Below are 57671 nucleotides of genomic sequence, written 5' to 3'. Positions count from 1 at the left end.
TGGCGACTTGGGAACACGGAACAACATGGGCTCGCTGCTGGGACTAGGCAAAACGGGTCTCCTTACCGTGTGCAGTGGAGGCCGGCCCGGAGAGACGCGACCGTCGAGTGTACATCTGTTACTATGAGCGATTTATGCCAGGAGATCAACATATAGTTTTTCGTAGGCCGAAACTCGGGTATCTGGTGAATAGGTATCGCGCACCAGGTCTTTCGCTGCTGCAGCCAGGGTTTCGGCCACCGAAGCGTCTTCCAGCAGCAAATGGGTCAGCCGGGTCCGCTCCGCCCGCGCGTCGTAGTTTACCAGGTAGCCGGTTTGTTCGTGCTCGATCCAATCGCGGTGCTGCGGCGTGTCGCTCGCAATCACCGGCACCCCGGCCGCCATAGCGTCGAGCATCGTGGTCGGCGACGAGGCATTCGCCTCGGTGCCTTGCCAGTACGCCTGCAAGTGGGGCAGCACTGCCGGCCAACGGTCGGTGTCGCCGAGGAAGCAAATGTTCTCCGGCACCGCAGCGGTGCGGCCGAACTGCTCCAGGTGCCGCCGCTCGGGGCCGTCGCCGGCAATCAGGTACCGTAGCTGTGGATGCAGCACGCGAACCATGTCGGCCGCCCAGATTAGCTCCTTCACGCCGAACTCCACTTGTAGCGGGCAGGCGGTGCCTACCAGCACTGCGTCGGCTGGCAGCGAAAACTCTGCTAGCACCGCGTCGCGGTCGACACCTGGCTCGCTCGGCAGCTTGCACGCGGGGGCGATGGTCGAAATCCGCGCAGGCGACACGCGCTGGCCGAGCCAATCGCCGACGCGCTGGCTGGGGACCACAAAGCGGAGTTGCCGCCTGGGTAGCGCGAGCCACTTGGTGGGGAGCGAAAGGGTGTTGTCAATCGCGTCGAGATCCCACTCGGCAACCATCCGCGGCACGCTCGATGCCATGGCCGCTGCTAGCACGTAGTGCAGCGAGCTGCTGTCCCAGGCGTGCAGCACTTCGGGGTCGTGCTGGCGGATCGCACTCGAAACCCGCCCCGCGGTCGTCGGGTCGAGTCGCCAGCGTTGCTGCATGAAGGTGAGCGGCACCTGCAGCTCGGCAAACGCGTCGGCCAGTTCGCCCTGCGGACTCCCGAGCACCACGACCCGATGGTCCCAGTCGTCGGCCGGTCTGGCGTCGAGCAACCCTAACAGCGACTCGGCCGAGGTGTAGCGGTCTAGCGAGCGAACAACATGCAGGATACGGTGAGACATCTACAGGCGGAGCATCGGGAGCAAAACGACAAGGGCTATGAGCATGATACAGCAATCCAACCCAACTGGCGCGTGGGAGGTCGTGGAGGTCGCCGGGCACGCGGTCGATCTATTCGAGCCCCAAGTGCCGAATAAACATGGCTACGTGGCCATCTACCTGCACTCGGTCGGGGGGGAATGCTTAGCCGACGACTCCGTGTTTACCGCCGAGTTCGCCCGGCACGGGCTTCGCGTGGTTGCTCCCCGCGGGGACGAAAGCTGGTGGAGCAACCGCATCTACCCCGCGTTCGACAGCGAGCGGACCGCCGAGGCGTACGTGGTCGAAGATCTGATGCAGTACATCCACCAGCGGTGGGACATCGAGTCGCCCAGGGTCGGCTTGTTGGGGGTCAGCATGGGAGGCCAAGGCGCGCTGCGGATCGCCTACAAATACTCACGGCGTTTCCCGGTGGTAGCGGCCGTGGCCCCAGCGATCGACTTCCACCAGTGGATCGACTCGCCGCCGGCGCAGGGGGAAGTCGCCCACGCCCTGCGGCAATTGTACCGCGACCCCGAAGACGCCCGGCAGGACACCGCTACGCTGCACGTGCACCCGCTAGCATGGCCGCCGTTCCAGTATTTCTGCAGCGACCCGCTCGATCACTGGCACGAAGGGGCCGATCGATTGCAGATGAAGTTAGCCTCTTTAGGTATTCCGCATGAGTGCGATCTGGTCACCTCGCACGGCGGGCACGGCTGGGATTACTTCCACGCCATGGCACCCACGGCGGTGGAGTTCGTCGCAAATCGCCTGGAAAAAGAGCGTTGCCGCATCGTCTAGCCGGTCCGAGTGCCGGTCAGTCGGTCGGGGAGATGGGTAAGTTTAGCGATTTCGGAAACTTTTTCTCTTACGACGAAACTCTTTTGTGTCTTTAATAGTAGTACTACATATCGCTCGGCCTTTTTCGGTCCGGCGTCCTACCCCTGCTGCGCGCACGACCGGCGCTCTTGCCTGGGTCCTCCGCGGCCCGTCGCTTTCTCAGCGACAGCCGATTAACCGTTTACCATTGTTCAAAGGGAGAAGCATTGATGCTGCTGAAGTGTCTAGCCCCGTTCCTGGCAGTCCTGATTCTTTCGGCTCCCAGCTTCGGCGATACCAACCCGATCGAAGCCACGGCTGCCGAAGCCACCGCGACTCAGACAGTTGCCGAACTGCCGGATGAAATCGAACGTCAAATTGACGAACAAACCGCCCACCTGCCGGACGACGTCCGCGAGAAAATTCGCGAGAAGCTGAAGGAAGTGGCCGAGGCAAAACTGGCCGAAATGAAAGAAGCCGCCGAAGAAGCGGAAGAAGAATCGGCCGACGAAGAAGAGGCGGAAGCCGCTGAAGGCGAAGAAGCTGCCGAAGGCGAAGAGAAAGAAGAAGAAGCCAAGGAAGAAGCCCCGGCCAAGGATCCTCAATCCGAGGAAGCCAAGAAGATGAAGGCCGAAGCCGAGTTGTTTGAGGCCCAATTCAAGCACAAGATTGCCCTCTACAAGCACGAACTCGAAGCCCAACGCCTGGCGATCGAGAAGTCGAAGATCGATCTCGATCTCGAAGCCAAGCGCGTCGATGCCCAGAATGCCTCGCTCGAACGCGAGCGCGATCGCCTGAAGCTCGAGGCCGAAGTGCTGAAGATGCGGCATGAACTCGACATGCAAAAGGTGCAGTCGGATCTCGCCGAACTTCTGGCCGAGAAAAAGCAAGTCGAAACCAAGCTCGAAGTCGAAGCCGCCAAGGAACGACTGGAAGATCGTGTGATCGGCGAAGAGAAGTACCCCATGAATCCGCTGGAAGACGGGGTGCTGTCGATTAGCGTCCGCCGCATCGAGCTGAATGGCCCCATCATGTCGGGCGCGGCCGATTACGTTTGCTCGCGTCTCGACTACTTCAACAACCAGTCGGACAAGCCGATCTTCCTCGTGATCGACAACTGCCCTGGCGGTTCGGCCATGGAAGGCATGCAGATCGTGCAAGCGATCAAAGAGAGCAAGGCTCCCGTGCATGTGGTGGTCAAGCGTTTTGCCGCCAGCATGGCTGCCATCATCACCACCCTGGCCGACGAATCGTACTGCTACCCCGATGCGATCATCCTGCATCACCAGGCGAGCACTTCGATGAGCGGTAACGGCCGCCTGCTCGAAGATCAACGCAAGATGTTCGACGAGATTTCGCGTCGCCTGATCGGCGCGGTCGCCGAGAAGGTCGGCACCACCCAGGAAGGCTTCGTCGAAGAGATGTACGAAAATCGCTCGTCGGGCGACTGGGACTTGTTCGGCGACGAAGCCGTAGAGCGCGGGTGGGTGAAGCACCTGGTGAAGCTGGTTCGCGAAGAAGCCATTCGCGAGCGGCCCACTGGTTCGCGAAACACCGGCCTACGGATTCTGAGCCTCGAAGCCGACCAGCCCGCTGCGACTGGTTACCTGGAACGCTACGAAGCCAAGCTGGAAGAAAAGGTCGACGACCAAGGTCACACCTACGTCCGCCTGCCGAAGGGCGGCCCATTCGACGCCTGGTTGCTGTACAACCCAACCGGATACTATCGTTACTAAGATTGGCGCTATTGAGATTGGCGTTACTAAGATTAGCTTTACTAAGATTAGCTTTACTAAGATTAGCTTTAATGAGATTAGCTTTAATGAGATTAGCTTTAATGAGATTAGCTTTAATGAGATTAGCTTTAATGAGATTAGCTTTAATGAGATAGGCTAATCAGCAGCAAACGCTGCCACCTCCGAAACCCACACAGGGCCGGTGTCACACGACACCGGCCCTGTTTTTTGTGTGGTGGGGCGTGAGTCAATTGCATGATGCCCAAGAAGAGCATTCATTAAAGTCCGGTGGCCACAACATTCTTGTGGCTCATGCGTGCGAGTCGTGTCCGCCATGCGTTTGCTAGCCGCTTCGGCTCATTACGGCTCGGTTTGTTCCGTCTAGGCCTATAATCGATGATCCACCATTTGTTTTTTTGGGAGCTTAAACCAATTGCTCGGAGTTTTTTCAAAACGTGGCGGTCCCCTGCCTCCAGCAGCTGCCTAATAGTTCGAGCCGGTCCAATATGAGCTTGCCTGCAGTAGTACATCCAACCCGCTAATTGCGCTCGCTTAACCGCAACTGCTTCGAGAGAATCAGCTGTGACTGAACGGCATGCGGCAACGTATTTTTCGCCTAATGCCAGTGCTTTCTTACTCTGCAGTCGACTGATCGCTGTTCCGCTAGGCTTTGAAACAGAGATGCCATGAACCAAGCGTTCGTCGGAGCTGGTTTGTAGGCCGTTTGCCCTTTTCTTTTTCTCATTGATCTTCAAACCGAGTAACTCGATCTCACTTTCGAGCCGCGCTGCCAGCTTATCTCCATTCTCGCGGTTGCTTCCAGACCAGACAAAATCATCGGCATTTCGCCCATACCGAAGCTTGAGGCTACCAGCCATTGACGCTAGTAGTTGGTCAAGCGGCCAAAAGAAAATGTTCAAAGCATCTCCGCTGATGGGCGATCCTTGAGGCACGCCATCGCGATAGGTAAACAGCATTGATAGCACCAATGCCGTGTCATGCTGAAATTTCAACTTTCGAAGCTGAGAGAACATTGCTGCTTGCGAAATCGACGGGTAGCAGTCGGTAACGTCCCGGGTCCACACGTTCCTACTTCCGACATGGATTTGAGCACTTGTGAAGGTCGAGCGCCGTCGTACTCCACCGTGTGCCGCAGGGTGGCATAGGTGATGGTTTTGCAGAAACCGATGCAGTTTTTTGAGGAGACGCTTCGGAGGCTTATAGAGTGGATCAATGGGACGGTGTTTTTTGCCATCCCATTGCATCCTGCGGGGCTTGAAGCACGCGTCCATGTTCCGGGCGAAGGACCACAGCATATTAACGCTTAGGCCCATTGCCTCGGCGAGGTGTTCTGGCCTTATTTGATGTGGCAGCACGTTTTGCATCCTTTCCGAGCAGTGACGTCAATTTATTCTCGATCTCGATTAACTGGCCAACCATGCCAGTCAATTCGGAAGTTCGCTTGTCACTAGACATCAAAGAGCTATCACCCACACCCATCACTATTAGTGCTTCGGAGGGAACACCAAGTGTTTCAGCAATTCGCCTCATCACCTCCAATGATGGCTGACGCTCTCCATTCTCCACTAAACTTAAGTACGGCACACTTACACCACTCTCGCCTGCGACCTCCGTCATTTTCAGTGACTTTGCCTGTCGCAATATTCTAATGGTCTTTCCCAGCTGTTTACTCACGACGGAAAGACTCCTTATCTATGGTATGTTGGACAGATCGTTTGTTCACCGATCTTGGACATCAGGATGCAAAAATATGGTCGACTTCAACTTCCAGGAGTGAGATTAAAACCTCAACTCGAAATTCAACTTCTACCACATCTGCCGCAGGGCAAGACTGGCCCCAATGAGCAATATGCTCAATGGATTCAGCAAGCTTCACTGCGTCATCCACAACCCCCCGCATCTCACGACCTTGACCCTGCCCAAGAGTATTGAGCAGCTTGCGAATGGCAACCGCTCGTCTTTCGACTTCACGGAGCAAATCGCGGGGGCGTGTTGCGGAACCTCGAAGTGTTGCCTTCATAGGATATTCCTTTCAGAAAGCGGGACTTCAAGAACAAGTAAACGGAAACCACCTTAGGAGTCCGTTTCGGGGGATCATGGCCACACGCAGCAGTTGTTAGCTGCTACGGTCCTCAACCGCTACCACCCGGGAAGGTGGTCGATCGGCGACAAGTTCGTGACCGTGTCGGGCACGAGATCGTTCGCCTCCGGCACGGTTGCCGGCAGTGGGATGAAGTCCACACAATGAGGCTCAGCAAGTTGTCAAAGAACGATTGCAGGCTTTCACAGCCAGCGAATGCAAATAGAGCCCATCACAGATTGGGTGTCAATAGTGGTTAATAAGTTTACAGGCCAGTTTTTTCAATTTTCATATTTTCTGGGGCAAGCATCGCTTACTACCGGGGAAGCCACTCGTGCTGCTTTCCGCCAATCGCTAGTCGTCGCTGCGTTTGATTCACTTTTCTAGCCGACCCCTTCGGTTTCGTTGCGAAACCGACTTCTGGCTTGCGCAATCCACCCGTTTTTCATTGGGAAATGGCCACCTGTTCTGCTATAAAGGGATAGTGTTCGAATGTATATATGTGTCGAACGCAGGAGGTGATTGATTGTCGGTTAACTTTGGGCTTTTGCCCCCAGTGGAACGGGGGTGGGGCGAAATGATTTTAGGGGGATTGAGAGCGATGGTTGTAAGTCGAGTATTAACAAGTAGTTGCGACGACGAGAGGTTTTGCAGAACCAAAAATAAAGCCCCCACGAATCGATTTCCCGATTCTGGGGGCATAAAACGATCGACGGTCTACTGCCGGCTGGCGTCGGTTTCGTCCGAATCGGCTTCGGCTTCGGCTTCGGTGTCGGGCGCGGGCGCTGCTGGTTCGGCTGCATCACCCGCTTCTGCTTCATCCTGCTGCGCCTCGGCAGCGTTATCGTCGTTTGGCTGGTCATCATCGGCGTCATCATCGGCGGTGGGCCAGGGGGTGGTGATGATGCGGTGGTTGCCGAGGTCGGCGATCCACAGGTAGCCGGAATGCACCAGCACCGCGGCTGGCTTGTTGAGTTCGTTGTCGCCAGGCCCGGCGGTGCCGGTTCCGCAGAGCGCGACGAGCTTTTGGTCGCTAGTCAGCATACAGACCCGATGGGCGAACATCTCGGCCACCACGGCTTGCTCGTTGCTGGCGTCGGCCACGCCGTGCGGCATGTCGAGTGTCAGCGATGGCCAAGGGGTCGAGATCCCCTGCCCTGGTTTGTAGTACCGGAGCAGGCTGGTGCCCGCATCGGCGATCAGCAGATGGCCCTTTTCGTTCATGCAGAGATCGATCGGGTACTGCAAGGTGCCGACGCCGAGCGGGCCATCGGCCTGACCGTAGTCGCCGGTGCCGGCGACGGTGGTCACTTCGCCTTCGTGGATGCGGCGAACGCGCGCATTGCCGATATCGGCGACGTACAGCGAGCCATCGGGTCCCCAGGCGACCGCGTGCGGGGCGTTGAACAGTGCGTCGGAAGCAGGGCCATCGAGGTAGCCCTTTTCGCCAGCGGTGCCGGCCAAGGTCGACACGGTGTAGGTGGTTTCGTCGGGGGCGGCGCCGGCCGCGTCGGGCGTGATCAAGCGAATGGTGTTGTTGGTCACCTCGGCCACTGCGATGGTGCCATCGCTGCGAACCGCAACGCCGTGCGGCGAGTCGAACTGCGCCTCGGCCGCTGGGCCATCGAGGTAGCCCTGGAGCTCGGGCCCGCCGGCCAGGGTGTCGACCTGCCCGTCGTGGTGCACGATGCGAATCGCGTGATTGTTGATATCGGCTACCAGAATGGTGTCGTCGCCGAACGGAGCCAGCCGCAGCGGCTTGTCGAATTGGGCCTCCGAGCCATCGGCGTAGCCAGGCATTCCGGTGCCCGCAACCACGGTCATCGGCCATTGGTAGTCTTCGCTGGCCGGCAGCGGGTCGACCAGCAAGAAGCTAAGCCAATGGAAAAACGCCCATACGCCGGCTGCTACCAGCAATGCCAGAACGATGCCGAGAATTTTCAACCACTGCTTCCACTTACCCACGCTAATTTTCCAATCGATCGGAAGGTGCCAAATGCCTGAGTTTTATGATTCGCCGTGCAGATGGCGAAACCATGAATATAGCCCGAGAAAACCAGCATTAACAGTCAGCCGGCTAGCGAGCGAATGTAGAGCTGTAGCACCAGATTTACCCGAGCCGCGGTCGTGCACCTGCTTGCAGGTGGGGTGCGGGAGCCTCGGGCGGGGGCAATTACAGCAAATGCCGAGCTTTGACTTCCAGGTAGCGGTTCACCAAATTGCCGGTGAGCTGCTCGGGGAACGCGTCGACCAGCAGCACGCCTTTCATCTCGAGGTCGGCCAGCACGTGGCGTCGCCAGGTGAGGATGTCGGCCGCCCCGGCCGCCTGGTAGAGTCGGTCGTCGGGCACGTCGGCGAACGCGCGGATGTTCGGCATGCCGGGCGTTTCGTTCTCGTCTTGCTCCATTTGCTGCAGTTCGTGATCGACCGCGTCGACCGCGTTGTAGAGCGAGTGGTCGCGAAGCAGCACCGCCATCGGCAGGTGCCGGCCGGTGAACGCGGTAAGGTGCTTCTCGATTTGATGGGCGTTGACGTCGTCGATCACGTTGGTGATGAGCACCACCAGCGTCCGCTTGCGAACGTGGGCTGCCAGGTGCAGGAACGCGTCGTCGTAGCGCGACTCGACCATCTGCGGAAACCGATCGTACGCCGCGTGCAGCAGGTGATTCATCTGCCCGCTGCCACCCTTGGGAGGCACGAACGTGTGAATCTCGTTCGAGAAGCACATGAGCCCCACCTGGTCTTTGCGAGCGAGGGCCACGTAGCTGAGCATCAGCATCGCGTTCAGGGCGTGGTCGAGCAGGCTCACTCCTTCGCAGGTGCCGGTCATCATCCGCCCACAATCCACCATGAACATCACCCGCTGGCTCTGGTTGGCCTGAAAGTCCTTGACCGTGAGCTTGTTGCGGCGAGCGGTGCTCCGCCATTCGATGTGGCGGTAGTTGTCGTCGATCGTGTAATCGCGCAGGCGTTCGAACTCGTTGTCCTGGCCCACTCGACGGGTACGGCGCAAGCCCATCAGACTCAGCCGATTCGTACGGGCCAGCAGTGCGTACTCGCCGAGCTGTTTCATGTCGGGGTAGACGTTCATCCGCGAGTGACACGGCACCTGCAGGTAGCGACTCCAAAAGCCCCACGGGCTGCGGACTCGCAAGTAGGTGTGCGTGAGTTCAAACGCCCCTCGTCGGCGAGGTCGCAAATGGTATTCAAGCGTCGCCCGGCGTTCGGCCGGCAACACCACGTTGAACTCCGAGGGTTCGGCTTCGAGGTGTTCGACCACCCCGTCGCGAATCCAGACCGGCCATTGCCGCGACGAGCGATTCACCACGGTCAGCGACACCTTGTGCGGCTGACCAAGCGACGCGATGAGTCCCAGGTGACGCTCGACCGTGAGTTGCTTGGCCTGGGTCAGGGGAAGCAGATCGATCAGCGCGACCACCGCGAGCAATGTGTCGATCAGCACGACGAGCGGCCACATGTTCGGCAGAAACACAATCCAAATCGACAGAAAGCTCGGCACCAGCAACAGCATGACCAGCGGGCGATGCGGATACGTACCGCCCCAGCGTGCCAAGCCGATGAGCACGAGTAGCAGCAAGCCGAGTATCCAGAACACGTAGATCATGAATCGAAGGGGGAATGCAGTGGAGCGAATATCGAGGGGAGATCGTGAGCCGCAATGGCGGGCGTTACATGCGCGGTACTTCGACCGTGCGAATCATGTTGCGCAAGGCTTCGTCTACTTGATGGCCCTCCACTTCGGCCTCGGCGGTGAGCACCACGCGGTGGCGCAGCGCCGGCAGCACGATTTCGCCGACGTCGTCGGGAATCGCGTAGTCGCGGCCGTTGAACGCAGCCAGAGTGCGGGCACCTTGCACCAGGGCGATGCCCGCCCGGGGCGAGGCCCCGATGTGGAACTGCGGCCACGAGCGGGTTTGGCGAACAATGTTGTTGATGTAATCGAACAGCTCGTCGGCCACGAGCACCTGACTGCAGAGCTGAATCGCCTTCATGATTTGCTCCGGCCCGGTCACGGTTGCGACTTCGTCCTCCAGGCGTTGCTCGACCGCCACCTGGCCGCTGTGCTCTTTGAGTACGCGGACTTCCTCCATTGCGGTGGGATACTCGACCATCACCTTGAACATGAAACGATCGAGCTGGGCTTCGGGCAGGTTGTAGGTGCCTTCGCTCTCGATCGGGTTCTGGGTGGCCATCACCAGGAAGGGGGGCTCGAGTTGATGCGTGGTGCGTTCCACGGTAACGCGACGCTCCTGCATGATTTCGAGCAACGCAGCGTGTGTCTTGGCCGGCGAGCGGTTGATTTCATCCGCCAGCAGAATCTGCGTGAACACCGGACCAGGGCGGAAGGTGAACTCTTGGGTCTTCATGTTGAAGATCGGCGCGCCGGTAATGTCCGACGGCATCAAGTCGGCGGTGAACTGAATGCGGCCGAACTTGGTGCCGAGCGTTTTGCCGAGCGTGCGGACGAACAGCGTTTTGCCGAGCCCTGGCACGCTCTCGATCAGCACGTGCCCGCCCGAGAACAACGCAACCAAGGTGGAGAGTACCAGTTCTTCCTGGCCGACGTACACCTTGCTGACTTCGGAGCAGATGCGCTGGTAGAGCTGGCGAACTGGTTCGAAGCGCCCCGTGTTCACGCGCCCTGTTGCGACCGGATGCGGTGCTTCGGGGAGCGGCGGCGTTGGCTCGGGCGCCGGCGCGGGCTCGGTCGGCACGCCATCGGGGTCGAAGTTCAGGTCCGTTTCAGGGTTGAATTGTGGATCGTTCATTCCGAGGCAGGTGGATCAGAGGAAGGTGTAGGAAGAATGCCAGCGTTGGGCGAGATCTCCGTGGCCGGAGTATGCTCGCGCCGAAGCGACTGGCGGTAAAGTCGAAGGAGGTGAATCGCATGACCGCGATTTCGCGAAGTAGAAAGCAGTCGGCCGAGCGCGACGATATGGTTGCTGAACTCGCTGGTGGTGTCTTTGAGCCAGGTGCGAGGGATGCCAAAGATCGGCCAGCACATCAAGGAGAATACAATGCCCAAGGCAGCAATCTGTGTGAGCACCGCTCCGATCGGCCAGACCCGGAACATCTGCAGCCCTGTCGGCGGCTGGCTGCTGGGGTCTTCCTCGCGGATCATCGGCCCCCCCTCGTGCGACTCGAGGAACACCACTTCCCGGCGAGGGTCGCCGATCGAATCGACCAGCTTGCCGGCGATCTTGCGATGCTCGTGATTTACCAAGCGGGCGTTGAGCAGCCAGGAGCCGTTTTCGACCATGATCACTCGTCCCGAGCTGGGAGTGTAATAGTCGTAGTAGCGATAGTCGTCGGCCATCTCTATTTCGCTGACCAGCACGTCGCCGGCTCCGTCGGCCAGCAGCGTCTTGTAGTCGCTCTTGCGACCGAGCGGGTTCATGCGGGTATGGCGGACGATGTCGGTCTTCGACTCGTCGACTCCGTTGGCCCAAGGGCCGGTGAGCGAGCGAACCGTTTTCTTCGCTTTCGAGTCGTCGAGTTTAAACCAGTTTTCGGTGCTGTCGTGCGAAAGCGAAGTGGGGCGATTGCCGACCGCTTCGGACTGCGCTTCGGAGAGTCGGCGGCTGTATTCGTTCTTGAGTCCGGCCGGCGCGTTGCCTTGCATCCGTTTCCAGTAGCCAGGAGCTGCATCGTAGTCGCGACCAACGACAATCAGCACCCGCGGCGGCAGTTCGGGATCGCCCTCGATCAGCCAGTAGTTCAGCCATTCTTCCACTTCGTACGTGGGGGCTTCGAAGTCGTCGGGAAACCAAACAATCACGTCGGCGTTATCGAGCGACGGCGACAAGTAATACCAACTGCGAACATGGTGCCCTGCTTCTTCGAACATCTCGCCGAGAATGCGGGTGCCATTCAGGCTGGTGCTGGGATAGCCGCTGCGACTGCCATAGTGCGACGGCACTTGGTCGTAGCAGCCGGAGAGCGTGCTGAGCAGCACCAGCATGACGAGCGATACCAGCCATCGCGTGGTGGTCGTAGTTCGGAGGGTGGCGGGGAGTCGATGGATCATGCGGCGCGCTGCTCCATGACGAGTACCAACGATTCAAACTGGTCGATCTCGCGCCAGACTTCGTCGATGTTATTGCGATCGGGCACCCGCTTGCCGAAGAAGACCTCTTCGAACAGCAGCACGGTTTTTTCGAACATCAGCGAGAGTTGCTCCGCTTCGGCGGTGCCGTGGCGGCGGATCTCGCGCAGGTACTGGCGGTTCGTCTTGCCTTTGATCAATCGCAGCCAGTGCCGGCGATCGAGTTGGAGCAACTGATGGCTAAACAGATAAATAATCGCCCGCTCGAATTGACCATTGCGGTACAGTCGCTGGGCTTCGTCGAGGTAGTCGGACGGGGCTTTTTCGAGCGAAACCGGCAGTTCCTCGACGCGAACGATGTCGGCACCCACGGCGGTGCGTTCGACGACGATGCTCCCCTGCACTTCGCGATAGAGGAACTTCTTGGTGATCATGTACACAATCGCAATCAGCAGGATGGCGAGCACCACCCAGCCGAGAACCACCAGAAATTCCAAAAACGTCAGGCTTCCCTGCGAAGTAACACGCGGCTTCGGAGGTGGTTGCACCTTGGCCGCGCGAAAGTCGTCGGTCTCGGGATCGTACCACGGAATCTTCGGCGACGAACTCAGCGCTTCGCGTCCCGCTTGCACGGCTTGCTCTGGCTCGGAGAGATCGCTCTCGGCCACGGCCAGCGTGCTGCACGCCCAGCAGGCGACGAGCCACAGCAGCACCGCTGCCCAGCTAGGGAGTCGTCGTTCGAATTGCCGATCGCTGGGAATCATCCCACCCCTGTCATTGAATTTGCTAACTCACCAGTGCCGATTGCCGCCGCAGCCGCGAGGCTTCCGCCCGCATTAATAACTCTACTTCCCAACCTTCGCGGCGAATCCGCAGATCGAGATAAGCCAAGAACCGCACCACCGCCAGCCATCCTACCACGATCCACAACGCCGCAGGGTACACAAACGCATGGAGATGATACGCTTCGAGTTCAACGCCAAATATCTGGACCAACACCACCTGGATGCCAAGCCCGAGGGCGAGGGTCATCACGCCGCCGGTAAGGGTGGCCAACGTCCAGCGACCGAACAGCTCGCCGCCGTTGTTGGTGTGCAAATTCCGACTCCGGCGATTCGTCGTGAGCCGCCCTTTCTTGCCCGAAAACAACGGATTGCGTTCCAGCAAAATCAGTTCGCCCGTGTACGGCATCAACCAGTAAGGCAGCAGCACGATCATCATCATCACCGACCGCAACACCACCTGGTACAGCACTAACTGAGGCAAGCTCCGAATGAAATCGATCACCATTTCGCGAAAACGAAATTCGCCGCCGAACATCATCTTGCCCATGAAGATGGTGATAAACGCGGTCGCCAGCGGAGTTTCGATCGCCACGAGCAGCAGCAGCAGCGTCCAGTACCCGCCAAAACCTTCTTCGTACTCGAGCTCCTCAATGAGCAGATTGTCGGTAAGTAGCCAATTCAGAAAGAAAAACGGCACGCTTCCCAGCAGCATCAGCCCGAACCACCAACCAAACCACGCCCGAATGACCTGCAGCGCAAGACCCATGATCTCGCCGAAGCCACGTTCGCGAATCGCAATGCGTGTTTGGTCTAGTTGCATGAAGAAAGGCTGGTTAAGGCGATGGGTGGAAACAAAACTTAGCGAAACGTTGGCGTGGTTACTGTTCGTCCTCGAGCGGTTCGGAGGAGTAACCAAGCACGACGATGTAGAACATGATGCTCATGCTCGAAATCATCGCGACCGCTGCCTTGAATGCGTACGGAGCCGGCGAGGGGGACAGGAACCCTTCGATGATCGCGGCCAGAAAGAACATCACGACCGCCAGCATCATGATCGGAATGCTCTCGATCGCCGCGCGAATGAGCGAATCGACACGCCGGTACCCGCGAGTGAATACGATCGAGAAACCAAGCCTCATGCCGGCCGCTGCCGAGAGCACGATCGCGGTCAGTTCGAACGGACCATGGGCGGTAACAAACTGAAAGAAGTTATCGGCCTGCGGAACCGTGGTCATGTGACCGAACGCGGCCCCCAGATAGATACTGTTAAAGATCGTTTCAAACAGCCCGCCGATCCCCAGGAGCAAACCCATGGCGAAACAACGGAGCCCGATCGTAGTATTGTGATTGATGTAGAAGCCCATCATCATCGCTTCGCCGCCCGAGGCTCGGCCTTGGCCACCAATCTCTTGGCTGAACGATGCTTCGAGTGCCGCCATTTGATCGGGCGTCATCACGATTTCTTTGAAGTTGTGCACCGGGGTCCATTTGCTGGAGAGGAACATCGCCAGCAGAAAACCACCCCAAAAAATGGCGAACGCTACCCGCAGGTACTGGTCGTGAAACAACCGCCTGGGCACTTTGCGAAACAGTTCGTCGCTCCACTGCGATACTTCAAAGCGCCCCGTGCGATAGAGCTGGTTATGCGCTCGACCGACGAGTTGGTGCAGATAGCGAACCGTCGCGATTGGCAACTGGTACGAGTCGGCCAGCGCCAGATCGGCACAAGCAGCTCGGTACAACGTAGCGAACTCCAGCCGGTGCTGGGCCTTCAGCTTATAGCTGTCGGAACTCTCGAGCCGCAAGCAAGCTTGCTCGAGCTTCCGCCAGTCGGCCATTCGCGATTCGATGAGTTCGGCAGCTTTCACAGGACTATGCGGAGTTCAAAGGAATGGCGAATACGAGAGCGATGGAGTGAGCAGGCTAAACGCCCTGGCGATGATCGCAGGGGGTTACTGAGTTGGCGCCTGAGGGATTTCGAAATCGCGCGGGACGTTCGGCCCAGTGATCGGCCGGGGTGGCGGCGGCAGGGGAAGTTCCTCGACCAGTTCTTCTTCCTGGTGCGAGAGGAACGTGCGACGATACAGCACGCACAGCAGCGCGTCGTAATCGATGCCTTGCGGCAAGTTGTATTTTTCGGCGAACACTTCACCGACATGGCGAGCAATCTCGGCTCGCCGCGCGGGTCCGAAGTAGCGTCGGCGGTCGACGTACTGCGAGATCGCCTTGGCCAGCGAGCGACTCGGCATCGCATCGAGCGGCAGCATGTTCTCGATTGGGGTGAGCATCACGTCTTTCATCTCGTTGAAGCGCGAAGCGAGTGTCCGCTCTTCGACGATCACCATGGTGCCGCATGCCAGATCGCCGAGTCGCTGATAGCGGGTGTTGAGCGAGGTAGCCACGAGACCCACCAGGTACGTGGGGATGAAGATCGACCAGGTCGGCAAACCATCGGCGACCCGCAGGAAGTTTCGCAGCACTGCTTGCCCCGCGTTGATCGGCCCACCATTGGTGCGGACCACGCGGAGTCCCATGGCACGTTTGCCAGGGGTTTGTCCGTTCATGTAGGTTTCGAAGAACCCACCATAGAACCAGGTGATCAGAAAGGTAACAATCAGCCAGGCGCCCATGCCCACTTCGGGCAACCCCACCATGCCGGTCGTAAACATGATGATCAGCGACAGCAGAAAGATGGTGATCCCCATCACCAACGTATCGAGCAAATACGCTATCAGTCGCTCGAATGGACTGGCGACGCGGTATTCGAACCCAATGTTCTCGGGCGTAACAACACGAATGTGGGTATCGATCTGGTGGTGTGGATCAGGCAAGGCGACTTCTCGACGGCGGAAAGGCGAGTCTTGCTATTATCCGTCACCACCGCCGAGCATGCAAGCAATAGAAAACTGGGAAATAGCACGTATCGCTGGCCGCAACGGGCAAAAACGCCAGCAGCAGCCGCAAACGGGACAACCTTGGTATTCGGGGAGGTTCGCACAAATAATAATGACGATCCGTCCGCTCCCCAGGAAAGGTCTAGGGATCGTGGGGCTTCGGCTCGCTCGGTGCTTTGTAGGGTGCTAGCGGTGGCTGTGGCAGGTCGGCCGCGACGTGCCAGACATGACGATCCTGAAAATAATCAATCAGCTCCGCATTCTCCTCATCGCTCATCGAGTGGGCCCATACCACTTTGGCCGCATCGATGTCGGCTTCGTTCCACACCCATTCTGCATGAGGGTGATGCTCCGGCGAGTATTCCACCAGCACCAGGTGCTTGCCCGGTTCATCTTCCAGGTGTTGCTGCATCGCGTTGCGATACCAATGCCAGTCGGCGGTCGATTCGTTCACCCATGTGGCAATCGCGGTACCGCAGAGCAGCGCTTGGAAACCGATCAGCAGCGCAATGCTCGAGCGACTCCAGGCAAAGCGTCGCGTCGCAACACGCAGGTTGCGCAGTCCATCGACGACCAACAAGTAGACGACCGGGGCGACCGGAGCAATGTAGTGAGGCCAGTTCCACACGGTCGCCTGGGTTAACGCCCACACCGCAATCAGCAAAGCCAGCGGCCATCGCCATTTACTGCCCCGCCACCAGGGGAGCATGAGCACCGGCACCAGCACCACGTAAGGCAATAGCACGTCGGTCGACCAATAGAAGAATCGCCATTTCGTCATCAGCAAACCATGGAGCGTCCATTGATCGTTGTACCACTTCATCGACCACTCTTCGTGGAACTTACGAATCGCGTCGTGCAGGTAATGCTTGCCGGTGATCGGTGCTTCGAACAGAAATACCGGGCACAGTGCGTACGTCCGCTCGTGCACTTGGTAAGGCATGGTGAGCGAGCTACCGGTGACCGCCCTGTTGTGAGCCGTCATCACCAGGAAGCCGGCCCCCAGGATCAGCAGTTGCGGCAACAGCACGCGAGTCGAGAGCGCCGGCAACGTCGGCCAGCCATGACGAGTCCAGTGCACCACCATCCACACCCCGACCAGCAGGCAGTAGAGCGCCCCTTCGAAAGGGCGGGTGTTGGCCAGCACCAGGGTGCCGACCGCCATGGCAGTCGCATCCGCTACGCGGAGCGTCGCTGCAGGGCGGAGCATCCGCGCCGCCGCGCCCAGCACGAGCGCGCCGCCGATGAACGCGACCGAACCACCCCAGAAACTCTGTCCCCAAATGATTTCGAAACCGGGATGCAGGATCAGGCAGGCCGCACCCACGGCGGCCCACTTCGGCGGAGTCATGCCGAGCAGCATCCAGTAGCAGGCCAGCACCGCCAGCACCGAGCTAATCCAGACACCAACGATCGGCCAGCCAAAAAAGCGTTGTCCCACGGCCAAAGCGAGTCCTTGTCCCGGTGGGTACTTCGACGCGTAGCTCGGCTGGTGGATGACGTGCATCGTCTCAAAGTGTCGCCACATGGGATGCGTGGGATTCGTCATCCGGCCATGCGCGTAAGTGTCGCCAGCCAGCAGGTAACTGAACTCGTCGTGCACTCTCGGCAGTGGCGGGCGCAAGTACGATACCAGGGCCGAGATGGCCAGCGTTGCGCAGGCCAGCAAAATGGCGATGGTAATTCGGGACCGAAACATAAGGCAACAAGTCGGGGAAAGCGTGAGTCGTGGGATTGGCCAGGCCGGGGTGTTGCGGTCGCGCGATCTGCGCCGGCGTTACTTGCGAGCCATTCGCAGCACGCTCAGGAAGAAACTCGCGAACATCGTCTGGCAACCCAAGGCTACCGCGGTAACGCCGGGAATTACCCACCGCATGGTGGTCGCATAGTCGAGCGCTCCGAAGTCGACCGCTTGCCAACTGGCGAACGCGACTCCGATCAACGCAGTTCCCCCAGCGGCCAGCGCGAGTCCGGATACCAAACCTCGTTCGAGGGTGGCCACCTGACGGAACCACCGCATCTTGGGACTCTCGGGTACCAGGCGTTCGCTAATCGCAAATGTCTTGGCGAACAAAGCCAGCTGCACCAACTGGGTGCCAACGAGCATCGCCAGGCTGGCGACCAGCAAGGTGTGAGCGTCGAGCGTCACGCCGGCAACCTGCGTGGCCGGCAATGCCAGGGCGTAGCCCAAGATGCCGAGCACCGCCAGCAGGACGCCGGGCACCAGGAAGCACCAGCGGGGGCTGTACATCAAGAAGAACCGCAGGGTGCGCCAACCGTCGCGGAACGTCCGCAGGTGCGGCGCGTGGGCCTTGCGACCATCGGGGTGCAGCGTGGTCGGCACCTCGGCGATGTCGGCCTGGAACAGGCTGCTCTTAATAATCATTTCGGTGGCGAACTCCATGCCGGTCGAACGTAGGTCGAGTCGGTCGTAGTGTTCGCGAGTGAATCCACGAAGCCCACAGTACACGTCGTGCACAGGAGCCGAGAACATGTTGCGGACCATCCAGGTAAACATCGGATTGCCCCACCAGCGATGCAGCGGAGGCATCGCCCCCGGCAGCACGGTTCCGCCACCCGACGGCAGTCGGCACCCCTGCACGAGGTCGTGCCCGTTGCGGAGTTGGTCGACGAACTTGGGGATCTCGAGAAAATCGTAGCTGTCGTCGGCGTCGCCCATGATCACGTACTGACCGCGGGCTGCTTCGATGCCACCCATCAGGGCGTTGCCGTAGCCTTTGGCCTCGACGTTCACGACGCGGGCGCCGAGCTCGGTAGCGATTTCGATGCTGCGGTCGGTACTGCCGTTGTCGGCGACGATTACCTCGCCGCGGATTTGATGCTCACGCATCGCCCGCTGGGCTTTTTCGATGCAGATGCCTAGAGTGTCTTCTTCGTTCAAGCAGGGCATCACGACCGATAGCTCCAGCGTCTCGGTCACCGGCTGCACGAGCGAAACATCGGGCTCGCCTTGCACGCTGGCCATGCATTCGCGAATCGCCTGCTCAGCTGCCTTGAGCCGGTCGAGAACCGGGAAATCGGTCGAAGGGGTGCGGGTTGTCGTGGGGGCAGTGAGTTCGAGTGTATCAGCCATGGTTTTTGAGTCAGACGCAGGAGTGTGTGTACGAATTCCGCCCAACCCTAGCTCACAGAAAACAGAGGGGCAAAAATTGTCGGCCTTTTCGTTAGAATTGGCAGAACCTGCGAACGTAGGACAGGAAAATCCTGACCTGCTGCCTACCCAATGAGACCCGCGAATCGATGATGCTATCCGACGAACACCTGCCGCTGCTGATTACCGGAGTAGCCGGAGTGGCTGGCTACAACGCGCTCGACTACTTCTCCGCCCGCTATCCCGGTCAGGTGATTGGGATCCGCCAGGAGGACAACTGGCGGCTGCAAGGTCTGCACGTGGTCGCCTGCAACGCGGAGGATCACGCAGGGCTGGCGAAGCTGTTCGAGCAGCATCAATTCCGCTCGGTCCTCAACTGCGCTGGCAACTGTGCGCTCAAAGCGTGCGAACTCGACTCGCGACTCGCCTGGCGCACGAATGTCGAAGGGCTGGTGAACCTGCTCTCGCACGTCGTCGAATGCCAGGCGCGGCTTGTGCATTGCTCGATCGACCTGGTCTTCTCGGGCGACGATCCCGAGCGCGATGGCCATGTCGAAACCGATCGCCCCGATCCGGTGACCGTGTATGGCAAGACCATGGTGAGCGCCGAGCAATTGGTCGACGACTGGTACCCTCAGGCGTGCGTGCTCCGCATCTCGCTACCGATGGGGGTGAGCTTCAACGGCCACGCCGGCGCGATCGATTGGATTCAGTCACGCTTCGCTGGTGGCCGGCCGGCGACGTTGTACTTCGACGAGATTCGTACGCCGACCTACACCGATTGCCTGAACTTGTTGTTCGAAGACTTGCTGACCAGCGACGCGTCGGGGCTGTATCACGCCGGGGGGCCGGTGCGGCTGAGCCTGTACGAGATCGCCCAGGTGGTGAATCGCGTAGGTGGTTACAATCCCGATCTGCTACAGGGATGTCCGCGACTCGACGCGGGGCCGATGCCGCCGCGGGCGGGCAACGTGGCGATGAGCTCCGATCGGCTGGCCGATCTGGTGGGGTACTTGCCATTCGACCCGTGGCCGCTCGACCCAAAATGGATTCCGACCGACCGCAACTGGCACTACGACCGCACCGGCGAGCCCGGCTCGCCAGAACTGCTGGCCGACATTTTGTACCGTAACCCTCGCCGGCAACCAGCCATAGGATAAACCCCCTGCCCTACTCTCCCCACGACAAACTATTTGGCGTGCGGCGAGCGGGCGATGCTAAGCGGCTTGAGCAACAGCTGCTCCAGCCAGTCGGCGACCCGCTTGGCGACTGGTTGGTCGGCAGGCACCTGGCCCACGAGCGTTAGCTGATCGCCAGCCAGTTGGTCGGCCAGTTGTGTGAGATCGTCCCGCATTCGGGCGACGAGCGCTTCGGCTTCGCTGGCCGAGAGCAGTCGCGAAACGAGCTGCACCTCGCCGCCTGGGCGCTCGCGACGCATTGCGCGTAGTTGGCCGCGTTCGGCTTTGAGTAGCTGCCCGTCGACGTAGCCGCGGCGGAGCTGGTCGGCCGAGTTAAAGTGATACGCTGGATCCTGATCGAGATAAACGCTCACCGCACCAGTGGAGCGAAAGCCGACAAACCGTTCGCGCCCCGCCAAGTCGCGCCAAGCAATCCGCTCGACCATGGCAACTGCGTCGCGCAGCAGGTCTTCGCGATCGTGTTCGTGGCGAGCCATGGGAGGGGCCGTGGCAACTTACTTTTGCGGATACTCGTCGGCGTCGAACAGAAACCGATCGACGCAGGCCAGTCCACCCAGGCCCAAGGCAAAGCCGACCGCCGCACCGGCGCTCTTGGCCGCGTCGCGGAGCAGGTAGAAGTCGACCTCGTCGGCCTGCAGCGTTCCCACCCAGCGAACGAAGAAGTAGATGGTCATGCCGATCGAAATCCAGCAGACAATCATGGCCAACCAGGCGGCGATTTCGACAGTGCGTTCAAACAACCAAACCATGGTCGAAGTCTCTAGGGGCGAGAAAAGTAGTTCGTGGCAATGGCGGTCGGTCGACCCGCTGGGTCTTATGGTACGTGGCCATCCGCTGGTTTCGCAATAGCTAAGCGGCAGATTGGGCAGCTTTCGCCCGCGCTAGCACTCAATCACGTTCACTTCGATCGCCAGGCCGCCGCGGGCGGTTTCCTTGTACTTGGCCGACATGTCCGCGCCGGTCCGCCGCATCGTCGCGATGACTTTATCGAGCGACACGCGATGGCTCCCGTCGCCTGCCAAAGCGAGTCGCGAGCTATTGATCGCAGTCACCGAGGCGACCGCGTTGCGTTCGATGCACGGTACCTGCACCAGTCCACCGATGGGATCGCAGGTGAGACCCAGGTGATGCTCCATGGCAATCTCGGCGGCCTGTAGCACCTGGGCGACCGAACCTCCCTGGACCTCGGTGAGCGCGGCCGCGGCCATCGAGGCGGCCACGCCGACCTCGCCCTGGCAGCCGACTTCCGCGCCGGAGATCGAAGCGTTCTCCTTATACAGCATGGCCATCGCTCCGGCGACCAGGAAGAATCGCACCACGTCGTCGTCGGTGGCCTCGCGGCCAAACTTCATGAAGTAGTGCAGCACCGCGGGAATGATGCCGGCCGCGCCGTTCGTGGGGGCGGTGACCACTCGGCTGCCGGCCGCGTTCTCTTCGTTCACCGCCAGGGCGTACAGGTCGACCCAGTCGAGCGCGGCCAGCGGATCGGTGGTTTCGTGCCGCGACTTGAGCTTCTGGTACAGGGCCGGCGCGCGGCGGCGAACTTTCAGCCCACCGGGCAGGATGCCTTCGCACCGGCACCCGCGTTTCACGCATTCCTGCATTACCTGCCACCGCTGCATGACTCCATCGCGCAGTTCAGCTTCGCTGCGGGTGTGCAGCTCGTTGGCCATCACGATGCGGCTGACCGACGATCCCTCCGACTGGCAATGCTCAAACAGTTCGACCCCTGTGCGGAACGGGAACGGGCGGTCGTCGGCCACGGGGGACGAATCGACCTGGGCGGCCTCGATGTCGGCCGCGGTCAGCACGAAGCCGCCGCCGACGGAGTACACCACCTCCTCGGCAAGCAGGGTTCCGGCCGCGTCGTGGGCCACCAGCCGCATCTGGTTCGGATGCACCCGGCATTTGGTCTTACGGTCGAATTTCAACTGTTTTTCAGGGTTGAACGCTAGCAGTCGGGTGCCGCCGAGGTGCAATTGCTTGCTACTGGCCACCGCGGCCAGCTTCGGCTCGATCGAGTCGACGTCGACCCCGTCGGGGGTTTCGCCCGCCAGGCCGAGCATCACCGCCTTGTCGGTGCCGTGCCCCTTGCCTGTAAGGGCCAGCGAGCCATAGAGTGTAACTTCGACCTGCTCGACCCGCTCCAGCACCCCGGCTGCGGTAAGATGGTCGACAAACGACTTGGCCGCCCGCATCGGCCCGACGCTGTGCGAGCTGGAAGGGCCGATACCAATCGTAAAGAAATCGAGAATGCTGAGCATGTGGGCAAGTCGTCCGGAAAGTGTGAAGCATCTGCAACCACTACCTTTAATCTACCTGCCGCGGTAAGTCGAGATGCTCAATTTTCATGCCAACGTTTTTGCGGTGCCAAGTCAGCTAACCGCAGGGCCCGAGATGACTCTCCGCGAAGTCGCCTTGTCCACCTACGCAGCCCCCGCGGGCGGTCCCCCGATGTTCGACGCGATCTTGCCGGTTCGTTTCGAAGAAGTGCAGCAGCGACTGCTGAAGATCGACCGCATGGACATCGAGCCCGACGGCTACTTCCTGGTCGCCGGCGGCGAACAACAAGGTTGCCGGTGGCAGATCGATGGCCATCTGTTCGAGTACCACGGCAAGATGCACCGCGTCGAAATGCACGGCTCGTGCAGCGAAGAGAAACTCGACGAGCTGCTCAGCTGCTTCGGCTGGCCCGAGTGCCCCATGGTGTTCCAACTGGTGCACGAAGGAGTCACGCTGTCAGAGAGCGACTTCCGGAAATTCGCCGCCGCTGAGTTCAGCGAATAGGTGGTTGTCCCTTCGGGGCGCGATGGCCTGAGGACTCCCCTTCCCCACTCGCTCCTAGCGGTTATTCCAGTCGATGGCCGATAGTTGGGCGATGGCGAGCATCAGTGCGTGGGTGCCATCTTTGGAGTGCCCTTGGGCGGCCGCTGCTCGGTAGAGTTGTTCGGCCAGGGCGACGCCGGGAAGCGATAGCTTCATTTGCCGGGCTTCGTCGAGCACGATGCCGAGGTCTTTGAGAAAGTGTTCGATGAAGAAGCCGGGATCGAAGTTGTTTTCGATCATCCGAGGGCCGAGGTTCGACAGCGACCAACTGCCGGCCGCTCCACTGGAGACCGATTGCATGACCGTCGGCAGGTCGAGCCCTGCCTGGTAGCCGTAGACCAAGGCTTCGCACACGCCGATCATGTTGGTGGCGATCAGTGTTTGGTTCACCATCTTGGTATGCTGCCCGGCGCCGGGGCCTCCTTGGTGAACCCACGTTTTTCCCATGAGCGACCAGAGCGGTTCGAGTTGTTGGACTGTAGTGGCGTCGCCGCCGATCATGATCGACAGCGCGGCGTTCTTGGCACCAACGTCGCCCCCCGAGACCGGTGCGTCGATGCTGGTGACGTCTTGCTTGGCAGCCAGTTCGGCAATCTCGATGGCGAGCGAAGGCTGGCTGGTGGTCATGTCGACCAGTACCGTTCCCGGCTTGGCTCCCGCGAGCGCGCAATCATCCCCTTCGATCAGCACGTTTCGCACGTCTTCGGGCATGCCGACGATCGAGAACACCACGTCGGCGGCTTCGGCCACCGCGCGCGGCGTGTCGGCCCACTCGGCACCGCTGGCGAGCAGCGGTTCGGCCTTCGCCCGGGTGCGGTTGAAGACCGTGCAGCGATACCCGGCTGCGAGCAAATGGCCACACATGCTCGCACCCATGACGCCGGTGCCGATCCATCCAATACGAGTCGAGTCGGGAGCGATATCCATATCTAAATCAGTTTCGTCGAAGCGGTGAAATCAAAAGGGCCTGGCCGCGCGTGGGCGGCCAGGCGAGAGAGCGGTTGCCAGGGTGTCGGGCGGGTGTCGGTTCTGGGGGCTGCTAGAAGCCGAGCCCCTTGGCCTTGACTCGCACCCGGCAAAGGTCGTGGTTCGAGGTCATGTACAACGTGTGACCATCGTCGCCGAACGCGCAGTTGGCAATGCGATCGCCGGTGCTGATGGTCGCCAGGTGCTTGCCCTCGGGCGAGATGATGAGCACGCCGCCCGGGCCGGTGGCAAACAGGTTGCCGTTGGAGTCGAGCTTCATGCCATCGGCGCTACCGGGACGTTCGTCGGCCAGGCGTTTGACGTTCAGCAGCACGCGCCCGGTACCCAGCGTGCCATCGTCCTGCACGGGATAAGCCATGTACAAAGGACGGTCGCGATCGCTCTGGGCGACGTACAGCGTTTTTTCGTCGGGCGACAAGGCAATGCCATTCGGCGCCCGCAGTTCTTTGGTCATCAGTTGGGCTGGCTCGCCCGGCATCACGCGATAGACCCCTTGGTAGTCGAGCGGGCGATCGGGATCGTCGAAGCCTTGAGGCCGACCGTACGGGGGATCGGTAAAGTAGATCGCTCCCGACGAATGCACGGTAAGGTCGTTCGGGCTGTTGAACGTTTTGCCGTCGATGTCGCCAGCGATGGTGATGAACTTGGGCTCGGGGCTCGTGACCGGCGCGTCCATCATCGCGACACGATGGTCGCCATGCTGGCAAAGCAGCAGTCGCCCTTCGCCATCGAGGGCCAAGCCGTTGGAGCCCGGTTCGCGATTCTCGATCGGCTCGCCGGTGTAGCCGGAAGGTTTCAGGTAAACACCGAGTCCCTTGCCTTCTTGCCATTTGAACACAGTGTTCTGCGGCACGTCGGAGAAGACAAGGAAGCCACCCTCGCTGATCCAAACAGGTCCTTCGCTCCACTTGAAACCGGTCGCGAGTCGTTCGATCTTGGCTTCGGAGTCGATGAGTGAATCGGCCGCCGGGTCGAGGATCTCGATGGTGCCGATGGTTTCGATCGGGGAAACATCTTGTTGGGCCAGGCTCCAAGTCGGAGCGACGCAACAGAGGATGAACGTGGCCGCAAGTAGCTCAATACGCATGGTTGTCCTTCGTATGGTCGAGGTAAGCGGTCAGCAAGGTGGCTTCGCTCGGCAATCGTCCGTCGAGGTGAGCGAGCGATTACTCTTCGGGCTCGCCGACGTCGACTTGATCCCAATCGACATCGGTGCCATGTTCTTCGATCAGCTGCAACAAGGTTTCGGCCCGGGGAGCATCGCGCGTGGCGACGACGATTTCGACCTCGCCCATGGCTTCGGGAAGAATCGTGGCCGACTCGGCGTTGTTGGTCGTCGCTTTGATGCCGGCACGCTCGAGCGCGGCCACAATGGGTGCGGCTTCCATCACGGAATGGGCATGGGTCACAACATAAGGATCTTCGGGATCGGCCATGATGAGGGGGCTCCTAAAACCAGGGTGGGAAACTTACTGCTCTATTCTATCTTCTGGTCGGACTAGTGGCCACCAACTACCTGTTGGTTGGCCCCGTAAGCGGGGGGAGGCCGGCTAGCGACAAAAAGCTGAAACTGCGATGCTAAACAGCTATGAACGAGCCCGCCTCTACGCCTGAACCGACGACGCGCCGCGACTTGGCGGTGGAGTGGTTGTTGGGTCGTATCAATTATGAGCGGGTGCGGCACGTACCGTACGGCGAGCGGCAACTGAAGCTCGACCGCATGCGGCAGTTCGTCACCGCGCTGGGTAGCCCCGACACGGCGGCCCCGATCGTGCACATCGCAGGCACCAAGGGCAAAGGCTCGACCGCTGCGATGATTGCCGCCATGTTGACGGCGGCCGGATACCGCGTGGGGGTGTTCAGCTCGCCCCATTTGGAGCGATTGGAAGAGCGGTTTGCGATTAACGGGGTGCCGATTCCCGGCGAAACGTTGGCCGACCTGGTGGATCAACTGCGGCCGATGGTCGACGAGTTCGATCGCCGCGCGGCATCGACCGACGATGACGAAGGGCTGACGTTCTTCGACATCACCACCGCCTTGGCCCTGGTGTACTTTGCGCAGCAACAGTGCGACGCGATGGTGCTCGAGGTCGGACTCGGTGGGCGGCTCGATTCGACGAATGTCTGCTTGCCTGCGGTGAGCGTGATCACCAGCATCAGCCTCGACCACACCCGACAACTCGGCAACACCCTGGCGAGCATCGCTGGCGAGAAGGCTGGCATCATCAAGTCGGGCGTGCCGGTGGTCTCGGGCGTCGTTCTCGACGAACCGCGCGAAGTGATTGCCGAGGTCGCCCGCGAGCATGGTTGCCGGCTCATTCAGTGCGGCGAGCAATTCCACTACCAGTACCACGGGCAGTGCTTCGACTACCTGGTGGACGGCGCACCGCTACTCACCGACGTGGAGCTTTCGCTGGCCGGCGTGCATCAAACAGCCAACGCAGCAGTAGCGCTGGCCACGATCGACGAACTGGTAAAGCAAGGCTGGCACGTGCCGGAGCAGCCGCGCCGCGCGGCGCTGGCCAACCTGCAGTTGGCCGGGCGGATCGAGCTGATTGCTGCCAAGCCGTTGGTGGTGATCGACACCGCCCACAACGAAGCAAGCGCTCGCGCCCTGGCAGGCACGTTGCTCGACCGTCGCGAGCAACCTCGCACGCTGATCGTCGCTTGCAGCCGCGACAAAGACGTGGCGGCCATCGCTCGTGAGCTGCTGCCCGCTTTCGAGCGGGTGCTTGTGACCGAGTACCTATCGAACCCCCGCACGGTGCCGCACGAGGAACTGCGGCAAGTATTCGGCGAGCTGGCAACCGAGCAGCACACACTGGAGCTGTTGGAAACCCCCACCCAAGCCTGGCAGCGGGCGCTGGAAGTCACCCCGCCGGAGGGATTGGTAGCCATCGCTGGTTCGTTCTTCCTGGCGGCCGAGTTGCGACCGTTGGTTCGCGAGCAGCTACTGGCCGGTGAGCGATCAACGATTGAGTAGCGCGTCGGTATCGATCGAGAACCCGTTGTGGTCGTCGAACTCGTACTCGAAGGGCTCGTTCCAAGGCATCTCGGCCTCGGCAACCACTCGGCTTTGCTCGGTGCGTACTTCGTGTTGCAGCTTGCGAACCAGCTTGGCGATCGTGGGATCCGACCATGGCAGAAGGTCGCTCGGCTTCACTCGCGAACGGCTAGCCGACTTGTTGGTCAGCCAATCGTTGTCGACGGGAACAGAAACAACAACGGTACGAATGCGGCGTGGAATATTCATCGTAAAGGTGCCTCGAAATGTAGCGGATAAGAAATCTGGAAAAGTCGGGGGGACACCGATACGCGGCTATGGTGGGGGAGGAGATTCAGGATTTCCACCCGCCACGTCGGTGGCTCTTGCCGGGCAAGAGCCCGCTTCGCTGGTTGAGTGAGTCGGGCGGTGAGGTGGACCCGCGGCGGGTACTCGTGTCCTCGTTGCGTCCGATCAACCCATCCCATGTTGCCAAAGGTTAGATGCTTCGACGGGGAAACCTTATTGCAGCCCGCGTGCCAATTGGCAGATGTTTGCCAGAAAAAAAACCAACGCCTGAAAACGCCGGTGTTTTTCGTTCGATGACGTTTAGGCAGGTTGGTTGTCAGCTTTGCAAACTTTGCAAAACAGAACGTAACGACCTTCCGATTACAGAAGCTAGCAAAGCTATCATGCGCAGCGAGACATCGCAGTGGTGGGCGACCGATCACCCACTCGCTAGCACGCTCACCCCAATGACTTGGTTAGGGTGCTAGCGGTTCGGCCGACTCGCTGGGCTGCGTCGTAGCGGGTGGATCCAGCGATTCTTCCGGCAAGCGGTCGAGTAGTTCCTGGAAGTAAGCCACGGCTGTCTCGACCACGGGGTCGTAGAACAGCAGCTCGTCGTCCGAAGGGGGAGTCTCGGGATGATAGACCGTGACGTCGCGTTTTGCGCGGGCTTTGAGCAGCCGCTCGTATTCCACTTCCGACATCGGCACCGTGAACCCTTCGTTCGGCGACACGCCCCAGTTGTCGTCGACCAGCGCGGCCTGACGATCGGGGTTCAGCCGATGGATGTTCTTGCCGCTCGGACGCCAGAAGCTCGCGCAGGTGAGCTTCAACGTGCTGCGGCCCGCTTGCATGGGATGCAGCTCCTGCACGGTTCCTTTGCCGTAGCTTCGCTCGCCGATCACAACGGCTTGCTTATGGTCCTGCAGGCAGGCGGCCACGATCTCGCTGGCGCTCGCGCTGTTGTGGTCGATCAGCACCACCAGTGGCAAGTCGACGTAAGGGCCATCGGCGCTCGTGTAGTCGCTCGCCCGCACTCGGTCTAGTCGGTCGCGGGTCTCCACCACCAACTCGTTGGCCGGCAGGAACAGCTCGCAGGTCTCCACCGCACCGCCGAGCACGCCGCCTGGGTTGGTTCGCAGGTCGAGGATCATAGCCTGCATGCCTTGAGCTTTGAGTTTGGGGAGCAGCTTCTCGAGCTCGCCCGACGATTTAATGCCGAATGTCACGAGCCGCACCAAGGCGATTCTCGAGTCGTCGTCGAGCAGGTATTGCCAGGTATAGTCGGGCAGCAGGCGATCGCCACGGAGCGAGTCGATTTCGATCCGCTCGCGAACCAGCGTGAGTGTCTCGGGTTCGTTTTCCCCTTCGTGCAGCACGGTTAGTTCGAGCGACTCCCCAGCGCGGCCGCGAATCATGTCGATCGCTAGTTGGAGTTCTCTGACCGACATCTCGCCGAGCAGCTTGCCGTCGATCGCCAGGATGGCATCGTTCTCGCGCACGCCCGCACGGTCGGCTGGTTTTCCCGGTAGCGGTGGTCCGGCCACTTTGAGCATGGGGGGCTCGCCGTCGACGTGCAGAATCACTCCGACTCCGTCGATCTCTTGCGCAATCTGCGACTGCATGCGCTTCGCGCTTTGTTCTGGTAGAAAAGCCGAGTGCTCGTCCCCCTTGCGATGCAGCACATCCACCATGCCCCGCATGGCCCCTTCGAACAGCTCGCGGTCGGGTACCTCTTCGTACGCCATGCGGTCGATCATCTTGTATCCCTCCAGCGCGTAGCGGGCGTAGGGATCTTGATCGCCGCGGTAGTAACACAGCAGGCAGAACACGACCGATAGTAATAGCCAGGCAAGATTGCGTCGCGACATCGCTGGATTTGCTCTCTTCGTTCTTCTTTCGCTTGTCGACACGCCGTGGTGTCGCAGGGGGACATGCCGCATTCTATGCATAAACCGCGTTTCTCCGCACCCGTCTTCCTGTTTTTGCGAGGATTCTCTCTTGTTGTGGGGTTCGATACGGTATCCTGACCCGTGAGCCGATGGAGGGGCTCGAACTCCCTTATCCCCTGCGTTGCCATGCCCAGTACCGCGACCACCTACAGCCATCCGCTCTACTCCATCTCCGACCCGAAGACACTTCCGGCCGACTTATCGAGTGGTTTGGTCGTGTTTCTCGTCGCGTTGCCGCTTTGTTTGGGCATTGCGCTAGCTTCCGATGCGCCGCCGTTTGCGGGATTGCTGGCCGGCACTCTGGGGGGGCTGGTCGTGGGGGGGCTCAGCGGATCGCACACCAGTGTCAGCGGTCCCGCGGCGGGACTCACCACCATTGTCGCCGCTAGCATTGCGTCGCTCGGCTCGTACCAGGCGTTCTTGATGGCCGTGGTGATTGCCGGGGTGCTGCAAGTGGGCCTCGGGGTGCTGAAAGCGGGTGCCCTCTCGGCGTTCTTTCCCTCCAGCGTGATCAAAGGACTGTTGGCCGCGATCGGAGTGATTCTGATCCTCAAGCAAATCCCTCACTTGCTCGGCCGCGACTCCGATCCCGAAGGCGATATGGGATACGTGCAGCCGGATGAACACAATACCTTCAGCGAAATCTACACGATGATCGTCGAAGGCGACTTGCACCTCGGCGCTACCGTGATCGGGTTGGCCTCCATCGCATTGCTCGTGGCGTGGCCAAAAATCAAAGGCATTCGCAGTTTGCCCATTCCTCCACAACTCATCGTAGTGCTGGCCGGCGTCGGCCTGCAGCGCTGGTTTGCCCGACTGGGCGATACCTGGGCGATCTCCAAAGATCATCTGGTGAGCAAGATACCGGTCGCCGAATCGGCCAGCGACTTCTTTGGTTACCTCACGCTTCCCGACCTGGGAGCGCTGGCCGATCCCGCGGTCTACACCGCCGGGGCGACCATTGCCATCGTTGCATCGCTCGAAACGTTGCTCAACTTGGAAGCGGTCGACAAAATCGACCCCGACCGGCGGCACTCCCCGCCGAGTCGCGAGCTGTGGGCTCAAGGGGCCGGCAATATCGTTTCGGGTCTCATCGGCGGGCTCCCCATCACGTCGGTCATCGTTCGTGGTTCGGTGAACGCGAACAACGGCTGCAAAACCAAACGTTCCACCCTGTTTCATGGGTTGCTGCTGTTGGTCTGCGTCGCTTTCTTACCGACCTACCTGAATATGATTCCCCTCTCGGCGCTGGCAGCCATCCTGCTGGTCACAGGTATCAAGCTGGCCAGTCCCAAGCTGTTCGGCGACATGTGGAGCGAAGGCCGCTACCAGTTCGTGCCGTTCATTGTCACGCTCGTCGCCATCGTGTTTAGCGACCTGCTGATTGGCATTCTCATCGGGCTCGGCATTTCGGTGCTCTTTATTCTCAACAGCAACGTTCGGCGGCCGATCAAGCGGATCGTCGAGACCCATGTCGATGGCGAGGTACTGCACATCGAACTTGCCAACCAGGTGAGCTTCCTCAACAAGGCGGCCCTCAATAAGCTGTTCGAGGAAGTTGCCCCTGGTAGCGACTTGTTGATCGACGCCCGCGGAACCGACTACATCGACCCCGACGTGCTTAGCCTGATCCGCGAGTTCAAAGATCAGATCGCCCCAGCGCACAACGTGCGAGTGAGCCTGCGCGGCTTCCGCACCAAGTACCAACTCGAAGACCACATTCAGTACGCCGACTTCTCGACACGCGACTTGCTCGATCGCATTACTCCCCAGCAGGCGATCGACCTATTGCTCGAGGGCAATCGACGCTTCCTGCGGGGCGAGCAGATCTCGCGCGACTACACGCGGCAGATCGATGGCACCTCGCGCGAACAAAGCCCGTTGGCCGTGGTGCTGGGGTGCATCGACTCGCGAGTGCCGGCCGAGATTATCTTCGACCTCGGCATCGGCGACATCCTTTGTGTCCGTGTCGCTGGCAACGTGATCGGCACGAAGAGCCTCGGTAGCATCGAGTACGGCGTGGCCGTCGCCCAGGTGAAGCTGGTCGTCGTGCTTGGGCACACTCGCTGCGGAGCGGTGAAGTCGTCGCTCGAGTTGTTGGTCGAAAATCACGACGCCCACGAGGCAACCGGCTGCGAGCATCTAGGGGCCGTGGTGACCGAGGTGCAGCAAAGCGTGAACGAAGGCGAAGTCGGCCTGTATCGCGAAGGGACCGACGAGAGCCGCCATTACCTGGCCGACGAAATCGCTGCCAGAAACGTGATGCGTACCGTGCACGAGATCATCGACCGTAGCCGGGTGATTCGCGAAGCGGTCGCCGAAGATCGGGTGCAGGTGGTTGGGCTGCTGTACGATATCGTCACCGGCGAGGTCCGCCCGCTCAACGAGCAAGGCCAGGTGAAAATCGCCCACCATCCGTAACTCCCTCTCCCCCCTCTCTCTCTGTTTGACAACACGGCTATAGATTCGGCAACTTGAGCGACGATGAGTGATTGTATGGAAGCTCCCACCGCGTACGTGTTTGGCTATGGTTCGCTGATTCAGGCGAACTCGCGTTTGAGAAACCTGAAGAGCACGCAGCCTCCCGTGCCGGTGCGGGTGCATGGATTTCGCCGAGGGTGGATTACCCGGGGCCGCGACATCGGCTTCTCCTGCACCTACCTCGGCATCGTGCCCGATCGGTCGGCCACGACCAACGGGGTGCTGCTGGCCTACGAGCCGGAGGAGATTCCCGCGCTCGATCAGCGGGAATCGGAGTATCGCCGGGTGCCGGTGGAACTGGGGCAGATCGAACTGCTAGGCGACACCACCGCGATCGACCTGGCAACCGCCGAGGTGATTACCTACCAAACGCTCGAACCCCGCGAAGCGACCGAGAAGTTCCCGCTGGTGCAGTCGTATATCGACATCTGCCTGCAGGGGTGTCTGGAGGTCGACCGCCTGCTCGACACGGCCGACGCGTTCGCCAGCGAGTTTCTGGCATCGACCGATAGTTGGAGCCACCACTGGGTGAACGACCGGGTGTTTCCCCGCTCGCCCTTTCGCCAGGTGCCCGAAGCCCACCAAATCGACAAGCTGCTGCAGCACCGCTCGCCTGCCGAGTTTGCCAGCATTCGCATCGAATAACAGGCGGCGACTGCCGCTGCGGTGAGAGGCAAGGTGGGCCAAGTGGCCAAAAATTTCGCTTGAATTTGGCTCGTGGTTTGGTCTAATGGGTAGGTGTACAGACGTATCACTAAGCGGGCGGGCGTTGTGCGAATTCGCTCGCCGGGTGATCGCGTTGTCTGGCCTGCTGCGCCCCTGCCAGTAGCAGGGGTCAGCAGGCCGGCAGGATAAAGCCCCCACCCCGGGGGCCATTCAAATCGACTTAGGAGCATCGCTCATCATGCAAACCACGACTCAATAACAGCTTACGACCATTGCGTTCGACGTAAGAATTGCCCCCACCGATCGTTTTCCGGCTTTTGGGGGCACAATCGATCGACGCGAGGTCGCGAAAATTAAAGCCACTCGACTGCTAGCAGACGTCGATCGCGCGGTGCGCGATCGGGTGCACGTGTGACAAACTACGTCGGAGCGAGTGCTCGCAAAACTCCCTGACCCTGGTGCTGGTTACCAGGTACCGGACTCATGGCGCATCGCCGGTGTCGCGGTACACTAAACAGGTGGTAGCCCGGTGCTAGTCGTCTGCGTGTGGGAATCGCCATTGTCGCGGATACGGGTTAGGCCCTATGATCGCCGCGCGTATGTGGCGGGTTGCTAGCACATGTGTATCGCTACCATTGCCCCATACACCCCCAACAGCGAAAGCTCGAACCATGACCGACAACCGAATTGAACGTGACACAATGGGCGAAATGCAAGTTCCGGCCGACGCGCTGTACGGCGCGAGCACGGGCCGGGCGGTCGAAAATTTCCCCATTGCCAAGCGTCCTGTCCCAGCTGCGGTGATCCACGCCTTTGGTCACCTGAAGGCCGCTTGCGCGCAAGCGAACAAGGATCTCGGCAAGCTCGACGCTAAGCTGGCCGACGTGATTATCGCCGCGGCCACGGAAGTGGCCGAAGGAAAGCACGACCAGCATTTTCCCGTCGATATCTACCAAACGGGTAGCGGTACCAGCACCAACATGAACGCGAACGAGGTGATTGCCTCGCTGGCGAACGAAAAGCTCGGTCTCGGTGCTACCACCAAGGCCGACGGCGGCGTTCACCCGAACGACCACGTGAACATGGGCCAAAGCTCGAACGATACCTTCCCCACGGCCATGCACATTGCCGCGGCGGTGGAGATCGATCAGCAGCTGCAGCCGGGCCTTGAGTACCTGGCCAAAGAGCTCGCCAAGCGGGGCGACGAGTGGGACAAGATCATCAAAGTGGGTCGCACCCACCTGATGGACGCCACGCCGATTCGCGTCGGCCAGATGTTCCACGGCTACGCCGCCCAGGCTAAGAACGCGGCCGTGCGTGCCGACCGGGCGAAAGAGCGGATTCTCGAGAACATGCCGATCGGCGGCACCGCCGTCGGTACCGGCATCAACACCCACCCCGACTTCTCGGGCCGGGTCTGCAAGTCGCTTACCACCAAGCTCGGCGTGCTGTTCACCGAGGCCGAAAACCACTGCGAAGCCCAGGCGGCCAAAGACTCGTTCGTGGAAGCTCACGGCGAACTGAAGACGATTGCCGTGTCGATGACCAAGATCGCCAACGACATTCGCCACCTTGGTAGCGGCCCTCGTTGCGGCATCGGCGAACTCAACCTGCCCGCCATTCAGCCCGGCTCGTCCATCATGCCAGGCAAGGTGAATCCGGTGATTTGCGAGAGCATGATGCAGGTCGCTTGCCGGGTGATCGGCAACGATGGCACCGTGATGGCCTCGGCCCTGGGCGGTGTCGGATCGATCTTCGAACTGAATGTCGCGATGCCAGTGATGATCGAAGCGTTCCTCGAATCGGTTTCGCTCATGGCCAACGTGGCCAACGTGTTCGTCGACAAGCTGCTGAAGGGCTTGGAAGTGAACGAAGAGCGTTGTGCCGAGTTGCTGGACAGCTCGCTGATGACGATCACCGCGCTGGCTCCCGAAGTTGGCTACGAAAAGTGTGCCGCGCTGGCGAAGCAGGCTCACAAAGAGAACAAGACCATCAAGCAACTGGTTGGCGAATTGGAATTGATGCCGCCGGCTCGCTTGGAAGAACTAATGAACTACGACAGCATGACCCGCCCCGAGGCGTAAGCCTCACTCCCCCCGTTGGGTGGACGACTGCTGACGATAACCTTTTGGCCCACGAAAGGATGCGTGGAACATGGGGATGATGAAACACTGGCTGCTGACAGTCCCGGTACTCGCGTGGGGGTGCGCCCCCGCAGGTGCGGAGCCACCTGTTGCGATACCCGACCAAATCGTGAACCCGGTTGCTCCACCCGCTGTTGAGCGGGTGGAGTTACCGCAGCAACTACCCGGCGTGGAGCTTGCCAGCTACTGGCGAGCCGCCAAGCCGGAGAAGCCAGCCGCGACGCCGGTCACGGTGCCAGCATCCGCAGCGCCGGACGCTGAAAACCCGCCGGAACCGGCCGCCATGGCCGAACTCGGGCAGCCTGCCTGGCTGCTTCCCGAGCCGGTGGAGCTGCAGAAAATCGAACCGGTGGAGCCTGAGGGTCCGGCCGTGGTGGTCGACGATCAGACCCCTCCCAAGACCGCCGAGCAGGTCATTCAGCTGGCCATGGCCAAGATGGAGCATGTTCCGTCGCGGTCGGCCGCGCTGCTAGTAGTCGCCCGCGAGCTGGCGGTCGATGCGACCTCGGTCGGCGACTACGGCGACGTGATCGACCAGTGCCATCGGGCGATCGACGCCGGGCCCGACCAGTCGACCGGGCAGGCCCTCGCCCGCCTAGGTGCCTGGGCCTACAACCGCCGGGGCGAGCTGCTCGTCGCCGGTGGCAACGAACACGACGCGTTTGATGACTTTCAGGAAGCCATTCTGCTGGATGGCACCTGCTGGCAAGCGATGCACAACCGCGGGGTAACCCTCGCCCGTTATGCAAAGCACACCGAAGCCCTGTCGGACTTCAATCGGGTGGTCGACCTGGCGCCCGGTTTTGCGGTCGCTCGCTACAACCGAGCGGAGCTGCTGAGCCAGATGGAGCGGTGGCCCGAAGCGGTCGACGACTACAACGTGGCCATCCAGGCCATGCCGAACGAGGCCGATTTGTACTCCGCCCGCGGAGCCGCCTACACCCAGATGGGAAAAGCGAACGAAGCGGCCAGCGACTTTAACACCGCGCTGCGTATCGATCCCGGATCGAGCGAAGCCTACCTGGGCCGGGGCAACCTGTTTGCCAGCCAGGCGTTGTACGAGCAAGCGGCCGCCGACTTCGAGCGTTCGTTGCGGTTGAATCCGCGCTCGGCGCGGGCGTACCACAGCACCGCCTGGTTGCTGGCAACCTGCCCGCTCGATCGCTACCGCAACGGCCAGCAGGCCATCGAAGCAGCCAGTCGCCTGGCTCGCTTGCTTGGCAACGAAGACCCGATGGTGCTCGATACGCTGGCCGTCGCCCACGCGACCGCAGGCGACTTTCAGCAAGCGATTGCGTACGAGGAGCAAGCCATCGTACTGGCGACCGACGCCAACGACAAACGCGAATACCGTGAGCGGCTAAAGCGATTCCGCCAGGGCGAAACCTATCGCACCGAGTAACAAAGCAGCGAGCTGCCGGAATCAGTCGCCGAAAATACCAGCACCGAAACCATCGCTACCTTGTTGCGGTGGTTTGGGAGCCGGCTGGTGCCCCCCGCCGGAGGGCTTGGCCGAAACCGACTGCGTCGCCGGCGACGATGGTGGTGGATGATGCGGCGTGGCACTCGAATGCCCATCGTGGGCTTCGTCCACGCGAGTCGTACGATTCGGCGGCGCCGAGTACTCTTCGTCGTAATCGTCGTACCGCGAGACGTAGCCGGGGAGTTTCGAGCGTTCAATCTCTTCGGTGAACTCTCGAATGACGACTTCCTGAATCTGCTCCCGGCACTCCGAATTAATCGGATGGGCGATGTCGGCGTACAGCTTCGCCCGACCATCTGCCTGCCGAATGGCCTGGTTGGCGTCGAGCTTTCGACCACACTGGTTGCAATAGTTGCTCCGCAGGTGGTTCTTCATGCCGCAGCCAGGACAGTGTGCGGTGAGTTTGCGACTGGGCATGGCAACGAAAGGCCCGGTGGTGCCTTCGATGATTTTCAGATCGCGGATAACGAAACAATCGTCAAACGTTATGGAACAGAACGCCTTGAGACGTTCCCCAGGTTCGTCCATGAGTTTGATGCGAACTTCGGTGATTTCCACTGCCAGATCTCCTTGCGAACCAGCACGACTACAGGCAGGTGCGAGTCGCCAACGCGAACTGCCCATGTTGCCCCCTCAAGCGCGATGCGATGCAACGTGCCTCGCGCCACGATCGACATACAGCATAATAGCCGCTGCCACTGCCCGTCATCTGGTGGAGGACCACCGGAAGACGATGAAATGCGTCGGCGATTTTATCTATCCAATCGCTCAGCCGAATCGCTGCCGGCTGAAGCGAGTTACGTACCAAGTTCCGCCATTGAGTGATGGGAGCATGTCGCCTCAGATGATCCACAAGGCGTTTGCAGTAACCCGAAGCCTGGCTGGCCGACTCGCCTGGCGCGAGTCCCAACGCGGCGAACACCTCGGGCGTCGACAAACCGACCGGCGGTTTTACGAGCACCAGCGGCACCCCCGCGGGGAAGGGGACCGGCTCGAGCTGTTCCCCTCGTCCGGTGCCGAACGCGGCTCCAGGAGTCAGGAAGAACGGCACATCGGTCCCCAGTTGCTTAGCGAGTTCCACCAGTCGCGAGGTGGGAAGGTTGAGTTTCCACGCCCGATTGAGCAGAGCCAGCGTCGCTGCCGCGTCGCTCGAACCACCTCCCAAACCGGCTTGCGTCGGAATGCGTTTGTGCAGTTGCAGCATGCCGGTAGCCGTGCGGCCGGTCTCGTCTGCCAGCAGCTCTGCGGCCTTGGTCACCAGATTTTGCTCAGGATCGCAAGCAAGCGAGCTAGCAGGGCAGCTTGGGGTGCCAATCAGCTTGAGTTGCAGCGGATTAGCGGTCGGCGAGTAGACAAGTGTATCGCACAGACGCACAGGAATTAGTAGCGTCTCGACTTGGTGATATCCGTCGGATAGTCGACCCAAGACTTCCAGACCCAGGTTTATTTTGGCGGAAGTATGAACCACGCATCCATTGTTGCTGCACTCAAAAAACATGCTCTCACTGGTGGAAACGGCGTGTTCGACATGTGGCTAAGTGATTTCCCTGCCGTTACAGCTCGGGAAATTGACAATACTGCTACCGCCCGGATTTAATGACTCAATAATCGTAAACTATGATGGCGTAGGATTTTATATCGTTTCTCGGCTGCGGTCAATCTAAAAGATTTCGACCTCGCCCGACCGATTCCTCTAAACCCCCTACGGTCACACCTACATCCACCATTTGTCCCGAAAACGACATGGCCGATAAACATTCGATAATCAAAGACGTCGCGAACGTACTGCGTGGGTTGTGTATGGGGGCTGCCGACATCGTACCCGGCGTTTCGGGGGGGACTGTCGCGCTGTTGTTGGGTATCTATCCTCGTCTGCTTACGGCTATTAGCCATGTAGACGGTACTCTTTTCGGCTTGCTAAAGTCCGCCAAGTGGCGGGAAGCGGCCGAGTACCTCGATCTGCGTTTTCTCCTCACGTTGGTCTTGGGGATTGGTTCTAGTGTGTTACTGCTCTCCGGCGTGATTCATCACTTGCTCGATGAATATCCCGAGCTAACCATGTCGGTTTTCTTCGGGCTTATTCTCGCTTCTGGCATTCTGGTGTTACGACTCGTGGGGCCGAAGACCCCCGCACAGCAAACGCAGTGCGTGATCATGGCGATCATCGGTGCTTGTCTGGCCACCTGGCTGGTACTGGGTGGGTATCTCCAACCGCAGGACAACCTGCTCTACGTGTTTGGATGTGGGGCCGTGGGCATCTGTGCGATGATTCTGCCAGGTATCAGCGGTTCGTATATCCTCTTGCTCTTGGGTAAATATCATCAAATCATCGAGATCGTGCATCACCTGAAAGCTGGTCAACTAACTCGCGACGAACTCACCACGCTGGTGGTGTTTGCGTCGGGATGTCTGATTGGGCTACTGGTGTTTAGCAAGATTCTCAAGGCGTTACTCTCGCGGTTCTATGTGCCAACCATCTCGTTGTTAGGTGGATTCATGCTCGGTTCGCTGGCCAAAATCTGGCCCTGGCAAAATCAGGTAGCCGACGCGCCGGAGGGCATTACTCGCCCCGATTGGCCTGCTGAGTTTAATACCCAGGTGATCTATTGCTTAGCGCTGGCGGTTGGTTCTTTCGCGTTTGTGTTGGTGGCCGACTATCTGGCGCAAAATCGCAAATCGGCGAAGGGCTAGTGGGTTACTTCTTGTTGGGCAGTTCGAGTCGCTGGTCGTCCTGCAACAACCGCTCGCGAAGCTGTGTGTAAGGCACTTCTTGCACCGGTAGGTCGTCGCGAATGGCCATCGAAGCGGCGGTACCGGCCGATTGGCCGAGGATCATGAACACTGGCTCCATGCGAATCGAACCGTAGGCGATGTGCGAAGCCGATAGGGCGACTGGCACGAGCAGGTTGTCGCACTCGGTTCTGCGGGGGGTAATCGCGCGGTAAGAGATGCGATAGGGGCCGCTGATCCGGCTTTGGATGTCCCCTTCGTTCTTGACCATCCCGTTATGCACGAATCGCTGGATGTTGTGCGAGTCGAGCGTGTAGCCACCCATGCCGATCGAATCGTCGATCGGTAGCTTGTTGCGGCAGTGGTTTTCGGTCATCACCATCTCGGACACCATGCGCCGGCCTTCACGGATGTAAAGGTTATAGGGTATGTGGTTGTTGTCGGCGAATTCGTCCTTGGAGAGTCCCACCGGTAGGTATCGCCGGCGGACCGACTCCGGCACCCGCGGGTGATGTTGCAAGGTCCAGATCAGGCCGAGCTGCCAATCGCGATGCTTGGCCGCGTTTTCCTCCCGCTCGGCGTAGCTGAGCGTGGTCCAGTTCCAGTCGTCGCCGTAGTTGCCGCCGATGTAGTCGAACGAAATACCACTGGCGTTGTTCGAGTCGGTTTTGCGATTCGGTACCCAATCCAACTTGAAGAAGCGGCTTGTTTGCCCCACTTCGATTGCTCGAAACAGGATCTCGTACGCTGCTTCGTCGTAGTCCGCCGGCTTTTCAATCGGCACCCGATTTCGCGGCAAGTCGGTGAGCACCAACCGGTAGCAGTACGCTTGCAGGCGTTGGTCGCCGCTGCCGACGGGGCCACCCATCGTGGGGTTCACGCCGGCGATCAGGCCGCTCGATGCGTCGCCAGGCACGATGTAGGGATCGATGCCGTCGGGCAGTTGATTGCCGCCGAGTGGGCCGGTGATGCCGTTGCCGGTTTCGTTGTACTGCTCGTTGGATTCCCGCCCGACAAAGAACGACACGCCCGCCTGGGCGTACAGATCGCCTTCGTAGGTGGCATCCACAAACACCCGGCCAGCCAGCACGCGCCCATCCTCCAGGCGAATCGCGGTGAGACGGTTGTCGCTCATCACCGCGCCTTGCTGCTCGGCGAGTCGCCCGTCGACGACGGTCACGCCAGCCTCGGCGATCAGTTGGTCGAATACCTGCTCGGCGATTTTGGGTTCGAACGTCGAGGCCAACTCGGTCTTCTCGTCGAGCGCAGGGACCCCCTGCCCGACGTTGTTGAACTTCTCTCGCGGCTGATGGTTCCAGGCCGATTCTTGTTGGTAATGCTGATAGATGCGGTGGTAAAACTCGTGGCAAATGCCCCCCAGGATGGCTTTGTTGCCGATGTCGGTCCAACCGAGGCCGCTGCTCGACATGCCGCCGAGATGGCCATACGGAGAGACCAGCACCACGCGATGTCCCATGCGAGCCGCTTGCACGGCCGCGGAGACTCCCCCGGAAGTATCGCCATAGACTACCAGTTCGGCTTCGATGGCAGCGGAGTTGTCGGCCGCTAGACTGATGGAGTGGCTGCCGACGACCAACGTGAACGTCATGGCGAGCAGGGCGAGCGTTTTCATGATGGTTAAACTTGTGCGATGCATGGCTTTTTCGAGTCAGGGTGGAGGACCGTAGGGAGAAGCCATGGAGAAACCAAGGTTTCCATTGCCCCCCTCGGGCGACACCACTCCACCGCTGGGGGTGCAGGGATGCCGATCGTGACGCATCGCGCAACGTGAGTGCCAGCTACTCGCCGGCGATGGCGAGGCTGGTTACCGCTGCAACGCGATCGTCGCTTCGGACCCCATCACTCCCTGTGGAGGTCGATCACGTCGATTGTTTGGCAAGTCGAGGTTGAACACCGACCACGACTTTACCGACTTACACGGCGAGCTGCCAAAAAAAACAGCCCGTAGTCGATCACTCGCGATCGACTACGGACTATTAGATCATATCTGCAGGCGATTACCACAACGTTTTTTGGCCACCACCCGATGGAGGGTGTTGCGCTAGGCCACGGGATTGGTGGCCACGCGGTACGCATCGGCAATTTCATCGCGGCTGGTAACCGTGACATTCATGTCGCTGATCAAACCGGTTTCCAGGCGATAAATCCAGCCATGCACGGCTAGCTCCTGACCTGCTTCCCAGGCGCCTTGCACGACCGAGGTATGGCAGACGTTGTTTACCTGTTCCACCACATTCAGTTCGCACATACGATCGAGCCGCACGCTGTCGGGCTGAAAGGTGGTGAGCAACGCTTCGTGCTTCTGACGCACGTCGCGCACATGGCGCAGCCAGTTATCGATGAGGCCCAGGTGATGATTTTCGCTGGCCGCTTTCACGCCGCCGCAGCCGTAATGGCCACAAACAATAATGTGTTTCACCTTGAGTACAGCGACCGCGTATTCCAGCACGCTCAGGCAATTGAAGTCGGTATGGACCACCACGTTGGCGATATTTCGATGAACGAACACCTCGCCCGGGTCGAGTCCCACGATCTGATTGGCCGGCACGCGACTATCGGAACAACCAATCCACAGGTACTCCGGCGATTGATTCTTGCTCAGACGTTCGAAAAACGTGGGGTCGGCGTCGTTCACGCTGGCGGCCCACATCTTGTTGTTTTCGATCAGTTCAGGCAGTACACGCATAAACTTGCTCCATCGATGGCCAGGGATCTCGGTTCCTCTTCGTGCGGTGGTCCCTGTCTCCACAGCAAAACACTATAGCAGTGCGAGTCAAAACGACTTGTCGAATTAGTGGAATGTGGAATACTACTTTTTGGCCCATTTTTCGGCTTCATCGCTCACTTCAGAGCCAAAACGGTCCGCCGCGGCTGATTCCAGGGCTTACAATTGGCTAGCGACTCATGGCCATTCACTCGGTGAGCGATTCCGCTGTTCTTTGTGCGGAAGCTCGGTGCCGGGTTCTCCGTACGAAGGCGAACGCATGCATTCGATCGCACCTGCAATCTTACTAACCGTTGCCCTCCCTGCACTATTGGGGGCCGCGGCGACCGAACCTCAGCGGCCGAACGTGCTGGTGATCGTCTCCGACGATCAAGGCTGGAACGACGTAGGCTATCACAACTCGGAGCTGCGTACGCCGCACCTCGACCGATTGGCCCGCGAAGGGGTCGAACTCGATTGCCATTACGTGCAGCCCCAATGCACTCCCACGCGCGTTGCGCTGATGACCGGGCGGTATCCGAGTCGCTTTGGGTTGCATGCGACGCATGCCAGCAACGACCAGGCCTACGCGATCGGCACCCCGACCATGGCTCGCATGTTCAAGCAGGCGGGCTACTCGACCGGCATGTCGGGCAAATGGCACATGGGCTCGCTGCCGAAGTGGGGACCCAACCATCATGGCTTTGATTACTCGCACGGCGCACTGGCCGGGGCGATCGGCATGTACGACCATCGCTACCGGCTGAACAATCCCAAGTACACGCAAACCTGGCATCGCAATCTCGAGTTCATCGAAGAAACCGGTCACGCGACCGACCTCACCTGCGGCGAAACCGTGAAGTGGATTCGCGAGCACAAAGAATCAGGGCCCTGGTTCTTTTATGTTCCCCTGAATGCAGTGCACGCGCCGATTGTCGAAGGCGACCCGAAATGGCACGCGATGAACGAGCACATCGAGAATATCGATCGGCGATTCTTTGCCGCTGCCCTGTCGCACATGGACTCCGCGATAGGCGAAATGGTCACCGCCCTCGAAGAGACCGGGCAGCGCGACAACACACTCATCGTGTTCACTTCCGACAACGGTGGCATCCACGGCACCTACTCCGGCGGCAACTATCCCCCGCCCGACCCACGACTCGAAGCTGGCTTTAGTTCGAACCTGCCGCTTCGCGGCGGCAAGACTGAAGCCTTCGAAGGGGGCATGCGGGTGCCGGCCCTGGCTAGCTGGCCAGGCGTGCTGAAGCCGCAGAAGATGACGACTCCGATGCACGTGGTCGACTGGATGCCGACGTTTGCCAACTTGGTAGGTGGCGAGGCCCCAGCGGCTGTGCCCGAGGAGGTGGATGGCCGCGATGTTTGGCCGCTCCTCATGGGGAAGAGTCCCCCAGCCAACTTGGAGCCTCGCACACTGTACTGGGTGTGGGGATCGAACTCCGCTAGAGTCTGGGAAGCAGTACGGCATGGCGATTGGAAGATCGTCCGCCGGCGCAACCAGCCATGGCAGTTGTACGACTTGTCGAACGACCCAAACGAATCCACCAACCTGGCCGACGATCATCCCGACCGATTGGCCGAGATGATCGAACGGTACCAGGTGGAGCGTGCGAAGGATGCTCCCTCCGCACGATAGCAAAGCGATTTACTGCTGCGGTGGTTTGGCGGTCTTCACGATCGCCCCATGTTCGTTGCTCATCACGAGCACCGCGAACTCGCTGACGCCCCCCATGTCGTCGGTGTTCAGGCTGGTGTAGTCGAACTTGCCTCGCAAGTCGGTGTAGCCATCCTTATAGAACCGCGGACCTTCCGGCGTGCGGGCGTAGACTTTAACGTAGACCTTCGACAGCGGTTGGTTGCTCTCCGCATGGCGAACTTGCAGGCGGCCGTATTGCTCGACCATCTGCACCTTCAGGTTGTTCGCGTAGTACGGCTGAGCGACGCGTCGACCCGCGGCAACCACTTCGACCAGCACGTTCTTGCCGGCGAATTGCTGCGGGATCTCAACCTTCTCCAAGTCGCCATTGGCTTCGAGCGAAACGGTTTGGGTGTGATTTGGTTTGATCACCCCGAACCGTTGTCCTTCGCTTTCGACGAACGGGTTCGAGCTAAACAGGAACTCGAGGTCCATCTCGTAATAGTTCACCGTGGCTTCTTGCAGATTCTGGTAGGTAATCGCGACCTGACCTTGCTCGACCTTTACCGACAAAGCGGGTTCGGTGGAAGCAAGCTGATCCTGCAGCGTTTCGCGATCGTCTTCCTCGCGATCGCTATCGGCCACTTGTGCCCCGCTGATCTCGCCGGCTTGCGATAGCACGTTGGCGAATCGCTCGCGCCATTTATCCACGGGGTAGTCGACGTACTTCTTCGCGATCGTGGCGGCTTCCTCCGGTTGCTCGCGATAGAAGTCGGCATAGCACTGCAGGTAATCAAGCTGCAACTGCGGAGTTGCCTGCTTCAGGTCGACCTTGTCGAGCCAGGTGAGGGCTTCGCCGATGCGGTCTTGCAGGAACAGGTAATACACGATGTCGAGCTTGTCCTCGTTGGTAAGCTCCGCCTTGTACTTCAAGACGTTCAGCACTCGCTGGTATTGCTCGCGGAACGAGCTGTTCACGATCTTGCGATCGCGACCCAAGCGATGCGCCCGAGCGTTGACGAGCGGGCTATACTCAAGGTGCTGGATCCACCGCCGGTCGACGGGATCGACGGTCACCAGCGTGCAGTCGATGCGATCGCCGAGTCGGCGGAGCAGCACGTCGTTCATCCGCAAGTACTCTTGCAAGCGACCGAGCTGGTTGTGGTGAATCGAGTAGCTCCACAGCAGCGGGTTGTAGACGTGCCGGTCGGCGAGCAGGTCGATGGTTTGGTTGAAGAAATCGAGGTCGCGCATCCGCCAGGCAATTCGATTCAAATCGATTTGCTGCAGATTGTGCTGCTCGAGATACGTCATCACCTCGGCCGGGGTCGCCCATTGCGACACGTAGTCCCACGACGCCTTGTCGATCTGGCTCAGTTGCTCCACGACGTGGAACTTGAACGCATCGGCCCAGGCGGCCAGGGCTTCGTCGCGAGCGACATGCACGGGATAGTGAGCAAAGTCGCCCGTGCGGGGGAAGTAGAAATAGTACTCCCGTTTGTTCGTCGCGTACGGTTCGAGTTGCATCGACACGCTTTGCGAACGTTTGCTACCGGCGACTGGCAGGGCTTTCTCGGGAATCTGCAGCAGCACGTCGAGCTTCTGCGTGGCGGAGGTCGGGTTGGTGACCACCACCTGGCAGCCGTACACGACGCCTGGCAGGAACTCGTCGGTCACGTACTTGTCGCGACGCTGCCCATCGACTTGGATGAAGCGATCGTCTTGACGGAAGAAGTTCTGCCCAACCAGCACAGGTGTTTTGTCGTCGCTGATCGGTGCCGTTTCGATTTGCTTATGGAACACGATCATCGGCGAGCCGGCCTTGAGCTCCAGTGCGGCCGTGTCGGTGGTGACTTCGTGCTTATCCGCCTTGGTCGGAAGATCGATCACCGTCAGGGCGAGCATCATCTCGGTGAAGTTGTTCGTCGGCTTGGCGATATGCTCCGAGAGGAACGGGCCCTGTTTGCCTTCGGCCAGGTACTTCGCGTAGTCGTACCAGAAAGCGTTCATCAGCACCCGGTCGGCTCCCTGGTTTTCGATGAGCACATGGTAGTAGTTGTTTTCGGCCCACTCCTTCACAGGAGACATCTTGCGATAGAAACCACGCACTTGGCTGCGTCGAGCGATGTCGAACTCTGCTCCACGACCACCGCCGCCAAAACCGCCATACCCGAAGAACGCTCCCTCCGCTCCGTCGAAGGCGACGACACCTGAGTCTTTCTTGGCGAGGGCGAGCTTGCGATCTGCCAGTGCTTCGGCATCGGCAATTCGATCACGAGACTCTACGAGTCGCTCCATCGCGTTCACCGCAGGAGCGTCCATCGGTCTCACGGTAGCGAGCGCAGCCCCAGCAGTTGGTTCAGGCCTGTTGATTGCCGCCTGACCGCGGGAAAGGCTGCTGCGGAATCTGGTAATTTCATCGGCATCTCCATCTCTCATTACCAACGATGCTTCGGCTTTCGCTTCTTCAAACTGGCCAGCGACTCCACCGCTCGACAGCGAGCGACCTCGTAATGCCATAAAGAAGTCGGCTTCCTGCTGCTCGGTATTCGGGCGAATCATATCCAATAGCTCTTTGAGCGCCCGCTTGGTCGCGTCGCGCTCGTCGCCCCCCAGGCGGTCGGCCAGCAACACCCGTTCGGCGATGTTCAGCCGGCTGTACTGCCAGGGTTCGGTGAAGGTGCTCAGGTCGTCTTCCAGCAGGTAATGGTCGAGGAAGGTCTTATCCTTCTTGTTCGCCAGGTACGGGAGTACCACTTGCTTGAAGAACTCGGGATCTTTGCGACTGAGGAAGAAGTTCAGTTCGTGCGATGCGTACTTCGAGTACTTCGCACGCTGCTGCTCCGTAGTGAGCGAATCCCACTTCAGCACAAAGGCAAACTCATTCAGCACCGAGTCGTGGGTTTTGGTCACGTACAAGCTGTAGATCGATTCCAATGTATCGTACTCCTGCATTTCGGCAGCACGCACGTCGGGAATCTTCAGCGTGTCGCCAGGTGCTAGCAGGGCGACTTCCTTGCGCTCGGTAAAGTGCTTGTCGAGCTCCAAAGTGGTTGCCAGACGCAGGTCGCGGAACTTCGCTTCGGCGTCCGGCATCGACACGTGACGGAACGCCATGTCGGTAGCGCCGATCGCTACCACGTGCAGGTCCTGACGATCGCCGAGTTGCGACTTGGCAATTCGCAGCGTGCCACCCTTCTCGGGCTTGAGGTTCGCCAGCACGACGCCGGCGCTCTTCAGGAAGTCGAGATTCGACCAATCGGCCAAATTCTGCGAAGCAATGCCTTGGTTTGAGCGGGCCATTTCTTCCATGGCGGCTTCGGCTTCCGATTTGTCGGCGTAGTCACCCCCTTGTTGGGCTTGTTGTTTGCCGGTGCTGGTGTCGCGGATTTCCCACGGGTTCAGCAGCAGCCCGGGACGCTCGAGCATATTGCCCGGGTAGGGCGTTTCGCTCCGGCGTTCGAGGATGTAGCGATACTCGTCGCCGATGTCGCGGCCGCTCAGGTAGACGTTGCGCTGCGACGAGCGAGTAATCATGCTGAGCGGAGGATCGTAGGCGCCGCCGAGTGCTCCCCGTAGCGGGTACGCGGGATCGAACCGCGACGCGAGCAGGTGCACGCGGGTCTCGGGGCCGGCGTTGGCCAGCTTGATCACCAAGTCGTCTTCGTCCTCAACCACGGCGATGATGTGCAGCGGCATGTGATGGGCGGTCTCGAGGATCCGACGATCGCCGGCCGCGAACGGACCGACCTGCTTGCCAGCGACGATGTGGATGGGAATCACGCGGTTTTCGCGTTTGATTTTCAGGCTGTAATCGCCTGGTTCGAGTCCCTCGATTACCAGGAAGCCACCGACGAGCGACAGCTTGCCGAACTCGTCGGCAACGAACGTGCCGTGATTGCTCAGCAGCGAGTAGTCGGCCCGCGTGAGTCGATCGCTGCTACCAACGTGCGGAATCTGCAGCAGTTCGCCAGCAATCGCGTTGAGCACCACCGGTCGGCTGTGCGAATCTTTCACTTGCGTCAGGTCCCATTCGCTGTTCTGCGTTCCGTCGGCCGAGGCCTTTACCTTCACGATGCCAGGCAGCGGGCCGAGATCGATGCGACCTGCTTCGTCGGACTTCAGCATGATGCCGAAAGGTTGTTTGAAGTCGCGATGTTCCAGCGTGAATCGCACTGGGCGGTCGGACAGCCATTCGCCGTTTTTGCCGAGCACTTCGATCACCGCGTTGCCTTCGAGCCAGCTCAAGTGCAGGTCGTAGGTTGGCATCTGCTGGTCGATCTCGTTCAGCATGCGATTCGCCCCGGCCGCCAGATTCACTTTCTGGCCGGTGCTCACTTGCTCGACAGTTGCCGACAACTGGAACGATAGCGTCTTCAGCTGCGGAGGTACCGCAAGCTTGTATTCGCTTTCCTTGTCGGCATGCAGCTCGAAGTTGGGCACCTCCATGGTGGTCGAAACGCCATCGAGGTTGGTCGAGGTGATCGACAGCTTCACTTGCTCGAGGATGTCGAGCGGAGCCGCGACTCCATTCACGCGGAAGTCGGGGCGCACCAGCAGCAGTGCTTCGCCACCTACCCGGAGTGCTTCGCGATCGACGAAGAACCCTGCATCGAGCGTGTACTTTTCGACCGGGTGTTGGAAGAAGGCCAGCGAGGCGAAGCCATCCTCTGCTCGCAGGATCATCGCCCGGCGTCCAGGCGAAGTGGAATAGGGAATCAGCACGGTGCCATGTTCGTCGGGCTTGTATTCGCTTCCGCCGAGCCAGGCGGTGGCTCCTTCGACCGGTTGATCGTGCTCGTCGAGGATCGTGAGCACGGTGCCGGCCACACCAGGACGAGACAGGTAGTGCAGCCCCCCTTTGCGCACGAGGGCTCGACTGCTGCGGCCGCCACCGATGAACTCGATCATCCACACACCGCGGCGATCCTTGAGTTCAGGGAACGTAAACTCGCGGCGGACCCGCCGGAATGGTGTCTCTTTGTATTCGTACTGCTGCTCAGCGCCGGCTACCAACCCGTCGAGCTCCAGCCCGGTGCTAACTTCTTGCGAGGTTGCCAGGTAGACGTTGAGCGCGTTGATTTCGTAGACCTTCACCAGTAGCTTGTCGACGTTCTTGATGTCGGCCACCAGCGTGACGTCGTCGTCTACTTCGAAGCGTAGCGGGTTGGTCACGACCAGATCGATATCGACCCGATCTTTCAGCTCCTGGTAAGCAGCCGGCGAGAGCATCGACGCCCAGCGTTCGCGATCCTCGGCTCCAGCAACGATCTTGGCTTCGGCGAGCAGCGGCTTCAGGAACGTGTCGCGGACCCATTGGTCCCAGGGGGCGATGCTATCCTGCTTGAGTAGGAAATGCAGCAGGAAGTCGCGGACTAACTCGGTGTCGTCGCCGATCGGAGGACAGAAGGTCACCTGGGCGAAGTCCTGGTTCAGGTTCACCATGTTCCGCCGGATCTCGTCGCGATTCAGAAACTTTGGCTCCATGTACGGCAGCGGGCGAGGCAGTTGCAAGTAGGTCTCGAACAACTGGCGATCGTAGTTGCCCGCTTCGCGTTGCTGGTCGAGCAGTGCGTACAGCACGTGTGCTTTGAGCGAGTTGTGCGCAGGGGCGAGCTTGCTGACCACGGTCCACAAACGCTGCAAGTGGGCTAGCATTACTTCGGGATCGTTCGGATCGGCGTCGGCCGAAGGGGCGAGCTTGCTGAGATAGGTTTGAATGAAGTTGCTGTTGTTCAGCAGGTCGGGCTTCTTCTTTACCAATTGATCGAGTTGCGCTTGTAGCAATTGGCCGTGGATCGGAAACTCGCCGAAGCCACGACTCTCTTTGGTTTGCAGATCGGCCAGCACCAGGCCGACTAGGCCATCGTAGTCGGGGCGGTCGAGACGCGACAGCAACGCCCGGCGGCGATTCGATGTCAGCTCGACACCTCCCTCGCGAAGCAGCCAGTCGAACGCCGAGTCTTGAAACTGGCTCAAGTTGTCTTGATTTTGGATCGCCCGCTCGATGAACGCATCGCGATCGATGAGCTTGGGATCGAGCACGGTCGGCAAGTCGGGCTTCTGTCCCGGTTCGCGATCACGCTGATGGCTGAAGTGCAGGTTCAGTTCCCGTTGCAGCCAAGCGAGTGTCTGCTGAGGATTCTCGTCGTAGGCCAGCATCTGCTCGCGACGCACGATCAAATCGCGAAGCTGCGAGTTGCGCATGCGGTTGCGCCATTTAGCCATGATCTGCTCGAGGGCTTCGTGCTGCCCGGTGAGCTGGTAATGGAGCGTGTGATAGAAGTAATACTCTTCGGTGCCTGGGATGAGTTGTTCGAGCACCTTCTCGCGGTCTTCGGCCAGGGCGAAGGTTTCGACGTAGCCGATTTCGTCTTCCGCTGTTGCCGAAGTGGCCGTCGATAAACCGGCAAAGGTCACCGCGGCTAGAGTCGCTAGTAGCGTGAATGTTCTCATGAGATAGGTTCTTTCCGATCGACACGTGCCAAGCTGGTGGGGAGAAGCGTCGCAGGTAGGTTTAGGAGGGGACACCCCCAAGTGTAGCCCTTGAAGGGGCCACTGGAATCTAGACGCGGCGTCGGCCGCAATAGTTCCGAGAAACTGCCAATTAAACTTGCGACCGTTTCCTACGTCTGCAAGTGCCGGCGGTTGGCAAAAGGGGGCAAAAATCTGTCGACTTTGCCTGAAATTCCCTCGTTTCGGGCTATTTCGTGGACTTGGGTTCTCGAAGCTCCGCGCGGGGAAGCGGTGCAAGCCATGGCGGCATCGCTGCTGGTGCTAGCCTCGGCTGTAGAACAACGCCCCGACCAGCATCAGCACGCCGGTGATCGCCCCGACGGTCCACAGCCCCCAGTGGTCGGCCGCAAGACCGAGCAGCGGTAATTGGGCAGCGACCATGAAACTGCGGGCCTGGCTGTCGATCGACAGGATGGTCGCCCGCAATGGCTTGTTGGCCACCTCGTTCAGTTCGCTGACAAAGATCGGTCGCCGCAAGTTCTGCAAAAAAGTGAGGGCCCCCACCGTTGCGAGTCCCACCAGCACCAGCGAGAACCGCGAAGCGTCGACTGCAGCCAGGGTGAGCACTGCTACCGCAACAGTGGTGAGCAAGTAGATGATCCGTAGCACGCTCCGGCGATCGGCAAAGCGTCGTTCGGCGCGGGCGCTGTTCTTCGCTCCCACGGCACCCAGGCTATCGCGAAACAATTCGTTCACGCCGACCAGTAGCGAACCGGTGCCACGTTTCGCTGCCGCGTCGACTCCTCCGATCGGCAACCCTGCGGCGGTCAGCCCCTGGTACAGAAACGGCTGCAAGAACAGTTTCAGCAGTACCTCGACCTGGCTTTCGTAAACCACCGAGCGAACCAACAGCGGCCACATTTTTGGGTTGCGGAGCATGGCCCCCAGTTTGTACTCGTGCGGGTCGATGGTTTTCTCGGGTTCCTTGCGCTGGCGGGCCGTTTCGCCTTCGAGGTACTTGGGGTAGCTGAGAACCAGCCCACAGCCGAACAAAGCCGCGACGGCCGAGAGCCAGAACAGCGCACTGTAGTCGTTCAGCAGGTAAAGTAGTCCACCGGCCACGACGCCAGCCAGGGCCGACGACCCTTTTGAGAACGTGCGAGTGAGCGAGAGCACCGCAGTCGATTCGCTCCCCCGCCCGGCGACGTCGAGATAGTCGAGCATGATCGCTTTGTGGCTGCCGGTGCGAAACGCCTCGCCGACGCCGTAGATGCCGAGTCCCAGGAAGAACCACAGCAACGCGGGCACGTCCGACAGGGCGCCGAGCGCCAGGATCGAGAGGCCCACCGCATGCGAAAAGAACGAAATGGCGAGTATCCGCCGCCGCCCCCAATGATCGGCCATGTAGCCCGAGGGAATCTCGAGCAGCGCGGTCACCAACTTCTCGAAGCCGAGCAGCCCGCCAATCTCCGCGTACGAGAATCCCAGCTCAATCAGATAGATGGCCAGGAACGGATCGGAGAATCGCAGGTTCTTGAGAACCGAGTACAGGCAAAAGCGGACAATCATCGGGCGAATACAAGCTCGGACAGCAACAGGGCAAACAGCGCGTCAATAAATTCGCCCCCGGCACGATCGCGAGGGGGACGAAAGAATATAGCACTAGACCGCAACCTCGCTCGCCTGGCAAGCATGGCGGCAATCTGCAAGTAGGCTGGCCGCTGAAGCAAGTGCTACGGCTTGCGACCGACAAGGATAAAGAACTTGCCAGCGGCGACGAATTGCCGGGTCTTGCTGGTGGGGCTTTGCCGACGGGCTTGCTCGATCGAATCGGTCGGGTGCAGGTGGATGTCGTCGAGGCCGGCCGCTTCCATCACCGCCCGCAGCGTTAGCGAACCATGTCGGCGGAGCGGGCATTGGGCCAGCGCGTCGGTGTACCCTGTGGCGGGACTCCAGCGGCGGGCGGGGCGTTTGGTGAACCGTCGCCGGAGCTGATTCCAAAGCTGCGTAGCCCGCCGGCGCGGTGGGGTGTTCGGCGACTCGTCGTGGTCGTTGCCCATCAGGATGAGTCGTCCTCCTGGTTTCAGCACGCGAACCCACTCGCGAATCGCTACGCCTGGGCGCGGCAGCGTGAACAGCACATGGCGGCTCGACACCACGTCGAAGCTCTCCGCGTCGAACGGAGGGGCCTCGGCATCACCCATCAGGAACTCGCAGTCGAGCTGCAGCTCGGCCTTTCGCTGGCGGGCGACCGTGAGCATGCGTTCCGAGAAGTCGAGCCCCACGGCGCGATGCCCCATTTGCGCGTACAAGCAAGCGTAGATGCCTGGCCCAGTGCCGACGTCGAGCACGTCGAGCGGGGCGGTGCCGCCGGCTGCGGCGGCCAGCGTGTCGCGCCAGGCAACGTGCGTTGGTCCCTCGGTAAACTCTTTCACGCCCCGCGAGTAGTTTTCGACCCGCTCGGGAATGTTCCAGCCCTCCTGGAAGATGCTCTTTAGTTCGTCGGCCGTTTTCAAGGTTGCCATCGGTAGTCGCGATTCAAAAGGAAACAAAGGCTAACTGAGATTTCTCAGCGGGATGCAATACGGGGTGCTTGTGTCTTCGCGACGCGTCACCATCGCTTCGATGCGAAACACGCGGGCGAGCACCTCAGGGGTGAGGATCTCGGTGGGCGAACCACTCGCGGCGATTTGCCCATCGACCAGCGCAATCATATGGCTGGCGTAACGTGCTGCCTGATTGATGTCGTGCAGCACCATCACGATGGTTCGCTGTTGCTCCGCGTGCAGCTTCTCGAGTACTTCGAGCACTTCGAGCTGATGGGCCATGTCGAGGAAGGTGGTCGGCTCGTCGAGCAGCAACAGCTCGGTGTCTTGCGCTAGCGCCATGGCGATCAACGCCAGTTGCCGCTGCCCGCCCGACAGCTCGCCCAGGCAGCAATCGCGGAGCGAATCGATACCGGTTTGGTGCAGGGCGTCGTCGATTTGCTGCTCGTCGTCGGCCGAGAGCCCGCCGAGGAATCCTTGGTAGGGAAACCGCCCGTAGGCCACTAGTTCGCGAACCGTCAGCCCGCCCGGTGCGCTGGCGCGTTGCGGCAACATGGCGAGTTGTCGCGCGACTTGCTTTGTTGGTTGGGTATGGATCGCATGGCCATCCAGGTAAACGCACCCTTGCTGCGGACGCATGAGTCTGGCCAGCCCGCGAAGCAGGGTCGACTTGCCCGAACCGTTGGGTCCGATCAGCGCGGTAATCTGTTGCGGCGGAATCTGCAGCGACAGTTCATGAATCACTTGCACGTCTTCGTAAGCAAGCGACAGATCCTGGGCTTCCAGTAGCGTCATCGCAGGTTAACCTTTGGTCTTGGCCAGTAAGTAAAGGAAGTAGCTGCCGCCGAGAATGCCGACCAACACGCCTGCGGGAATCTCGACCGGAGAGAACAAATGGCGACCCAAGCTATCGGCCAGCACCAATAGGAACGCCCCGCTAAGCGCGGCCGCTGGCAACAGCACCCGATGGTCGTGCCCAACGAGTCGCCGGGCCAGGTGCGGCGCGGCCAGCCCGAGGAAGCCAATCTGTCCCGCGACTCCTGCGCACGCGCTGGTCATCATCGTCGCCAGGGTGAGCGCGGCTAGCCGCTGGCGTTCGACTCCCACGCCGAGCCCCTTGGCCGTGTAGTCGCCGAGCGACATCACGTTGAGCACCCTGGCGCGGCTGAACGCAACAACCATCAGCACCAGGCACGTAGGAGCGAGCCAGTAGATCGACTTCCAATTGCCGCCGGAAATGCTGCCCGACATCCACGACACCACTCGACTGTGGGTCACGAAGTCCATGCGAAGCGACAGCAGCAGCATCGCCGCACTCGAGCCATAGCTCATCGCGATACCGACCAAGAGCAATCGCGAAGGGAGCACCGAGCCGCGGCGATAGGCCAGTGCGAACACGAGCAGCGTGATCAGCATCGCCCCCCCTACCGAAGCGAGCGGCATAATCCATGGTTGTCGTAAGGCGGTCATCGGAGCGAGCACCAACGCGAGCATGATGCCGAGCCCTGAGCCGGCGTTGACGCCTACCGTGGTGGGGCTCGCCAGCTCGTTGCGGCTGAGCCCCTGCAGCAGCACGCCGGAGACCGAGAGCGTTGCCCCGATCAAACAGCTCAGCACCAGCCTTGGCAGGCGCATTTCGAGCACCACGAGTTGCTCGGTCCATTCCCCTTGGTGCAGCAGGGCGCCGATCACCTGCGACATGCTCAGCTCGGTGGTGCCGAGGTGCAGGCCGACGACAAACACCACCACCAGGGCGGCGGCCATGAGTGCCAGGAGCAGCAGCGGTTGCAATCGCGTGGCACGGGTCACAGGGTGCCTCCTCGCGCGGAAGCGTTGCGCCGGCAAGCCAGATAGAGGAAGAACGGTACCCCCAGCAGCGAAGTCACCACGCTCACCGGCACCGCGGCTCGATAGGGCGAAGTGGCGAGTCGGGCGACGATATCGGCCGCCAGCAGGAACAACCCGCCCGAAAGCGCGGCCATCGGCAGCACCACGCGTTGATCGTGACCAACCAGCATGCGAACGATGTGAGGTACCATCAGCCCGACAAAACCCACAGAGCCAGCGACCGCCACACTGCCGCCGGCCAGCATCAGCACGATCACCGTGCCTGCCAGCTTGGCCAGCATGGTGCGCTGGCCAAGGCTGCGAGCCACCTCCTCGCCGAGCGCCAGCACGCTGAGCGTCGGCGCTAACGCAAGCGAGCCCACCAGCCCGATCGCGAACAGAGGAAGCAGCATGGCGACGTCGTCCCACTGCACGTTTTGCGTTCCGCGGGCGTACCAGAGCGTGAGGTCTTGGCCGAGTTCGAAGTAGATCATCACGCCGCTACCGATCGAGCCGAGCAACGTCGACACGGCGACGCCGGTCAGTGCGAGTCGCACCGGAGTGAGTCCCCCGCGCGAGAGCGAACCAATGCCATACACTAGCGCGGCGCCGAGCGTCGCCCCAGCCACGGCGGCAACCATTAGCCCCGGTCGGCCGATGGTGGGAGCGGTGACCACGGCCACAATTGTTGCGAAGCTGGCACCGGTGTTGAGTCCCATGATGCCAGGGCTGGCGAGTGGGTTGCGAGTCATCGATTGCATGATTGCCCCCGCGATGGCCAGCGACGCGCCGACCAGCAGGTCGGCTATCGCCCGAGGAAGTCGCCAGTCGCGGATCAGCACGTGGGCAGTTTGTTGCGAGTCGTGAGCAAACAACGCGTCGAACGTGGTGCGGGCGTCGATCGAGACATCGCCGACGAGCAGAAACATGCCAATGCCGAGCAGCATGGCGAGCAGCCCGAGCGGGACCGTGGTCCAGTTCATTGCGATTCGCGAGGCGACGGTCGGGTGGGCGTTACTTGTTGGCATCGGTCCCCTGCCCTTTCGTAGCACCGTGGATGACGTCGTCGATAATCGCCTCGCACCCCAGCACCCCGTCGCCGCTCAGCCAGGTGCCGGAAGCGACGCGATGCACCTGTCCCTTTTCCGCCGCGGGAATGTTCTTCCAGATCGGCGTATCGCTCACGCGACCCAGATAGATCTCGCTATCGCGGTCGACCACCATAAAAATGTATTCGGAGCGTAGCTTCGAGAGTCGCTCGACCGATAGCACGTCCCACCCGCCGCCGGTCATGACCTGCGGCATCTCGGGATCGGGCGTGAGTTGCAGTTGGTCGAACAACAGCGGCCCGAACATCGTGGTGCGGGTGTAGATGACGCACGTGTTGCGGCGGAAACGCAAGAAGCTCACTGGCTGACCCGCGGTTTGCACCGCTAGTTGTTCGCGGGCGGTTGCAACGTGCTCGTAGTACTGGTCGAGCCGCTGCTGTGCTTCGCTGGCCATGCCGATGGTCTCGCCGACGTCGAGCAGGCGAATCTCACGGTCGGCCGCGGTGCTCGAGGCCACGCAAACCGTGGGGGCGATCTTCGAAAGCTGGTTGTACAACCGCCCGTCGCGCGAGGTGCCTGCGAAGATCAAATCGGGCTTGGCCGCCAGCACCGCTTCGAGGTCGACCGCCTCGCCGTAGCGAAGCTTGGGGATGTCGGCGAGTTGCTCGGCCAGGTACGGAGTGCGACTATCGAGTCGCAGCGACATGGTAATCAGCACCGGCTTCACGCCGAGCGCACAGAGACTGTCGGTCGCCGAGTTCGTCAGACTAACGATACGCTGCGGCCGGAGCGGGACGCGCGTTTCGCCGAGCGGGTGTTTTACCAACCGGTACTCGGGCGTCTGTTCGACGATCTCGACTTGCCGCTCGGTGGTCTTCACCGGCGGGCGGACGAATCGACTCGCCAGATCCGCAAGCTGCCCCGTTTCGACAAACGCCCAACCGAACAGCAACAGCAGTACAGCGACAATGACCTTAGTTTTCATGGCAGCGATCGTTTACTTCAACTCAAAAGGTTCGAGCTGATTCTCGCCAGGCTCAACGGTGACCATGAACTTCGAGCGGCCCTTGCGGCTGTAGGCTCCCCTGAGCTGGTCGATCGTCTCGGGAGGGTCGTCTGACAGTTCGGCTGGTATCTCCTTGGGCCACGTGAAGGTCACCAGGTACTCCCCTGCGGGGGCCCCATCGTTCTCTCCGTAGGAGTGCAGCGTATAGTTCCCCTCGGCGTCGGTCATGGCCGAAGGGGCGAACTGTGCCCCCTCCCATTTATCCATCGGGTGAAAGGCCACCGAGAAACCGACCGCTGGTTTGTTTTTGTAGAGCACCTTACCGCTCACGGGATAAGGTTCCGGCCCGGGAGGTGGTTCCGGTGTGGAGCATCCACTAATCCATCCCAGCAGCGTCACGCAAGCAAGCAGCGCCACCGCTGGTCGGCGGGTCATTTTCAATGAAGGTTCCATCATGGTGTCTTCGCGTTTCCTACTGCACGTTCGTGTCGCTGATCACAAGTCCGTCGTCGATTGCCACGATCTGAGCGAACGCTAGTCCGCTGAGTTCTTCGCTGACGTAGCGGACCGAGCCGTCGCAGAAACCAATCAAAGCACCACCGGGATGAAAACTGTAAACAGCAAACTTGTTGTTGCAGTTGATACCGCAGTCGGCCAAGTCGCCCATGGTCGAGAAGCTACCGCTGTCGCCTTGGAACGCATTGGTTTCGCCATCGTGGGTCGATGTGGAGTACACAAACGATTGCCAGGCGGCCCAGCTGCCGCGGGTGCCCATGCTCGCGAAGTCCTCCAGGCGGGTGTTGGCGTGCCATTGTTGTGGCCAGCCCGCGGTCTCGTTCACCAGCAGCGTGTGCGACAAGCCATCGGTGATCTGGCGCAACTTGCGCGGGGCGCGGCCTTCGTTGCCATTGGCCAGCGCGGCGGTGTTGGTGCTATCGAGCAGCGCCTGGTGGGCGTTGCCGGAGCTTTCCCACTGCGGGAAGTTTACTGCAAAGCCATTCTCGGGCGTGCGAATGCCGTTGGGCACCAGGTAGTCGATCCAGCCATTCACAAGATTGTCGCCTGAGCCGCACACGATAGGCTCGTCGCGCGACACGCTAGGACAGACAAACGTCTCAAGCGGAGTTTCGACCACTGCTTTATTCTGGGGATCGTAGAAGTGGTACTCCCACTGGTACTGATCGTAGATCGCTTGCTCTTCCATGAACGGCAGAATGAAGGTGCCCCAGCCGGTGCGGCCTTCGTCGGCTCGTTGCCAGCGACGCGGGGGGAACCCGCCGTGGGCCGACTCGTAATTCATGAAGCCCAAGCCAAGCTGCTTGAGATTATTGGTACACTGGACGCGCCGGGCCGCTTCGCGGGCGGCTTGTACCGCTGGAAGCAACAGGGCAACCAGGATGCCGATGATCGCAATCACGACCAGCAACTCAACTAAGGTGAATCCTCTTTTGGTGGACGACACTACTGTTCCTTTCGTCTCTATCGCGGTAGGAGCCGTTTTGCTCGGCTAATTGGAGGAACAGCTCCCTCAGCAATTTGCGTGCCAGATGGTGCGGTTGTCCGGAGTCGCCTAGACGTGTGGGTTTTGCGAATAGCACCCCCTCGCTAGCCCCCGCTAGCACAGAGCCAAGGTGTCGAACCAGGCGACAGACGAGTCCAGCTGCTCGACACGCGACGCGCATGAAACAAGCCGCCAGGCGATAGCATGCCTGGCAGCTCGACCCCCCAAGTGTGTGGGGAGAAACCTTTTCTACTCATCGGTCATCCGCAACGAACGCCCGGATGGATCTGGCTACGAAATCCACGCCGGCTTGGCCTCCACCGGCTCGCCATCGTTAGTCTCGCCCTGCCCGGTGTAGCTATCCGACTCGGCTTGGATCACCACGTACTCCATCGGCAC

48 protein-coding genes and 1 pseudogene (2 of these 49 cut by a window edge) are annotated in these 57671 nt (G+C 60.4%); 11 read left to right on the top strand and 38 right to left on the bottom strand.

Annotated elements, in window-relative coordinates; translation table 11 throughout:
- Together Pan181_RS25075 and Pan181_RS25070 are read right to left on the bottom strand one after the other, a co-directional pair.
- Positions 1 to 51, bottom strand: the 5' portion of a protein-coding gene (locus Pan181_RS25075) for an Mce/MlaD family protein (RefSeq protein ID WP_145251623.1). The gene continues 1632 nt to the left of window position 1, outside the view; only the first 51 of its 1683 coding nucleotides appear in the window; its start codon is at positions 49 to 51; its stop codon lies beyond the left edge, outside the window.
- Positions 52 to 132: 81 nt separating this feature from the next.
- Positions 133 to 1236, bottom strand: coding sequence for a glycosyltransferase (locus Pan181_RS25070; protein WP_145251621.1), 1104 nt, complete (start codon positions 1234 to 1236; stop codon positions 133 to 135).
- Positions 1237 to 1279: 43 nt separating this feature from the next.
- On the opposite strand from Pan181_RS25070, the gene Pan181_RS25065 reads away from it, so the two are divergent.
- Together Pan181_RS25065 and Pan181_RS25060 are read left to right on the top strand one after the other, a co-directional pair.
- Positions 1280 to 2056: an alpha/beta hydrolase-fold protein gene (locus Pan181_RS25065; protein WP_197528703.1), complete on the top strand. Its 777-nt coding sequence runs from the start codon at positions 1280 to 1282 to the stop codon at positions 2054 to 2056.
- 248 nt (positions 2057 to 2304) lie between these two features.
- The gene (locus Pan181_RS25060; protein ID WP_145251617.1) at positions 2305 to 3810 is read left to right on the top strand and encodes an ATP-dependent Clp protease proteolytic subunit; all 1506 of its coding nucleotides are present in this window, start codon (positions 2305 to 2307) and stop codon (positions 3808 to 3810) included.
- Positions 3811 to 3859: 49 nt separating this feature from the next.
- On the opposite strand, the pseudogene Pan181_RS27095 reads toward Pan181_RS25060, so the two are convergent.
- From Pan181_RS27095 to Pan181_RS24990, 14 genes and pseudogenes are all read right to left on the bottom strand, one after another.
- Positions 3860 to 3958, bottom strand: a pseudogene (locus Pan181_RS27095) (pentapeptide repeat-containing protein); the annotation flags it as partial.
- Between the two features lie 130 nt (positions 3959 to 4088).
- Positions 4089 to 5075: a reverse transcriptase domain-containing protein gene (locus Pan181_RS25050; RefSeq protein ID WP_231943893.1), complete on the bottom strand. Its 987-nt coding sequence runs from the start codon at positions 5073 to 5075 to the stop codon at positions 4089 to 4091.
- Between the two features lie 52 nt (positions 5076 to 5127).
- Positions 5128 to 5505 (bottom strand): helix-turn-helix domain-containing protein, encoded by a 378-nt coding sequence (locus Pan181_RS25045; RefSeq protein WP_197528701.1) that lies wholly within the window; start codon positions 5503 to 5505, stop codon positions 5128 to 5130.
- Positions 5506 to 5566: 61 nt separating this feature from the next.
- Positions 5567 to 5851, bottom strand: a complete 285-nt coding sequence (locus Pan181_RS25040; protein WP_145251611.1) for a hypothetical protein — start codon at positions 5849 to 5851, stop codon at positions 5567 to 5569.
- Between the two features lie 777 nt (positions 5852 to 6628).
- Entirely contained in the window at positions 6629 to 7876 is a 1248-nt protein-coding gene (locus Pan181_RS25035; RefSeq protein WP_145251609.1) for an NHL repeat-containing protein, read from the bottom strand.
- 208 nt (positions 7877 to 8084) lie between these two features.
- The gene (locus Pan181_RS25030) at positions 8085 to 9536 is read right to left on the bottom strand and encodes a DUF58 domain-containing protein (RefSeq protein ID WP_145251607.1); all 1452 of its coding nucleotides are present in this window, start codon (positions 9534 to 9536) and stop codon (positions 8085 to 8087) included.
- 64 nt (positions 9537 to 9600) lie between these two features.
- Complete coding sequence (locus tag Pan181_RS25025) at positions 9601 to 10701, bottom strand: AAA family ATPase (RefSeq protein WP_145251605.1); 1101 nt, start codon at positions 10699 to 10701, stop codon at positions 9601 to 9603.
- Positions 10698 to 11960, bottom strand: coding sequence for a hypothetical protein (locus Pan181_RS25020; protein ID WP_145251603.1), 1263 nt, complete (start codon positions 11958 to 11960; stop codon positions 10698 to 10700). The genes Pan181_RS25025 and Pan181_RS25020 overlap by 4 nt, the downstream gene beginning before the upstream one ends.
- Positions 11957 to 12742 (bottom strand): hypothetical protein, encoded by a 786-nt coding sequence (locus Pan181_RS25015; RefSeq protein WP_145251601.1) that lies wholly within the window; start codon positions 12740 to 12742, stop codon positions 11957 to 11959. The genes Pan181_RS25020 and Pan181_RS25015 overlap by 4 nt, the downstream gene beginning before the upstream one ends.
- A 22-nt stretch (positions 12743 to 12764) precedes the next feature.
- Entirely contained in the window at positions 12765 to 13583 is an 819-nt protein-coding gene (locus Pan181_RS25010; protein ID WP_145251599.1) for a hypothetical protein, read from the bottom strand.
- 58 nt (positions 13584 to 13641) lie between these two features.
- The gene (locus tag Pan181_RS25005; protein WP_145251597.1) at positions 13642 to 14631 is read right to left on the bottom strand and encodes a stage II sporulation protein M; all 990 of its coding nucleotides are present in this window, start codon (positions 14629 to 14631) and stop codon (positions 13642 to 13644) included.
- A gap of 84 nt (positions 14632 to 14715) precedes the next feature.
- Positions 14716 to 15594 carry an RDD family protein gene (locus tag Pan181_RS25000; RefSeq protein WP_145251595.1) on the bottom strand — a complete coding sequence of 293 codons (879 nt, stop codon included), beginning with the start codon at positions 15592 to 15594 and terminating at the stop codon, positions 14716 to 14718.
- A 205-nt stretch (positions 15595 to 15799) separates the two neighbouring features.
- Positions 15800 to 17356 carry a hypothetical protein gene (locus Pan181_RS24995; protein ID WP_145251593.1) on the bottom strand — a complete coding sequence of 519 codons (1557 nt, stop codon included), beginning with the start codon at positions 17354 to 17356 and terminating at the stop codon, positions 15800 to 15802.
- Positions 17357 to 17434: 78 nt separating this feature from the next.
- Positions 17435 to 18751: a glycosyltransferase family 2 protein gene (locus Pan181_RS24990; RefSeq protein ID WP_197528700.1), complete on the bottom strand. Its 1317-nt coding sequence runs from the start codon at positions 18749 to 18751 to the stop codon at positions 17435 to 17437.
- A gap of 167 nt (positions 18752 to 18918) precedes the next feature.
- Between Pan181_RS24990 and Pan181_RS24985 the strand changes: the two genes are divergently transcribed.
- Positions 18919 to 19929 carry an SDR family oxidoreductase gene (locus tag Pan181_RS24985; protein WP_145251591.1) on the top strand — a complete coding sequence of 337 codons (1011 nt, stop codon included), beginning with the start codon at positions 18919 to 18921 and terminating at the stop codon, positions 19927 to 19929.
- A 29-nt stretch (positions 19930 to 19958) separates the two neighbouring features.
- Here Pan181_RS24985 and Pan181_RS24980 read toward each other — a convergent pair whose 3' ends face one another.
- The 3 genes from Pan181_RS24980 to Pan181_RS24970 form a co-directional block, all read right to left on the bottom strand.
- Positions 19959 to 20444, bottom strand: coding sequence for a hypothetical protein (locus Pan181_RS24980; protein WP_145251589.1), 486 nt, complete (start codon positions 20442 to 20444; stop codon positions 19959 to 19961).
- Between the two features lie 18 nt (positions 20445 to 20462).
- The gene (locus Pan181_RS24975) at positions 20463 to 20717 is read right to left on the bottom strand and encodes a hypothetical protein (protein ID WP_145251587.1); all 255 of its coding nucleotides are present in this window, start codon (positions 20715 to 20717) and stop codon (positions 20463 to 20465) included.
- 132 nt (positions 20718 to 20849) lie between these two features.
- Entirely contained in the window at positions 20850 to 22232 is a 1383-nt protein-coding gene (locus Pan181_RS24970; RefSeq protein WP_145251585.1) for an L-serine ammonia-lyase, read from the bottom strand.
- 73 nt (positions 22233 to 22305) lie between these two features.
- On the opposite strand from Pan181_RS24970, the gene Pan181_RS24965 reads away from it, so the two are divergent.
- Positions 22306 to 22755, top strand: coding sequence for a hypothetical protein (locus tag Pan181_RS24965; protein WP_197528699.1), 450 nt, complete (start codon positions 22306 to 22308; stop codon positions 22753 to 22755).
- Positions 22756 to 22809: 54 nt separating this feature from the next.
- On the opposite strand, the gene Pan181_RS24960 is transcribed toward Pan181_RS24965, so the two are convergent.
- The 3 genes from Pan181_RS24960 to Pan181_RS24950 all read right to left on the bottom strand — a co-directional run bounded on the left by Pan181_RS24960 (position 22810) and on the right by Pan181_RS24950 (position 25217).
- Entirely contained in the window at positions 22810 to 23721 is a 912-nt protein-coding gene (locus tag Pan181_RS24960) for an NAD(P)-dependent oxidoreductase (protein ID WP_197528698.1), read from the bottom strand.
- 112 nt (positions 23722 to 23833) lie between these two features.
- Positions 23834 to 24868: an SMP-30/gluconolactonase/LRE family protein gene (locus Pan181_RS24955; protein ID WP_145251581.1), complete on the bottom strand. Its 1035-nt coding sequence runs from the start codon at positions 24866 to 24868 to the stop codon at positions 23834 to 23836.
- A 79-nt stretch (positions 24869 to 24947) separates the two neighbouring features.
- On the bottom strand, positions 24948 to 25217 hold the full coding sequence (locus Pan181_RS24950) for a putative signal transducing protein (RefSeq protein ID WP_145251579.1): 270 nt from the start codon (positions 25215 to 25217) through the stop codon (positions 24948 to 24950).
- Between the two features lie 152 nt (positions 25218 to 25369).
- Between Pan181_RS24950 and Pan181_RS24945 the strand changes: the two genes are divergently transcribed.
- Positions 25370 to 26764, top strand: a complete 1395-nt coding sequence (locus tag Pan181_RS24945; RefSeq protein ID WP_145251577.1) for a bifunctional folylpolyglutamate synthase/dihydrofolate synthase — start codon at positions 25370 to 25372, stop codon at positions 26762 to 26764.
- On the opposite strand, the gene Pan181_RS24940 is transcribed toward Pan181_RS24945, so the two are convergent.
- Both Pan181_RS24940 and Pan181_RS24935 read right to left on the bottom strand, forming a co-directional pair.
- Positions 26750 to 27034: a hypothetical protein gene (locus Pan181_RS24940; RefSeq protein ID WP_145251575.1), complete on the bottom strand. Its 285-nt coding sequence runs from the start codon at positions 27032 to 27034 to the stop codon at positions 26750 to 26752. The two genes, Pan181_RS24945 and Pan181_RS24940, sit on opposite strands and share 15 nt — an antisense overlap.
- Before the next feature lie 494 nt (positions 27035 to 27528).
- Complete coding sequence (locus Pan181_RS24935) at positions 27529 to 28923, bottom strand: S41 family peptidase (RefSeq protein ID WP_197528697.1); 1395 nt, start codon at positions 28921 to 28923, stop codon at positions 27529 to 27531.
- A 207-nt stretch (positions 28924 to 29130) separates the two neighbouring features.
- On the opposite strand from Pan181_RS24935, the gene Pan181_RS24930 reads away from it, so the two are divergent.
- The 4 genes from Pan181_RS24930 (at position 29131) to Pan181_RS24915 (ending at position 35697) form a co-directional block, all read left to right on the top strand.
- A complete protein-coding gene (locus Pan181_RS24930; protein ID WP_145251571.1) occupies positions 29131 to 31425 on the top strand; it encodes a bifunctional SulP family inorganic anion transporter/carbonic anhydrase in 2295 nt (764 codons plus the stop codon).
- Between the two features lie 75 nt (positions 31426 to 31500).
- Positions 31501 to 32130, top strand: a complete 630-nt coding sequence (locus Pan181_RS24925) for a gamma-glutamylcyclotransferase family protein (protein WP_197528696.1) — start codon at positions 31501 to 31503, stop codon at positions 32128 to 32130.
- Between the two features lie 692 nt (positions 32131 to 32822).
- A complete protein-coding gene (locus Pan181_RS24920) occupies positions 32823 to 34235 on the top strand; it encodes a class II fumarate hydratase (protein ID WP_145251567.1) in 1413 nt (470 codons plus the stop codon).
- Between the two features lie 76 nt (positions 34236 to 34311).
- Complete coding sequence (locus Pan181_RS24915; protein ID WP_197528695.1) at positions 34312 to 35697, top strand: tetratricopeptide repeat protein; 1386 nt, start codon at positions 34312 to 34314, stop codon at positions 35695 to 35697.
- Between the two features lie 21 nt (positions 35698 to 35718).
- On the opposite strand, the gene Pan181_RS24910 is transcribed toward Pan181_RS24915, so the two are convergent.
- Together Pan181_RS24910 and Pan181_RS24905 are read right to left on the bottom strand one after the other, a co-directional pair.
- Positions 35719 to 36402 (bottom strand): SpoVG family protein, encoded by a 684-nt coding sequence (locus tag Pan181_RS24910; RefSeq protein ID WP_231943699.1) that lies wholly within the window; start codon positions 36400 to 36402, stop codon positions 35719 to 35721.
- Positions 36365 to 37276: a 4-(cytidine 5'-diphospho)-2-C-methyl-D-erythritol kinase gene (locus tag Pan181_RS24905; RefSeq protein WP_145251563.1), complete on the bottom strand. Its 912-nt coding sequence runs from the start codon at positions 37274 to 37276 to the stop codon at positions 36365 to 36367. The genes Pan181_RS24910 and Pan181_RS24905 overlap by 38 nt, the downstream gene beginning before the upstream one ends.
- A gap of 245 nt (positions 37277 to 37521) precedes the next feature.
- On the opposite strand from Pan181_RS24905, the gene Pan181_RS24900 reads away from it, so the two are divergent.
- Positions 37522 to 38469 (top strand): DUF368 domain-containing protein, encoded by a 948-nt coding sequence (locus Pan181_RS24900; RefSeq protein ID WP_145251561.1) that lies wholly within the window; start codon positions 37522 to 37524, stop codon positions 38467 to 38469.
- A gap of 4 nt (positions 38470 to 38473) precedes the next feature.
- Here Pan181_RS24900 and Pan181_RS24895 read toward each other — a convergent pair whose 3' ends face one another.
- A complete protein-coding gene (locus tag Pan181_RS24895; protein ID WP_197528693.1) occupies positions 38474 to 40141 on the bottom strand; it encodes an FAD-dependent oxidoreductase in 1668 nt (555 codons plus the stop codon).
- Positions 40142 to 40570: 429 nt separating this feature from the next.
- The gene (can, locus tag Pan181_RS24890; RefSeq protein ID WP_145251557.1) at positions 40571 to 41215 is read right to left on the bottom strand and encodes a carbonate dehydratase; all 645 of its coding nucleotides are present in this window, start codon (positions 41213 to 41215) and stop codon (positions 40571 to 40573) included.
- A 298-nt stretch (positions 41216 to 41513) separates the two neighbouring features.
- Here can and Pan181_RS24885 point away from each other — a divergent pair, with 298 nt between their 5' ends.
- The gene (locus tag Pan181_RS24885; protein ID WP_145251555.1) at positions 41514 to 42887 is read left to right on the top strand and encodes a sulfatase family protein; all 1374 of its coding nucleotides are present in this window, start codon (positions 41514 to 41516) and stop codon (positions 42885 to 42887) included.
- Positions 42888 to 42896: 9 nt separating this feature from the next.
- Here the strand turns inward: Pan181_RS24885 and Pan181_RS24880 are convergent, their stop codons facing one another.
- The 10 genes from Pan181_RS24880 to Pan181_RS24835 all read right to left on the bottom strand — a co-directional run.
- Positions 42897 to 49343: a hypothetical protein gene (locus Pan181_RS24880; RefSeq protein WP_145251553.1), complete on the bottom strand. Its 6447-nt coding sequence runs from the start codon at positions 49341 to 49343 to the stop codon at positions 42897 to 42899.
- Between the two features lie 321 nt (positions 49344 to 49664).
- Entirely contained in the window at positions 49665 to 50912 is a 1248-nt protein-coding gene (locus Pan181_RS24875) for an MFS transporter (RefSeq protein WP_145251551.1), read from the bottom strand.
- Between the two features lie 164 nt (positions 50913 to 51076).
- Complete coding sequence (locus Pan181_RS24870) at positions 51077 to 51868, bottom strand: class I SAM-dependent methyltransferase (RefSeq protein ID WP_145251549.1); 792 nt, start codon at positions 51866 to 51868, stop codon at positions 51077 to 51079.
- A 30-nt stretch (positions 51869 to 51898) separates the two neighbouring features.
- Complete coding sequence (locus tag Pan181_RS24865; protein ID WP_145251547.1) at positions 51899 to 52684, bottom strand: ABC transporter ATP-binding protein; 786 nt, start codon at positions 52682 to 52684, stop codon at positions 51899 to 51901.
- Positions 52685 to 52690: 6 nt separating this feature from the next.
- On the bottom strand, positions 52691 to 53698 hold the full coding sequence (locus Pan181_RS24860; protein WP_145251545.1) for a FecCD family ABC transporter permease: 1008 nt from the start codon (positions 53696 to 53698) through the stop codon (positions 52691 to 52693).
- The gene (locus tag Pan181_RS24855) at positions 53695 to 54744 is read right to left on the bottom strand and encodes a FecCD family ABC transporter permease (RefSeq protein WP_145251543.1); all 1050 of its coding nucleotides are present in this window, start codon (positions 54742 to 54744) and stop codon (positions 53695 to 53697) included. Before Pan181_RS24855 ends, Pan181_RS24860 begins: the two co-directional genes overlap by 4 nt.
- Positions 54731 to 55750 (bottom strand): ABC transporter substrate-binding protein, encoded by a 1020-nt coding sequence (locus tag Pan181_RS24850; protein ID WP_145251541.1) that lies wholly within the window; start codon positions 55748 to 55750, stop codon positions 54731 to 54733. The genes Pan181_RS24855 and Pan181_RS24850 overlap by 14 nt, the downstream gene beginning before the upstream one ends.
- Positions 55751 to 55762: 12 nt before the next feature.
- Positions 55763 to 56227, bottom strand: a complete 465-nt coding sequence (locus tag Pan181_RS24845; protein ID WP_197528692.1) for a hypothetical protein — start codon at positions 56225 to 56227, stop codon at positions 55763 to 55765.
- A 16-nt stretch (positions 56228 to 56243) separates the two neighbouring features.
- Positions 56244 to 57233 carry a DUF1559 domain-containing protein gene (locus Pan181_RS24840; RefSeq protein WP_145251537.1) on the bottom strand — a complete coding sequence of 330 codons (990 nt, stop codon included), beginning with the start codon at positions 57231 to 57233 and terminating at the stop codon, positions 56244 to 56246.
- A 330-nt stretch (positions 57234 to 57563) separates the two neighbouring features.
- Positions 57564 to 57671 carry the final stretch of a cupin domain-containing protein gene (locus Pan181_RS24835; RefSeq protein WP_197528691.1) on the bottom strand. 324 nt of this gene lie beyond the right edge of the window, so the window shows 108 of its 432 coding nt (coding positions 325–432); its start codon lies off the right edge, out of view; the stop codon is at positions 57564 to 57566.

Source organism: Aeoliella mucimassa (genome assembly GCF_007748035.1).
In the GTDB taxonomy this organism is placed as follows: domain Bacteria; phylum Planctomycetota; class Planctomycetia; order Pirellulales; family Lacipirellulaceae; genus Aeoliella; species Aeoliella mucimassa.
Note: the sequence above shows the minus strand (reverse complement) of the source record. Positions and strands in the feature narration are given on the sequence as shown.

Coding starts and splice junctions, on each gene's coding strand:
- Pan181_RS25070 (WP_145251621.1), bottom strand. CDS start 1,236: ATGTCTCACCGTATCCTGCATGTTGTTCGCTCGCTAGACCGCTACACC.
- Pan181_RS25065 (WP_197528703.1), top strand. CDS start 1,280: ATGATACAGCAATCCAACCCAACTGGCGCGTGGGAGGTCGTGGAGGTC.
- Pan181_RS25060 (WP_145251617.1), top strand. CDS start 2,305: ATGCTGCTGAAGTGTCTAGCCCCGTTCCTGGCAGTCCTGATTCTTTCG.
- Pan181_RS25050 (WP_231943893.1), bottom strand. CDS start 5,075: ATGCAATGGGATGGCAAAAAACACCGTCCCATTGATCCACTCTATAAG.
- Pan181_RS25040 (WP_145251611.1), bottom strand. CDS start 5,851: ATGAAGGCAACACTTCGAGGTTCCGCAACACGCCCCCGCGATTTGCTC.
- Pan181_RS25030 (WP_145251607.1), bottom strand. CDS start 9,536: ATGATCTACGTGTTCTGGATACTCGGCTTGCTGCTACTCGTGCTCATC.
- Pan181_RS25025 (WP_145251605.1), bottom strand. CDS start 10,701: ATGAACGATCCACAATTCAACCCTGAAACGGACCTGAACTTCGACCCC.
- Pan181_RS25020 (WP_145251603.1), bottom strand. CDS start 11,960: ATGATCCATCGACTCCCCGCCACCCTCCGAACTACGACCACCACGCGA.
- Pan181_RS25015 (WP_145251601.1), bottom strand. CDS start 12,742: ATGATTCCCAGCGATCGGCAATTCGAACGACGACTCCCTAGCTGGGCA.
- Pan181_RS25010 (WP_145251599.1), bottom strand. CDS start 13,583: ATGCAACTAGACCAAACACGCATTGCGATTCGCGAACGTGGCTTCGGC.
- Pan181_RS24995 (WP_145251593.1), bottom strand. CDS start 17,356: ATGTTTCGGTCCCGAATTACCATCGCCATTTTGCTGGCCTGCGCAACG.
- Pan181_RS24990 (WP_197528700.1), bottom strand. CDS start 18,751: ATGGCTGATACACTCGAACTCACTGCCCCCACGACAACCCGCACCCCT.
- Pan181_RS24985 (WP_145251591.1), top strand. CDS start 18,919: ATGATGCTATCCGACGAACACCTGCCGCTGCTGATTACCGGAGTAGCC.
- Pan181_RS24980 (WP_145251589.1), bottom strand. CDS start 20,444: ATGGCTCGCCACGAACACGATCGCGAAGACCTGCTGCGCGACGCAGTT.
- Pan181_RS24975 (WP_145251587.1), bottom strand. CDS start 20,717: ATGGTTTGGTTGTTTGAACGCACTGTCGAAATCGCCGCCTGGTTGGCC.
- Pan181_RS24970 (WP_145251585.1), bottom strand. CDS start 22,232: ATGCTCAGCATTCTCGATTTCTTTACGATTGGTATCGGCCCTTCCAGC.
- Pan181_RS24965 (WP_197528699.1), top strand. CDS start 22,306: ATGCTCAATTTTCATGCCAACGTTTTTGCGGTGCCAAGTCAGCTAACC.
- Pan181_RS24960 (WP_197528698.1), bottom strand. CDS start 23,721: ATGGATATCGCTCCCGACTCGACTCGTATTGGATGGATCGGCACCGGC.
- Pan181_RS24955 (WP_145251581.1), bottom strand. CDS start 24,868: ATGCGTATTGAGCTACTTGCGGCCACGTTCATCCTCTGTTGCGTCGCT.
- Pan181_RS24950 (WP_145251579.1), bottom strand. CDS start 25,217: ATGGCCGATCCCGAAGATCCTTATGTTGTGACCCATGCCCATTCCGTG.
- Pan181_RS24945 (WP_145251577.1), top strand. CDS start 25,370: ATGAACGAGCCCGCCTCTACGCCTGAACCGACGACGCGCCGCGACTTG.
- Pan181_RS24940 (WP_145251575.1), bottom strand. CDS start 27,034: ATGAATATTCCACGCCGCATTCGTACCGTTGTTGTTTCTGTTCCCGTC.
- Pan181_RS24935 (WP_197528697.1), bottom strand. CDS start 28,923: ATGTCGCGACGCAATCTTGCCTGGCTATTACTATCGGTCGTGTTCTGC.
- Pan181_RS24930 (WP_145251571.1), top strand. CDS start 29,131: ATGCCCAGTACCGCGACCACCTACAGCCATCCGCTCTACTCCATCTCC.
- Pan181_RS24925 (WP_197528696.1), top strand. CDS start 31,501: ATGGAAGCTCCCACCGCGTACGTGTTTGGCTATGGTTCGCTGATTCAG.
- Pan181_RS24920 (WP_145251567.1), top strand. CDS start 32,823: ATGACCGACAACCGAATTGAACGTGACACAATGGGCGAAATGCAAGTT.
- Pan181_RS24915 (WP_197528695.1), top strand. CDS start 34,312: ATGATGAAACACTGGCTGCTGACAGTCCCGGTACTCGCGTGGGGGTGC.
- Pan181_RS24910 (WP_231943699.1), bottom strand. CDS start 36,402: ATGGGCAGTTCGCGTTGGCGACTCGCACCTGCCTGTAGTCGTGCTGGT.
- Pan181_RS24905 (WP_145251563.1), bottom strand. CDS start 37,276: ATGTTTTTTGAGTGCAGCAACAATGGATGCGTGGTTCATACTTCCGCC.
- Pan181_RS24900 (WP_145251561.1), top strand. CDS start 37,522: ATGGCCGATAAACATTCGATAATCAAAGACGTCGCGAACGTACTGCGT.
- Pan181_RS24895 (WP_197528693.1), bottom strand. CDS start 40,141: ATGAAAACGCTCGCCCTGCTCGCCATGACGTTCACGTTGGTCGTCGGC.
- can (WP_145251557.1), bottom strand. CDS start 41,215: ATGCGTGTACTGCCTGAACTGATCGAAAACAACAAGATGTGGGCCGCC.
- Pan181_RS24885 (WP_145251555.1), top strand. CDS start 41,514: ATGCATTCGATCGCACCTGCAATCTTACTAACCGTTGCCCTCCCTGCA.
- Pan181_RS24880 (WP_145251553.1), bottom strand. CDS start 49,343: ATGAGAACATTCACGCTACTAGCGACTCTAGCCGCGGTGACCTTTGCC.
- Pan181_RS24875 (WP_145251551.1), bottom strand. CDS start 50,912: ATGATTGTCCGCTTTTGCCTGTACTCGGTTCTCAAGAACCTGCGATTC.
- Pan181_RS24870 (WP_145251549.1), bottom strand. CDS start 51,868: ATGGCAACCTTGAAAACGGCCGACGAACTAAAGAGCATCTTCCAGGAG.
- Pan181_RS24865 (WP_145251547.1), bottom strand. CDS start 52,684: ATGACGCTACTGGAAGCCCAGGATCTGTCGCTTGCTTACGAAGACGTG.
- Pan181_RS24855 (WP_145251543.1), bottom strand. CDS start 54,744: ATGCCAACAAGTAACGCCCACCCGACCGTCGCCTCGCGAATCGCAATG.
- Pan181_RS24850 (WP_145251541.1), bottom strand. CDS start 55,750: ATGAAAACTAAGGTCATTGTCGCTGTACTGCTGTTGCTGTTCGGTTGG.
- Pan181_RS24845 (WP_197528692.1), bottom strand. CDS start 56,227: ATGATGGAACCTTCATTGAAAATGACCCGCCGACCAGCGGTGGCGCTG.